54 protein-coding genes and 2 pseudogenes (2 of these 56 cut by a window edge) are annotated in these 57671 nt (G+C 49.8%); 7 read left to right on the forward strand and 49 right to left on the reverse strand.

Translation table 11 applies throughout. The annotated features are described in order from the left end of the window. Positions 1-377, reverse strand: partial view of a DNA topoisomerase III gene (locus AB432_RS25570; RefSeq protein WP_048034684.1) — the start only. It extends 1822 nt beyond the left edge of the window; the window shows 377 of its 2199 coding nt (coding positions 1-377); the start codon lies at positions 375-377; its stop codon lies off the left edge, out of view. A gap of 242 nt (positions 378-619) precedes the next feature. Between AB432_RS25570 and AB432_RS25575 the strand changes: the two genes are divergently transcribed. The 3 genes from AB432_RS25575 to AB432_RS25585 are packed head-to-tail and all read left to right on the forward strand — an operon-like array spanning position 620 to position 3106. Further along, positions 620-1129: a MerR family transcriptional regulator gene (locus tag AB432_RS25575; protein WP_048034685.1), complete on the forward strand. Its 510-nt coding sequence runs from the start codon at positions 620-622 to the stop codon at positions 1127-1129. After that, entirely contained in the window at positions 1122-1562 is a 441-nt protein-coding gene (locus AB432_RS25580) for an SRPBCC family protein (RefSeq protein ID WP_048034686.1), read from the forward strand. Before AB432_RS25575 ends, AB432_RS25580 begins: the two co-directional genes overlap by 8 nt. After that, a complete protein-coding gene (locus AB432_RS25585; RefSeq protein ID WP_048034687.1) occupies positions 1559-3106 on the forward strand; it encodes an MFS transporter in 1548 nt (515 codons plus the stop codon). The genes AB432_RS25580 and AB432_RS25585 overlap by 4 nt, the downstream gene beginning before the upstream one ends. 64 nt (positions 3107-3170) lie before the next feature. Here the strand turns inward: AB432_RS25585 and pyrH are convergent. From pyrH to AB432_RS25630, 10 genes and pseudogenes are all read right to left on the reverse strand, one after another. After that, positions 3171-3411 (reverse strand): annotated as a pseudogene (pyrH, locus tag AB432_RS25590) (UMP kinase); the annotation flags it as partial. Then, positions 3410-3569 (reverse strand): annotated as a pseudogene (locus AB432_RS30600) (hypothetical protein); the annotation flags it as partial. The pseudogenes AB432_RS30600 and pyrH, both read right to left, overlap by 2 nt. Positions 3570-3673: 104 nt before the next feature. Then, positions 3674-4600, reverse strand: coding sequence for an Ig-like domain-containing domain (locus AB432_RS25595; RefSeq protein WP_048034689.1), 927 nt, complete (start codon positions 4598-4600; stop codon positions 3674-3676). Between the two features lie 246 nt (positions 4601-4846). Further along, positions 4847-5365: a ribonuclease FAU-1 family protein gene (locus AB432_RS25600; RefSeq protein WP_048034690.1), complete on the reverse strand. Its 519-nt coding sequence runs from the start codon at positions 5363-5365 to the stop codon at positions 4847-4849. Positions 5366-5483: 118 nt separating this feature from the next. Next, positions 5484-6914 (reverse strand): branched-chain amino acid transporter BcaP, encoded by a 1431-nt coding sequence (locus AB432_RS25605; protein ID WP_048034691.1) that lies wholly within the window; start codon positions 6912-6914, stop codon positions 5484-5486. 117 nt (positions 6915-7031) lie between these two features. Beyond that, complete coding sequence (locus tag AB432_RS25610; RefSeq protein ID WP_048034692.1) at positions 7032-7499, reverse strand: DinB family protein; 468 nt, start codon at positions 7497-7499, stop codon at positions 7032-7034. Between the two features lie 556 nt (positions 7500-8055). After that, the gene (addA, locus tag AB432_RS25615) at positions 8056-11883 is read right to left on the reverse strand and encodes a helicase-exonuclease AddAB subunit AddA (protein WP_048034693.1); all 3828 of its coding nucleotides are present in this window, start codon (positions 11881-11883) and stop codon (positions 8056-8058) included. Continuing rightward, a complete protein-coding gene (addB, locus tag AB432_RS25620; protein ID WP_048034694.1) occupies positions 11852-15349 on the reverse strand; it encodes a helicase-exonuclease AddAB subunit AddB in 3498 nt (1165 codons plus the stop codon). Before addB ends, addA begins: the two co-directional genes overlap by 32 nt. A 15-nt stretch (positions 15350-15364) precedes the next feature. Then, positions 15365-19015 (reverse strand): AAA family ATPase, encoded by a 3651-nt coding sequence (locus AB432_RS25625; protein WP_048034695.1) that lies wholly within the window; start codon positions 19013-19015, stop codon positions 15365-15367. Continuing rightward, entirely contained in the window at positions 19012-20253 is a 1242-nt protein-coding gene (locus AB432_RS25630; protein WP_048034696.1) for an exonuclease SbcCD subunit D, read from the reverse strand. Before AB432_RS25630 ends, AB432_RS25625 begins: the two co-directional genes overlap by 4 nt. A gap of 173 nt (positions 20254-20426) precedes the next feature. Here AB432_RS25630 and AB432_RS25635 point away from each other — a divergent pair, with 173 nt between their 5' ends. Further along, positions 20427-21176, forward strand: a complete 750-nt coding sequence (locus tag AB432_RS25635) for a hypothetical protein (protein ID WP_048034697.1) — start codon at positions 20427-20429, stop codon at positions 21174-21176. Positions 21177-21618: 442 nt separating this feature from the next. Here AB432_RS25635 and AB432_RS25645 read toward each other — a convergent pair whose 3' ends face one another. The 32 genes from AB432_RS25645 to coxB all read right to left on the reverse strand — a co-directional run bounded on the left by AB432_RS25645 (position 21619) and on the right by coxB (position 50714). Further along, on the reverse strand, positions 21619-22533 hold the full coding sequence (locus AB432_RS25645; protein WP_048034698.1) for a COX15/CtaA family protein: 915 nt from the start codon (positions 22531-22533) through the stop codon (positions 21619-21621). 122 nt (positions 22534-22655) lie between these two features. Beyond that, on the reverse strand, positions 22656-23591 hold the full coding sequence (gene cyoE, locus AB432_RS25650; RefSeq protein WP_048034699.1) for a heme o synthase: 936 nt from the start codon (positions 23589-23591) through the stop codon (positions 22656-22658). Positions 23592-23687: 96 nt separating this feature from the next. After that, positions 23688-24146 (reverse strand): DUF420 domain-containing protein, encoded by a 459-nt coding sequence (locus AB432_RS25655; protein ID WP_048034700.1) that lies wholly within the window; start codon positions 24144-24146, stop codon positions 23688-23690. A gap of 43 nt (positions 24147-24189) precedes the next feature. After that, positions 24190-25062 (reverse strand): cytochrome c oxidase assembly protein, encoded by an 873-nt coding sequence (locus tag AB432_RS25660; protein ID WP_048034701.1) that lies wholly within the window; start codon positions 25060-25062, stop codon positions 24190-24192. Between the two features lie 558 nt (positions 25063-25620). Continuing rightward, positions 25621-27063, reverse strand: a complete 1443-nt coding sequence (locus AB432_RS25670) for an NAD-dependent succinate-semialdehyde dehydrogenase (RefSeq protein WP_048034702.1) — start codon at positions 27061-27063, stop codon at positions 25621-25623. Positions 27064-27087: 24 nt separating this feature from the next. After that, positions 27088-27591, reverse strand: coding sequence for a 1,2-phenylacetyl-CoA epoxidase subunit PaaD (gene paaD / locus AB432_RS25675; protein WP_048034703.1), 504 nt, complete (start codon positions 27589-27591; stop codon positions 27088-27090). A gap of 17 nt (positions 27592-27608) precedes the next feature. Continuing rightward, on the reverse strand, positions 27609-28442 hold the full coding sequence (gene paaC / locus AB432_RS25680) for a 1,2-phenylacetyl-CoA epoxidase subunit PaaC (protein WP_048034704.1): 834 nt from the start codon (positions 28440-28442) through the stop codon (positions 27609-27611). A 17-nt stretch (positions 28443-28459) separates the two neighbouring features. Further along, on the reverse strand, positions 28460-28792 hold the full coding sequence (paaB, locus tag AB432_RS25685; RefSeq protein WP_015893218.1) for a 1,2-phenylacetyl-CoA epoxidase subunit PaaB: 333 nt from the start codon (positions 28790-28792) through the stop codon (positions 28460-28462). A 10-nt stretch (positions 28793-28802) separates the two neighbouring features. Beyond that, entirely contained in the window at positions 28803-29771 is a 969-nt protein-coding gene (gene paaA, locus AB432_RS25690; RefSeq protein ID WP_048034705.1) for a 1,2-phenylacetyl-CoA epoxidase subunit PaaA, read from the reverse strand. Between the two features lie 115 nt (positions 29772-29886). Next, the gene (locus AB432_RS25695; RefSeq protein ID WP_048034706.1) at positions 29887-30714 is read right to left on the reverse strand and encodes a methyl-accepting chemotaxis protein; all 828 of its coding nucleotides are present in this window, start codon (positions 30712-30714) and stop codon (positions 29887-29889) included. Between the two features lie 84 nt (positions 30715-30798). Continuing rightward, on the reverse strand, positions 30799-31986 hold the full coding sequence (locus AB432_RS25700) for an ABC transporter substrate-binding protein (RefSeq protein WP_048034707.1): 1188 nt from the start codon (positions 31984-31986) through the stop codon (positions 30799-30801). Positions 31987-32037: 51 nt separating this feature from the next. Beyond that, entirely contained in the window at positions 32038-32781 is a 744-nt protein-coding gene (locus AB432_RS25705) for an ABC transporter ATP-binding protein (RefSeq protein WP_048034708.1), read from the reverse strand. A 22-nt stretch (positions 32782-32803) separates the two neighbouring features. Further along, positions 32804-33565 (reverse strand): ABC transporter ATP-binding protein, encoded by a 762-nt coding sequence (locus AB432_RS25710; RefSeq protein ID WP_048034709.1) that lies wholly within the window; start codon positions 33563-33565, stop codon positions 32804-32806. Beyond that, a complete protein-coding gene (locus tag AB432_RS25715) occupies positions 33562-34593 on the reverse strand; it encodes a branched-chain amino acid ABC transporter permease (RefSeq protein ID WP_235617551.1) in 1032 nt (343 codons plus the stop codon). Before AB432_RS25715 ends, AB432_RS25710 begins: the two co-directional genes overlap by 4 nt. After that, positions 34590-35468 (reverse strand): branched-chain amino acid ABC transporter permease, encoded by an 879-nt coding sequence (locus AB432_RS25720; protein WP_048034711.1) that lies wholly within the window; start codon positions 35466-35468, stop codon positions 34590-34592. The genes AB432_RS25715 and AB432_RS25720 overlap by 4 nt, the downstream gene beginning before the upstream one ends. Positions 35469-35602: 134 nt before the next feature. After that, positions 35603-36430: a phenylacetic acid degradation operon negative regulatory protein PaaX gene (gene paaX / locus AB432_RS25725; RefSeq protein WP_048034712.1), complete on the reverse strand. Its 828-nt coding sequence runs from the start codon at positions 36428-36430 to the stop codon at positions 35603-35605. Between the two features lie 169 nt (positions 36431-36599). Continuing rightward, positions 36600-37025: a thioesterase family protein gene (locus AB432_RS25730; RefSeq protein WP_048034713.1), complete on the reverse strand. Its 426-nt coding sequence runs from the start codon at positions 37023-37025 to the stop codon at positions 36600-36602. A 27-nt stretch (positions 37026-37052) separates the two neighbouring features. Beyond that, positions 37053-38252 carry a thiolase family protein gene (locus AB432_RS25735; RefSeq protein WP_048034714.1) on the reverse strand — a complete coding sequence of 400 codons (1200 nt, stop codon included), beginning with the start codon at positions 38250-38252 and terminating at the stop codon, positions 37053-37055. 34 nt (positions 38253-38286) lie between these two features. Continuing rightward, positions 38287-39486: a thiolase family protein gene (locus AB432_RS25740; RefSeq protein WP_048034715.1), complete on the reverse strand. Its 1200-nt coding sequence runs from the start codon at positions 39484-39486 to the stop codon at positions 38287-38289. Beyond that, positions 39483-40238 (reverse strand): 3-hydroxyacyl-CoA dehydrogenase family protein, encoded by a 756-nt coding sequence (locus tag AB432_RS25745; protein ID WP_048034716.1) that lies wholly within the window; start codon positions 40236-40238, stop codon positions 39483-39485. The genes AB432_RS25740 and AB432_RS25745 overlap by 4 nt, the downstream gene beginning before the upstream one ends. Next, the gene (locus tag AB432_RS25750) at positions 40222-41079 is read right to left on the reverse strand and encodes a 3-hydroxyacyl-CoA dehydrogenase family protein (RefSeq protein WP_048034717.1); all 858 of its coding nucleotides are present in this window, start codon (positions 41077-41079) and stop codon (positions 40222-40224) included. Before AB432_RS25750 ends, AB432_RS25745 begins: the two co-directional genes overlap by 17 nt. 22 nt (positions 41080-41101) lie before the next feature. Further along, entirely contained in the window at positions 41102-41881 is a 780-nt protein-coding gene (locus AB432_RS25755; protein ID WP_048034718.1) for an enoyl-CoA hydratase-related protein, read from the reverse strand. Between the two features lie 9 nt (positions 41882-41890). Next, positions 41891-42664: an enoyl-CoA hydratase-related protein gene (locus tag AB432_RS25760; RefSeq protein ID WP_048034719.1), complete on the reverse strand. Its 774-nt coding sequence runs from the start codon at positions 42662-42664 to the stop codon at positions 41891-41893. Positions 42665-42698: 34 nt separating this feature from the next. Continuing rightward, entirely contained in the window at positions 42699-44027 is a 1329-nt protein-coding gene (paaK, locus tag AB432_RS25765; protein ID WP_048034720.1) for a phenylacetate--CoA ligase PaaK, read from the reverse strand. Between the two features lie 56 nt (positions 44028-44083). Next, positions 44084-44869, reverse strand: coding sequence for an enoyl-CoA hydratase-related protein (locus AB432_RS25770; RefSeq protein ID WP_173629206.1), 786 nt, complete (start codon positions 44867-44869; stop codon positions 44084-44086). Further along, on the reverse strand, positions 44869-45270 hold the full coding sequence (locus AB432_RS25775; protein ID WP_048034721.1) for a PaaI family thioesterase: 402 nt from the start codon (positions 45268-45270) through the stop codon (positions 44869-44871). The genes AB432_RS25770 and AB432_RS25775 overlap by 1 nt, the downstream gene beginning before the upstream one ends. A gap of 93 nt (positions 45271-45363) precedes the next feature. Beyond that, positions 45364-45825: a PaaI family thioesterase gene (locus AB432_RS25780; RefSeq protein ID WP_048034722.1), complete on the reverse strand. Its 462-nt coding sequence runs from the start codon at positions 45823-45825 to the stop codon at positions 45364-45366. A 2-nt stretch (positions 45826-45827) separates the two neighbouring features. Continuing rightward, on the reverse strand, positions 45828-46127 hold the full coding sequence (locus AB432_RS25785) for an EthD family reductase (protein ID WP_007723387.1): 300 nt from the start codon (positions 46125-46127) through the stop codon (positions 45828-45830). Between the two features lie 695 nt (positions 46128-46822). Beyond that, positions 46823-47140: a cytochrome C oxidase subunit IV family protein gene (locus AB432_RS25795; RefSeq protein WP_007723383.1), complete on the reverse strand. Its 318-nt coding sequence runs from the start codon at positions 47138-47140 to the stop codon at positions 46823-46825. A gap of 3 nt (positions 47141-47143) precedes the next feature. Then, positions 47144-47770, reverse strand: a complete 627-nt coding sequence (locus AB432_RS25800; RefSeq protein ID WP_048034724.1) for a cytochrome c oxidase subunit 3 — start codon at positions 47768-47770, stop codon at positions 47144-47146. Beyond that, entirely contained in the window at positions 47770-49614 is a 1845-nt protein-coding gene (ctaD, locus tag AB432_RS25805) for a cytochrome c oxidase subunit I (protein ID WP_048034725.1), read from the reverse strand. Before ctaD ends, AB432_RS25800 begins: the two co-directional genes overlap by 1 nt. A 71-nt stretch (positions 49615-49685) precedes the next feature. After that, positions 49686-50714 (reverse strand): cytochrome c oxidase subunit II, encoded by a 1029-nt coding sequence (gene coxB / locus AB432_RS25810; protein ID WP_048034726.1) that lies wholly within the window; start codon positions 50712-50714, stop codon positions 49686-49688. Positions 50715-51050: 336 nt separating this feature from the next. On the opposite strand from coxB, the gene AB432_RS25815 reads away from it, so the two are divergent. Continuing rightward, positions 51051-51887, forward strand: coding sequence for an oxidoreductase (locus AB432_RS25815; protein ID WP_048034727.1), 837 nt, complete (start codon positions 51051-51053; stop codon positions 51885-51887). A gap of 55 nt (positions 51888-51942) precedes the next feature. Here the strand turns inward: AB432_RS25815 and AB432_RS25820 are convergent, their stop codons facing one another. The 6 genes from AB432_RS25820 to AB432_RS25845 all read right to left on the reverse strand — a co-directional run bounded on the left by AB432_RS25820 (position 51943) and on the right by AB432_RS25845 (position 56638). Beyond that, positions 51943-52293: a DUF2512 family protein gene (locus tag AB432_RS25820; protein ID WP_048034728.1), complete on the reverse strand. Its 351-nt coding sequence runs from the start codon at positions 52291-52293 to the stop codon at positions 51943-51945. Positions 52294-52340: 47 nt separating this feature from the next. Continuing rightward, complete coding sequence (locus AB432_RS25825; protein WP_048034729.1) at positions 52341-52568, reverse strand: hypothetical protein; 228 nt, start codon at positions 52566-52568, stop codon at positions 52341-52343. Between the two features lie 28 nt (positions 52569-52596). Then, positions 52597-53778 (reverse strand): Ger(x)C family spore germination protein, encoded by a 1182-nt coding sequence (locus AB432_RS25830; protein WP_048034730.1) that lies wholly within the window; start codon positions 53776-53778, stop codon positions 52597-52599. Positions 53779-53813: 35 nt separating this feature from the next. After that, positions 53814-55322, reverse strand: coding sequence for a spore germination protein (locus tag AB432_RS25835; protein ID WP_048034731.1), 1509 nt, complete (start codon positions 55320-55322; stop codon positions 53814-53816). A gap of 142 nt (positions 55323-55464) precedes the next feature. Continuing rightward, positions 55465-56109, reverse strand: a complete 645-nt coding sequence (locus AB432_RS25840; RefSeq protein WP_048034732.1) for a SurA N-terminal domain-containing protein — start codon at positions 56107-56109, stop codon at positions 55465-55467. A 109-nt stretch (positions 56110-56218) separates the two neighbouring features. After that, entirely contained in the window at positions 56219-56638 is a 420-nt protein-coding gene (locus AB432_RS25845) for a hypothetical protein (RefSeq protein ID WP_048034733.1), read from the reverse strand. Positions 56639-56855: 217 nt separating this feature from the next. Here AB432_RS25845 and AB432_RS25850 point away from each other — a divergent pair, with 217 nt between their 5' ends. Both AB432_RS25850 and AB432_RS25855 read left to right on the forward strand, forming a co-directional pair. Next, on the forward strand, positions 56856-57599 hold the full coding sequence (locus tag AB432_RS25850) for an ABC transporter ATP-binding protein (RefSeq protein WP_048034734.1): 744 nt from the start codon (positions 56856-56858) through the stop codon (positions 57597-57599). Beyond that, positions 57596-57671, forward strand: the 5' end (the start) of a protein-coding gene (locus AB432_RS25855) for an ABC transporter permease (RefSeq protein ID WP_048034735.1). 1067 nt of this gene lie beyond the right edge of the window; only the first 76 of its 1143 coding nucleotides appear in the window; its start codon is at positions 57596-57598; its stop codon lies off the right edge, out of view. Before AB432_RS25850 ends, AB432_RS25855 begins: the two co-directional genes overlap by 4 nt.

The following is a 57671-nucleotide window of genomic DNA, read 5'->3' on the forward strand; positions in this document are numbered from 1 at the left end:
GGTTTATTCACGTGAACCAGCTCGAGAATCCATCGGGCGACGAGTTCTCCTTCACGCCCTGCATCCGTCGCAATGACGATCTGCCCGACATCGTTGCGTCTCATTTGTTGTTTGACGACCTGGAATTGCCTGTTGCTTTCCCTGATCACGACCAAGCGCAATGGGGACGGCATAATCGGCAAATCCTCAATTCGCCACGAGCTGAATTGCTGCCCGTACGCTTCTGGATCAGCGAGGGTGACCAAATGCCCGAGCGCCCATGTCACAATATATTTATCTCCTTCAAAAAAGCCGTTTCCTTTTTTGTGACACTGCAATACTTTGGCAATGTCGCGTCCAACCGAAGGCTTTTCTGCCAGTACAACTGTTTTACTCATGTACGACATCCTTTCAAACCAATTCAACAATCTGTATCCATTGTAAACAAAAAAGCAGGAAGAAGGGGCTTAGAAATGTTTCGAGAAAATAAAGTTTTAAATTCTTAGGGTTATGAAACGCTAACGGGCAAGCTCACTTTCGCATTGGAAAAAACTTCAAAAGGCTCCTTGACCATTACGTAACGTAACGGTTTATAGTGAAGTTACCGGTGAAACGCTAGCGATCAAGAAAGGGGCTGATCATGAAACAACATTGGAAAGTCGGAGAACTTGCGAAAATGGCGGGAATTACGATACGAACTTTACGTTTTTACGATCAGATAGGCTTGTTTTCTCCATCCGGCTATTCGCCATCCGGATACAGACTCTACACCGAAAAGGACATTTCACGCCTACAGCAAATTTTGTCCTTAAAGGAGTTGGGGCTATCGCTCGAGCAGATTAAAGCCGTTATGACCGGAGACCAACTCAGCCTGTCAGACATCGTTAGCATTCAAATAGACAGCCTGAAAGAAAGTATCCGCATGCAGCAGAAACTCTTGCATGAGCTGGAGAATGTATCGAGTCGGATGCAAAGGAACGAACCGTTTACCGTTGAGCATTTCATGAACATCATACGAACGATGAGAATGAACCATGAGAAATTTTTCGCCGAGAGAAAATCGAGTATGGATCGCCACCTCGACCGACTTGGTGAATATTTAGATGAGCATCCGGAAGAACCCGGACAAGGAGGTTTCGACTGTGAGTGAAAGATTTGCCAAACATTCCACATTTGTCATCGAACGAAACTATAAGCATTCCCCTGCCCGTGTATTTGCTGCATGGGCGGGTCAAGCAGCCAAAGCCGGTTGGTTTCCTAAAGCTGAAGAGTTCGACTTCCGCGTCGGCGGCCGCGAATTCAATCGCGGTGGTCCTCCTGAGGGACCCGTTTACACATTTGATGCCTGCTATCAGGAAATCGTTCAGAATAGGCGAATTGTATACTCATACACGCTGGACATGGAAGACAAGCGGATGTCTGTCTCCGTGACGACAGTGGAATTCGAGTCCGTGGACGGCGGCACGCGCTTGATCTATACCGAGCAGGGCGTTTTTCTGGACGGTCTCGATACGCCTGAACAGCGTGAGCACGGAACAAAGGTGATGTTGGATAAGCTCGGAAAGGTTCTGGACGGCCAATGAAAGATGCTGCGCTTGAATCGAGTAACCGGGCCGGTTTGAACGAATGGATTGGACTTGCCGTGCTTTCATTGCCTGCACTGCTCGTTTCGATAGACTTGTCCGTCATGATTCTCGCACTTCCTCACATAAGCGTCTCTATCGGCGCTGACAGTACAGAACAGCTCTGGATCATGGACATATACGGCTTCATGCTCTCGGGATTTCTGATCACGATGGGCTCGCTCGGGGATCGGCTCGGCCGCCGTAAACTGCTGATGATCGGCGCAGCGGCATTCGGTTCGGCTTCGGTGTTGGCCGCTTATTCCAGCACCTCTGGAATGCTGATTGCAGCACGGGCGCTGCTCGGCATAGCCGGGGCGACGGTATCGCCTTCGTCCCTGGCTTTAATCAGCAATATGTTCCGTGATCATAAGCAGCGTGCCCTCGCCATAGGCATATGGTTCATGTGCTCCATGGGAGGCATGGCGCTTGGCCCAGTAGTCGGCGGAATGATGCTGGAGCAGTTTTCATGGGGTTCGATTTTTCTACTCGGTGTTCCAGTCATGGCGCTGCTATTGTTGACTGCGCCCCATCTTCTGCCCGAATATCGGGATCCCGCACCTGGTCATTTGGATATGACTAGCGTCATGCTGTCGATGTGTACCATTCTACCAGCAATATACGGGCTAAAGGAAATCGCTAAGCAAGGTCTACAGACTTTGCCGCTCATTGCCATCGCGGCTGGAGTTGTTTTCGGGATGTTATTTGTAAGACGGCAGCAACGTTTGGACAGTCCGCTAATGGACTTGCGCCTATTTGCAAACCCCGCCTTCAGCACGGCACTGAGCGGCTTGTTCGGCATCACTTTGACAGGCGCTTCCATGCTCTTCATCGCACAGCATCTTCAATTCGTGGAAGGACTATCTCCGCTTGCAGCAGCGATGTGCATGCTTCCGGGAGTGGTTGCGTCGATGGCGGGTATGTTGTTGTCGCCGATCATCGCTCGGCGAGTTCGACCGTCGCACCTTATCGGGGCAGGCCTTGCCGTCTCGGCGACTGGTTGTATTTTACTGTCCCAGGTAGAGATGGGATCCGGGCTCTCTACCCTGATCGTCGGTTATATCTTTTTTAATGTGGGAGTAGCCCCGTTTGCGAGCTTGTCCAGCGATCTAATTATCGGCTCGGCCCCGCCAGCGAAAGCGGGTTCGGCAGCGTCCTTGCTACAAACGAGCGGTGAATTCGCATTCGCACTTGGTATCGCTGTATTAGGCAGTATCGGAACATACGTGTACCGCACTCAAATTGCTGGCTTCATACCAAAAGGGGTTACGCCGTTAACATCCGGAGCTTCCCACGAAAGTCTGGCTGGGGCAGTCTCAGCGGCTAAAGCTTTACCCGAACCTATTGGTTCAACACTTCTTCATGGCGCCCAGATAGCATTTACCGACGGCATGCATGCTGTTGTGGCCGTTAGCGGCGGGCTCATGATCGCTATCGCCATACTCACCGTGATCAAGCTTCGGCATATCCCCCCCATTGGGCAGAAAACGCCAGGTGAGATGTAATAATCCGTGGCAGTCTAGGACTGTATTTTCTCGTCCCAGACTGCCGCTGTCTCTTCTATCAGGATTTGTCGACTAAAAGGGCGTCTGTGCTTACCTCGAGCACCCGCTGGACAGCCGGATAGTCAGTGGTCACATACGGTTGACCATTTCCCCCAGCGAAGATAACCACATGTTCCTTTTCCAAATGATGAACGGCCAGCAGGCGAATGTACGGTTCGGCGACTGCATTGATCGGCCATGTTTCCACGAAAAATATTGCCTCCTCCGATCATGATGGCTACTTCTACTCCCATATCCAGCAAAGATCACGACCAAGCGTAATGGGGACGGCATAATCGGCAAATCCTCGATTCGCCACGAGCTGAATTGCTGATCGACGCTTCAGATCAACGAGAGTGACCAAATGTCCGAGTGCCCACGTTATCATATATTTATCTCCTTCAAAAAAGGAAAAAAGGGCCATCTCTTGAATAGAGACACCCCTTCTATCTTTACATTTCACCCTATACACTTGTCGCCCTTTAATGTAGCAGTCGCAAATTTCAATCCAATCTTCACTGATTTTTTCTACTCAAACTCTACTGAAATGTCATCTAATTCTAGATCAATTGGTTCTGGATTCTTAGGAATGGCCCCTGCATCAGATGGGGTGCCTGTTGAAAACAAGGAAAAATATTTATAGCTTTCATTCCCTGATGTATCCTTTACTGCTCCTTGGGCTACCGCTAAGAGGTACTCTGCATTATTTTTTAAAGGTGCATTCGGTTGGATCGTTACAGTGTCATTTTTGACGATAAAAGTTGCAGGAACCTCCGCAGCATTGTCATCCATTAATAGGAATTCGTTTGTGCCACTTTTCACTTTGCGATCATACTTAATTGTAATCACCGCATTTACATCCACTTTTGTTTCCTCTTCATACGGCTTTACATCGATTACTATAGGCGCTTGGTTGTTGCTGGTCACAAACTGAGTTGAATACTTATCGATCAATTTAGTAGAACCAGTGGTGCTTACAATTGCTCCTTTGTCGATCTCGATCGCATATTTCGTATTTGATTCCAAAGTCTTGTCAGGACGAATATAGAGGGTGTTATTTTTAATCTCCAATTTTCCGCTGACTGGTGATTTTCCTTTAACCTTATAGAGAGATACTACTGTTGACGGATCATTGTCAAAAGCAATTGGCACCGAGAATGTTAGCGCAGGTTGAATGTTTGTAGGAACATCTGTCTGCGCAATAATAGGATTAGAAACTGATACGAACACATCCCCAGGCTTTGGATAACTGATTAGGTTGTCGGAAATATACGTGCTATCGAGTTGGTATTCACTTTTGAATTTCGCGTCAATTTCCTCTAGCTGCTCATCATCAAGGAACTGATTCGGTACACCAAGCTCTTCTTGCTCCGATTTTGCTGATACGTTGTTGCTGTTTAGGGTTAGACTGAACATGAGTGTTACTGCGAGTAAGGCTTGAAATAAATTCTTCATACTTCTCCTCCAAAATAGTTTGTGTGTACATAAAAATCGTATTTCATTTTTAAGGCGTAACATACAGTTTTTTACACGAAATAAAAATACGGTTATTTTGGACTAGGAACTCTTTCATCCATCGTGACCTTCCTAAATTAGAAAACTGGGAGCAAACTCTGGGCCTCCTCCGTCTCCACTCCAAAAAGCCGTACGTCTACCAAAAAAAAAAACGAAAGCAACAACCGCCTTCGTTCTTTCATACGTTTATACAAAAAAATTTGGAAAATCAAAGTCATCCCGTTTGCCCGACAAAATATTTCGTAATAAAAGATCAGCGGTCTCAGAGGCAAACTGGTGATACTCGCTCGTGATAACGCCTTTTTTCAATGCCTCATCGAGCTCATCCTGATCAAGCAGGTATACTTCTCCTGTCGGCAGTACCACGATGTCGAGGTACAAATCGTCATACCAGATATGCCCGTTCTCATCCTTGCCATGTCCCCGGCAAATATCGATATACCATTGCACGGTATTCCCTAACTCATCCATCATTTTCGTAACGGCATAAGCTTGACCATGGGGAAAATACTGCAAGTACACATATCCTCTATCGCCCACACACAGAGTTTTGTCCCCGACAGGCATGTAGGCAGGCTCACTTACTTCATCCAGAGTCAGGCGGACAGCGTACCCTGAGAAAGATAAAGATTCTACCCGTTTTTGCTGGTAGCCCAATCGCTTGACACGTCTCCAACCAGGTCGATCTGCTCTTTTTCGCTTCATAGCCTGCCCTCCCTCGTCATTTTGGTTGCTATTACTCTACCATGAATGGGATCGCTTTGTCAGATAGCAAACAAAGACATGCTCACGTAGAACATGCCTAAACAAATGAACCTGCCATTTATGTTTGGGAGGAGTCGTCTTTTGTTGCCAATCGACTGTGTTTGCGGCCATAAAGAAAATAGACGATCGCTCCTACCGACAGCCAACCGAGAAAACCGAACTTGGTAAGCGGCGGCAGGTTAAAAACGAGATATCCGCAAAAGAGAACCGAGAGAAAGGGAACAAACGGAACAAATGGGACAAATGGGACGCGAAAAGCCCGCGGTAATTGCGGATGAGTGCGGCGTAATACAACTAGCCCAATCGAGACCAAAATAAAAGCAAACAGCGTTCCAATATTGGTGAGCTGGGCCAAGCTGGAGAGGGGCAATAATCCACCGAAGGTTGCTACTAATGCTGCCACGACGAGCGTGCTCTTTTGTGGTACCTGTGTGCGGGGATGTAGGTGCGAGAAGAGCTCAGGGAGCAAGCCATCTCGGCTCATCGCAAAAAACATCCGGGCTTGTCCATACATCATGACTAACAAAACGGTCGTGATCCCGACAATGGCTCCCAACGAAATGAAGCCTGCTACCCAGTCCTGATTGACATAACTGAGCGCAAACGCGACTGGATTTTTGACATTCAACAATTTGTACGGAACAATCCCTGTCAATGTCAGCGAGACAGCAATGTACAAAATCGTGCACACGAGTAAGGACGAGATGATCCCGATTGGCATGTCACGCTGGGGATTGCGCACTTCTTCGGCCGCAGAAGACACCGCATCAAACCCGATAAAAGCAAAAAACACCGTTGCGGCACCAGTCGCTACTCCCGCAAAACCAAACGGCATGAATGGACTCCAGTTTTCCGGCTTGACATACATGACCCCAACGACGAGGAACAGGACAACTACCGCCACTTTTATTAACACCATGATGGTATTCAAGCTCGCTGACTCTCTCGTTCCCTTCATCAACAAAGCTGTAATGATGACAATGATGAGGACCGCAGGTAGATCCATGATCGTTCCTTTTGATGCATCAAACGCACTCGTGAGCGCATGCGGCAGATGGATATTAAACCCGGCTAACAATCCCTGGGCATATCCCGACCATCCGCTTGCCACCGCAGCACAAGCCACTCCGTATTCGAGAATCAAGTCCCACCCGATCATCCAGGCGACAAATTCGCCAAATGCCGCATAGCTGTATGTATAAGCGCTTCCCGACACTGGAACAGTCGAAGCAAATTCTGCATAGCAGAGTGCGGCAAACACACAGGCAAGTGCCGCAATAACAAATGACAAAACAAGTGCTGGTCCAGCGTGCAAGGCTGCTGCAACTCCCGTTAACACAAAAATCCCTGTTCCCATGATCGCGCCGATCCCCAGCATTGTCAGGTCAAAAGCACCTAATGACTTTTTGAGAGAGCTTTCGTTTTTATCCACATGCTCCAGCATTTGCGCTACCGACTTTTTCCTCAGCAACTGATTTTTCCATGACATCATGTGCGACCTCCCAAGCGGGTCATTCACTTCCAATCGTGATTGAAAACAGTTGGAGTATGATCCGTTAAGAGGAAAATTATGCACTGGCGCAGCTCAGATCGAGGTTTGTCAGGGCTACCTGCGTGCTAATCCGCGCCCAATGACATTGGCAGAAACAGGTGGAATCCCAAGCTCTCTCGCCCAAATGGACAATTGCCCCATGTGATGAATCTCGTGGGCGATGACATGACGAAGCAACTCGCCCTTTGTGTACACTTCATCATCCCAGGCGACCTTTACTGATTCGTTCTCCATCTCTTCTGACCAATTCTCGATGAAATCAATCAATTCTACGCGCCAGGCATTTGATAGCTCTTTTATTTTTTCCAGCGTCTTGTATGTTTCGAATGCCACCTGAATATCCGGCTTCCCCTGTACACCCCGAAGCCAGCTATACTCGACGTCAGCAATGTGAAACAAGGTGTACAAAATCGTGCCAGCCCCACCTGTTTGCTCGCGCAGCAATTCTTCTGGTGGAAGCTGCTTACACCATACCATCCACTCGTCCCGTACCTGCCAGTTATACTGGAAAAACATCTTCATTGGATTCACTCCTTGTTTGATCATTATGTAAATTAGGAAAATTTTAACCGATTATAGCACGTACGTTCCCATTCCGTAAAACCAATAGTGGTTGTCTTCTAACCATAGTGGTCGGGAGAAGCCCTGCCACATGTTTTCCAGTCGCCTATATCCTCTCTTCGTTCGGGCGGTCTCCTTCCAAACATGTGACAGTGCTTTCGTATGGCTTTGATCCTTTTCCGGCTCTTAAAACATAATGAGGGACAGTTCAAAGCGGCTTCCTTGAATTCTTTTAACCAAAAGCCGCGTGGGAAGAAGCGTATTTCCAGTCCAAGCGCCTCTGGAGCCCACCTCAGCGCAGGAAAAAATGGCGGGGAATTTCAGCTTCACTTATGAACTACCTCCTCGAAACTTCTACGTTTGAAGCGCTCCCGTCATTTATTCCGGAGCGGACAGTCAATTCCCCCTTGCGGGGCGTAGGCCGAAGCGTAGACTGGAAATGCGCTTCTTCCCCCACCACAACAGCTCTAATAAACAAAAAGACCGCCAGAGCCATTGACTCTGACGGTCTAACATACTAATCCATGCTTTCATCCGAAATCGAAAGTGAGAATCCACCTGAGAGTAAATAAAGATAACTAGACACGTTCCCTTTTGGCTTGATGATCTGCTTGATCGCCCGGACGTATAGCCTGATCTGGCCTTCGTATCTTCTTTTCATCTCTTCGATGGCTGCGGCAGTCGCCTCGTTTGCCATCCAATCTGTCTTGAAATCGATCAGGACGAGGCTGCCATCCTGCTCCTCCAACAGGCAATCAATGACTCCTTGTACGACAACCTGCTCGTCGCTTTCTTCACCTAACTCAGCTTCTACTTCATAAGCAGGAATCACGAGGGTAAACGGCAGTTCACGATGCACGACCGCCGCCGCCTTCATTCGCTGCCCCAAAGGATCGGCGAAGAATCGGGCGATCTGGGGAACATCTACTGCTCGTACCTGCTCGTCAGTCAAAAAGCGGCGTGCCGCGAGTGCCGTCACCTGCTCCTGAATATCTGCTTCATCCAGCGGACGCTTCAAATCGAGATGCTGGAACACTAAGTGTGTGATTGTCCCTTTTTCTGCTGCTGTCAGTCGAGTGGATTTTTGCTCAGACAAAAACTTTGGCTTTTCCGTAATGGACGGAAGTATGAGGGACTGACCGCCTTTGCTGACTTTGGCATGTCGCTTGAGTTCGCTGACACTCCATTTTGCAGCTACGCGTGGCGCAATTGGATGTGGGTCCTGCCATCCTAATCTCTTGTCGACAATCTCTCGCAAAGTATCATTAGACGGTCGTTCCGGGATCGCCTCTCGTCTGGTCATGCGTTCCCACAGAGACACCTCGTCGTTGGTTGACTCTCCTTGGGCACGGAGCTCATCTGCCTGATAGAAGTGAAACGACCAAACCGAATCATCCGACACACTTCTGACTCTCACGACTTCTCCTGAGCCTTGTTGCTCTGGATATGCCCGCAGCACTCCCGCACCAGGATGTCGCAGCATCGCACGCCCCACCCAGTCCAGATATCCCTTTGCCTGAATCAAGTCTTCGTCACTGAGCCGCTCGCTGTCATCCTGTCTGCCCCAATCTGTCACACTTTTTGCGAGATCCTTGGATGAACCGACAAGAATGAGCTTCTCGCGTGCACGCGTCAAAGCCACATAAAGCACACGCATTTCCTCTGCCAGCATATCCCGGCGCAGCTTTTGCCGGATGCCCAGCGCAGCCAGACTCGGATAGCGTAGCTGCATGGAGGGCTCAATAGCCATCGGTCCAAAGCCCAGATCTTTATGCAGCAAAAACTGGCTTTTCAAATCCATCGTATTAAACTGCTTGCCCATGCCCGCCACAAAAACAACAGGGAACTCCAGCCCCTTACTTTTGTGGATCGTCATGATGCGTACAACGTCCTCGTTTTCCCCGATGGTTCTTGCTTCGCCCATATCATTGCCGGCTTCTTGCAAACGGTCGACAAAGCGCAAAAAGCGGAACAAGCCACGATAGGAGCCAGCTTCGTATTGTCTCGCACGATCATAGAGCGCACGCAAGTTGGCCTGTCGCTGCTGACCGTTTTCTAGAGCCGCCACATAATCGAGATAGCCTGTCTCCCGGTACAGCATCGTCAGCAGTTCTGATAAAGCACCTCTGCGAGCCTCTGTCCGCCATAGATCCAATCGGACAAAAAACTGTCGCAGCCTTTTCTCCCAAGGCTCTTGGGCCGGACGTTCCTCTGCATATTGGAGTACCGCTTGGTGAAACGGCCCTGTCGCGTAGTGAATGCGGATTTGAGCAAGTTGCTCCTCTCGCAAGCCGACGATAGGAGACCGCAATACAGCTGCTAATGGAATGTCTTGGAGCGGGTTGTCAATGACACGCAGCAAGGAGAGCATCGTTTCTACCTCAATCGCCGCGAAATAACCCGCAGTCTGCTCCGCATACACAGGAATTCCTGCTGCGTGCAGCTCCTCTTGCATCGTCTGCCCCCAGCCAGAGGTCGCACGAAGCAAAATAACGATATCGTGATAGGCCAGCGGGCGCATTCCTCCAGCCTTTTTATCGAAAACGAGCAGTGGCTCTTCTCCCTCGCCCGGCTCCATCCAACTACGAATGCGGCTGGCAATTAGTCGTGCTTCCAGCTGTGCAACACTCGCTTCCTCTCCCGACTCTCCCTCGGGAATACCTGCTTCGCTCTCATCTGTCGCCTCTGCAACTACCGCCTGACCTTCTTCTGCTATCGCTGCATTCCGGTCGATCAGATGCATCTCAGCCTGCAAACGGTTCGGCTGTACCTCAGGATAAGACGCACGGTTGATCAGCTCCGCCGAAGGATCATAACCGATCTCACCTACCCCGTGAGACATGATCTGGCGAAACAAAAAGTTAACGGCATCTACGACTTCCCTTCTACTGCGGAAGTTCGCCGCCAGATCGATGCGCCGACCGATGCAAGCTTCGTCAGCATCACCATCTTTTTGATAGGTCACATATTTTTCGAGAAACAGCTTCGGCTCTGCCAAGCGGAACCGATAAATACTCTGCTTCACATCCCCCACCATGAAACGATTCGCTGGCTGACCATTCGCTCCGTCTCGGGAAACCATTTGCAAGATGGTTTCCTGCACGAGGTTGATATCCTGATATTCGTCTACCAGCACTTCAGCGAACTGTTCACGCAATTGAGTGGATATAGACGAAGGAACAGTCTCCCCCGACTCATTCGTTTCGGTTAAAACGCGCAGAGCCAGATGCTCCAAGTCGCCAAAGTCGACCAAGCCACGCGAACGCTTCTCCAATTGAAAAGCATCCGAAAATGCTGTAACCAGCCTAGCTAATGTCTGCATGTGAGGAGCAAGCCGCTGCAAATCGGCGACGTACTGCTCGGCTGTCGTAGAAAAGTATTGCTCGATTTGCTCTGCCAGTTCCTTTTTCACACTGTTTCGCAGGTCCTGCACCTGCTCCTTCACGAGCGGATCTGTGCCTTTCACCGGAGGCAGCTTGGCAAATACAACTCCTCGAACAGCTTCGACAGTCGCTTCCCAGCCATCTTTGCAAGCCGCTGCTGCACGATGCAGGGCAGCCGCTTCCGCCTCAAGCAAAGGCAAATAGCCAGCAGGCCCTTCCGGTGAGCCTGCCAACTGAACTGCCCTGCGCATCTTAGCCGTCATTCCACCGAGTGCCAGCTCCACAGAACGCAGCACGCTCCTGGTCCACACGAGCCCGTCCAGACCGTTTTTATCGTGAACCGCAAACATTCCTGCCGCTTCCCCGAGCCATTGTTCTGGTGCTGGATGACTGCGTGAAAACTCATACAGCCTAAGCAGCAATAGGGTGAGGGCATGATCGTCCTGACCGTCCAGCATCACATCAGCTAATGCATGAAAATCCGCGTCATTCTCATACCAGCTCTCGAGCTGTTCCTCCAAGACATCCTGCCGCAAAAGCTCCCCTTCCATCTGATCGGCTATGCGAAAATCAGGATCGAGTTCAATCAGATAGTAATACTGGCGCAAAATCCCCAAGCAAAACGAGTGAAGTGTCGTAATCGTCGCCCGCTGGAGCAACGCCAGTTGTCGACGCAGGTGTGAAGAGTGCGGGGCATCTTTCAATGCTTTTCGCAAGGCATCGCCAATCCGGTGACGCATCTCTGCCGCAGCCGCATTCGTAAAGGTCACCACCAATAGCTGATCGACTCCAACCGGGTCCTTCTCGTCCATGATGCGTCGGATAATCCGCTCAACCAGGACTGAGGTTTTCCCAGAGCCTGCAGCCGCTGCCACCAGGAGATTATTCCCGCGCTGGATAATCGCTTGCCATTGCTCGTCCGTCCATTGTTCAGGCTTGGCCTGCAATTGTTGATCCACCATCGGTCATTCCTCCTTCTCCCGCCATCTGCTGCTCTGCCAGCATGCTCCATATTTGCTTGTTGTTCCACTTGGCAAGCTGTCGGTGCTCATTCCCGCCCGCATCTCCGTCAAATTTGCATACTGGCTTGTACGAACAGAAATCACAAGCGGTCATTGTTCCGTTTGTGTACGGTTCGATCTGGATTTCCCCGTTGGTCATGCGCGTACTGATTTGCTTCACGGTATCGCGAACATAGGAGGTCAAGGCTTGGAACTGCTCGGCTGTTGCCACGGATGATCGCGACGAAAGCGTTCCGTCCTTTTTGATTTCAAATGGCACCAGCTCTGACGCCCCTTGCTCTACATAGCCATCCATCATTCGTGCCAGCTCTGGGTCTGCGAGCATCAAGCCTTTCATGCGCAATCGCTTTGCCCGCTCCTTTGCCGCCTCGTCAGCCGTCAGCAACCGTTTTGCCGTCACAAAAGGATCGGCTACCTGATAGTAGAAAACGCCTCCCATTTCGGCTTTTTTCCCTAACCATTCCTCGGCATTAGCCACGACGACATCGAGATAGACGAGAAGTTGCAAGTTCAGGCCATTCCAAACGTCGGAGAGAGACAGCTGCTTGGGACTGGACTTGTAGTCAATCACGCGCAAATACGGGACCTCACTATCCAGTGATTGGTCAACGCGGTCAATTCGTCCGATTAACTGAAGCTCCACGCCATTTTCAAGGGTTAAAGCCAATCCCGGCAAATCTGAATTCGGCCCAAACGAAACCTCTAGTCCTACTGGGGCAAAACGGCTGCGCTTCGCATGCTCCCCGAGTACGTAAATCGCCCGGCCAACTGCTCGCTTCAGCTTGCCAGACAAATAACGATACCGGGCTGTCCGCGTCAAAATGCTGCTGCGAGTCGCTGGAACCAGTTCTTCTACCACTACGTTTGCAAGCTGCATGCTATTGTCTTCCGTCAGCTTGCTCCACTCCAGATTGTCTTCGTTCATTTTTTCAACGGCTCGCTTGAGTGAAGCATGGAACAGCTCTCCCACATCGAAACGCTCCAGCTTGTACATCGTTCTCTCCGACAATCTGAGACCATGAGAAGAGAAATGCGAGAACGGACATGACTGGAACCGCTCCAGACGGGACACGCTCATTTTTAGTTGTTTTCCGTACAGGGTCGTACTCGTTTCCAAGTCCAGCTCCTGCGGTCGATTGAAGTAGCGCAAGCCGGACAACAGCCACTGCTCCCGTTTGACCTCGGAAGAAGCACGAATATACCAGTCGTATACCTCCCACCAGAAGTCTGGCAGCTCTCCTGTTTTCTTCATCGATCGCAATAGCGTCAATAGATGGCGGAACACACGTCTCGGATGTCCGAGCAGGAATGCATCTGTCTCGTGCTGCCCCGTCGGTTCGTTGTAAAACACCTGATGCGGGATATCCGGAAGCACTTCACGGATGCGGGTAAACACAGAGGAAGGCAACAAGGCCTTGCCCTCTTCATCTGCCAGCGCACAGCTCAGGATCAGTCTCTCCGATGGTCTCGTCATCGCTTGGTACAACAGGTAAGGCTCTGCCATCAGTCGTTGCTTCGCACTGGGTGCCAGAGACATACCCATTTCAGCCAGTCGCTCACGTTCCGCCTCATCCAGAATCCCTTCTTCTTTTGGACGCAACGGAATAATGCCCTCGTTTACGCCAAGCAAAAACAGAGCTTTGACATCGGGTTGACGGGAGCGCTCCATAGCCCCGATCAGCACCTGATCTAGTGCCGGGGGAACGAGTCCCAATTCAATCGTCTCCAGACCACTGTCGAGCACCCGGGCAAATGTCGCCAGGTCCATGCTCTCGTCGCCCATGACCTCCACGACCTGATCCATCAGCTCGATCAATCCTGTCCATACTTGTCCATGCACCTGTGCTGCATCGAGATCGCCGTCATTTTCCGCCTTTCGCTGCCAATGCTCCAGCTTGTTAGGCACGTCCAGCGCGATCAGAAGGTTGTACAGGGCAAGAGTCATTTCCTGTACGTTTATGCCCGTTGCTTGCTTCATCTCTTTTTCAAAGGACAGGAGCGGTGCTGCGTATTTGCGTCTCAACTCATCGATTCTCGCATCTTCCTCAACGCCAGCCTGCCCGCGGAAATGCCAAGCAGATTCTTCTGCCCATTGATAGCCAAAGACACCATGAGCCAACACGTAGTTTTCCAGTCGGTCGATTTCCTTCCGAGCTGTATGCTCATCAGTGATATCCAGCAGGAGCAGGTCTGTTTTCAAGCAGCGGAAAACAGCGTCGTAGCGCCACCTCGTAACAATGACCTCCAATGCCGAGCGCACCAGCTCCACCAAGGGATGGTGCATGACAGAGCGCTTCTGGTCCAAGAAGTGCGGGATGCCGTATTCGGTAAACACAGCGGAAATCTCATCCGCGTACGTCCCAATTTCCCGAAGCAAAATCGCCATGTCCTTCCAGCGATACCCCTCTTCTCTCGACAGAGTCAGGAGCTTCAGCGCCACGGCCTCTACCTCTGCCCGCCTGTTCACTGCTGAAAGCATCGTCACTTCGTCCGCTCGTCCGGGCTGATCTGGGATCGGCGGGTCCCCCCATTGGAAATACACTTGTTCGACCTGACGTAGCCATGGACTGCTCTTGAATCGCTGTGCCTCGGTCAATAAAAGCGGCTTGGCGATTGATACACCCGATTCACGCGCCATCAGTGTCAAGGCTTGGTATGTTCGCAGTGTAGGATGGAACAGCCCCAGTTCATCCACAGAGGCGTCACGTTCATTCGGGTCAAGCGTCAGCGCAATCGTCACCTGCTTGGCGTGCTGCATCAACTGCTCGATCAAGCGAAGCTCTTGATTCGTAAACCCGGTAAAGCCATCGATAAATATTTCAGCCTGCTTGATGTACGTGGAATCACGCACCATCGTTGCCACTCGGTTCAGGATGTCGTCTGCATCACAATACCCCTCTGACAAGTAAGCCTCGTACGCATTCATAATCAAGCGAAGGTCATGTATTTTTTGATTGAGATTAGCTCCTCCCCACTCCAGATTCTCGGAATGAGTAAAGGATACCCCATACGATTTGCACTCGCTAATCAAGCGACCGAGCTGAGAAGCAAACCCAGGCTGTGTCGCCGAGCGCCCGAATAGGTTCAGCTCTTCCTTGTGCCGCTCCAAAAGCATGCGCAAAACCATATGCTTACCCAGATCGTCAACAGGCACGGTAGTCAGATCGCCCAGCTCCTGCATGAGCCTGTGAGCCAATCGACCGAAGCTGAGCACCTGTGTCCCCATTACACCGCCTAGCTCTGGGAGTGTGGCGAGCGCATACTCTTCCTGAAAGCTGGCCTGTTCCGGCACGAGCAGAATCATAGGCGAACCCAACGGCTTTTCCCGCAGCCGGGCTTGCATCTGCCGATGAATTGATTCTGTCTTCCCCGTTCCTGCCCGTCCCAGTATAAATTGGACTGCCATGATTTTTCCCCTTCCCTACTCCATTTCCAGATGCAGCATGCTGCCTTTTCCCATCGGTTCTGCAGGTGTCACGACCAGACGACGCGGCATGCGCACACGTATTTCCGGGACGTGGCTAATGACTCCGATAGTGAAATCGTCCATGCGCAGTCGCTCAAGCGCATCCATAACGACTTCCAAAAGCTCCGGATCGAGTGTCCCAAAGCCTTCGTCCAGGAAGAAAAACTCCAGGCGCCCGCCACGCATTTGAATCTCCATCGACAGGGCAAGAGCCAGCGACAAGGAGGTCAGGAATGTTTCCCCGCCAGACAATGTGCTTACTGGACGGCGCATTCCTCCAGCTCCCTCATCCCGCAAAACAAATTCGCCCTCGTCGCCGATTTCCAGCCCGTAACGATTGGCGGTCATCCGCTTCAGGTGATAGGAAGCGTCTCTGGCGATTGATACCAGTTTTTCCTCCGCAATGAATTGGACAAACGCCTTGGCTTCGAATAATTTTTTCAACTCTTCCAAGCGGCTCTGCTCATCCTGCTGCTGGACCATCTCTTTATGAAGCTCTTGCCATTTGTCATGGTTTTTTTCCATGCGATCCACGTGCTCTTTGGCGACAGCGACTTGCTTTTGCGCTTCCTGGAAGGCTTGCTCCCATTGATCCCACGCCTCTTTAGCGGTGGTGAGCTCTTCCTGCGTAAACGAACGGCCTGCTACTGCTTGCTGCAACCTTTCTTCCTCATAACGAAGCTGCCCTGCGATTCGCGTGTAAGCCTCGACTTGTTCCCGTGCCTGCGGCAATTGCTCACGCTCTGCGTACCTTTCCCGAACATACTCGACAGTACCGAGACCTGTTTCCTGCAAGCCCTGGTACAATGTCTCGTGAGCTTCCGTGCGTTGCCGTGTAAGGATGGCCAGCGTCTCTGAATACTTGACCAGATTGTTTTGCACCGTTTCTCGCGCCTCGGCGGTCTCTTTGCGCTTTGTCTCTGCCAGCGTGACTGCTTGACGCAAACCGAGGAGAGAATCCTCGACCCGCATCAAACACTCCTGCGCAGTAAGTCCTCCCGTGCGCTCCAACCATTGGGCATGCTTTTGTTCCCACATGCGCTTTCTATCTTCCAGCTTTTCCTTCAGCGCCGCTTCCCGTGATTTGCCCTCTACCTTGCGCGACTTGGCAGCTTCTACTTGCATCGTCAGCTTTCCGCGTAGCGTTTCTTTCTCTGATCGTACCTGCTGAAGTTCTGCCAAACGGCGATCTGATTTTCCGATTTCTTCGTACCGCTGTTCGATTTCCTCAATGGGAAGCTCATTGCGCTTCGCGTCCAGCTCTTCTCTTGATTGCTTTTCTTGCGTGGAAGCAGCGTCCATGCGTGCTTTATTCTCATCGATTGCCTTCTGTGCCTGCTCGAGCAACAGCGTGCTCCGCTCCATCAATCGTTTCTTTTCCGCTTCTTCCTCACGCAAGACCTCCAACTGCTGCTGCAATTGCTCACGCTCTGCTTTTAGTCGCTCTCTTTCCGCTTGCTTGGCGATCAGTTCTTTTTCCTCGCGTTGATAGACGGCGAGTAGCTCTTCAAAAGAATCTACGACCCAAGGCTGTCCGTACCCGCGGCACTCTTCCTTGATCGCTTCCAAGCGCGCTTCCAACTGTTCCTGTTCAGCCTTTACACTCGCTAGGCGCTCATCAAAAGCAGCAAGCGCTCCCTTTGCTGCCAACCAAGCTTCCTTGTTCTTGCCTGCTTCTTGTTCAGCCGTACGCAAAGCCTCTTCTGACGCTTTGATCCGGGCACGAAGCGCGTCACCCTCCGTCCCTGCTTCAGACGCTTTTGTATGGTTCTGGTGGCCATGCGGGTGGTGTTCGGAACCACATACCGGACACTCCTTGCCTTCCTCTAAACGTTCGCGCAAAAATCGCGCCATATTCTCCTGCTGCCAGCGTTCCCATTCCTGGCGCAGCTCATCTCGTTGGGCCAGTTGACTCTTCACAAGTGCTTCGCTTGCCTCTACTGCCCGAGTCAGCTCTTGATTGCGCTCATCCAACTGCTTACGCTCCTGGACGATGTGCTGCGACTTCTCCTGCCATGATGAGAAAGCCTGTAATACTTCCCGCCACTGCCGACCTACCTGCTTCATATCTGCCAGTACATTCCTTGCTTTCTCCCATTCTGCTTCGCTCATCAATGCCGAGTCGGCTGGTGCTGCCAGTGCTTCTCTTTTTTGTGCCAAGCGATTCGCGCACGCTTCCCAGTTGCGCTTGTGCTCATCGGCAGTATGGGTTGCCGCCTGAATGTGCTCCTGTGCTGCGAGTTGTTCTTTTTCCAGCTCACGTACCTTGGCATGGTCCCGCTCCCACTGCTGCTTCGCTTCTCTGGCTGTCGCTATTTGTGCTCGCCATTCGGGAGAGATCGTGACTTGCTTCATCTGTTCTTGCAGATCCGCCCACGCAAGCTCCCAGTTTTTTAAGTCGGCCTCATCCTTTTCCAGCTGTTGTTCTATGTTAGTCAAGGCGACTGACACTTCATTCCACTCTCGCTCCAGACCTGTCCACTCTTCCCGGATCGCCTTTAGCTCCTCTTCCCACTCCTGCGCCTGTACCAGTCTGCCCTTTTGCTGAATCAGCAAGGGCTCCTGTACAGCCAACTCGGCATGGACCTTCTGATACGCTTGCTCTGCCTCATCTACGGCCAAACGAGCACTCTCCTGTTGTTCGCGGCTACGTTCCAATGCCGTACCGGTCGCATGCCATTCCTGATCCAAACGCTCATATTGCTGGAGTAATGGCCACAGTCGAATACTCGACTCCCATTCGCGAATCTTCTCCGTTAGGGCTGTCATTTCCGCTTCATTTGCTTCCTGCTGCTGTAGTTGCGCCTGAACTTGCACTAGCTCCTGATGCCACTGGTTAAGCTGCTCCAGCTCCTTGAGCTTCCCTGCCAGCTCCTGTTTTTGCTGGGTGAATTCCTGCTCTTTTTGCGCAGCTTCCTCCCACGTTTGTCTCGCCAGCTCCAAGGCTTCCGGACCTGCTTCACCCAGAGCTGCGCTCGCCAGTTGCAAGCGATGCATCTGTTCCTTAACCTGCTCCAAAGCGTGCCGTACGCGCTCACTCAGCTTTTCCCCATAAATATGTAGGCGGAACATCCGTTGCAGCATTTCATTGCGCTCACTGCCCTTCAGCGTCAAGAAGCGGGAAAATTGACCCTGTGGCAAAACGACCGCCCGGGTAAAGTCCTGCAAAGTGAGACCAATCAGTGCCTCAATCGCGGCTGTCGCGGACGTGGCTTTGGACTCCAATACGACATCCGGCTCTCCGGTCAAGGCTCCCGACTGAATCAGCCTTACTTCCGGCTGTCGCTTGTTCCCCTTTTTATCTAAGCCAAATTCCCGTTCCACTGTATATTGCTTACGCTCATCGCCAGTTCCCAGCTCAAAGGTAAAGGAAACGAAAACGCGCTGCTCCAGCTGGTTCAGCACTTCTTTCGGGTGATTACCTCCACCCAGCCGGACGACCTGCCCGTACAACGCAAGCGTGATCGCGTCCAAGATCGTCGATTTCCCGCTTCCAGTCGGGCCGAATATCCCAAATAGTCCCGCCTGACACAGCATTTCGAAATCGACCTCTTGCATTTCTCGATAGCTGTGCATCCCTGCCAGCTTCAATCGTATCGGTCTCACTCTACTTCCCCCTCTCCCCCGGTTTCTGCCAATAGACGCTGGAACAAGGCCACCAGCTGCTCATCCGGCTCTGCTCCCCGCCTCCGTTCATAGAAGCGTTTGAACAATTGATCGGACGAAAGCTCTGTCAGCTCGACCCGCTGTTCCTCTTCCTCCTCACGCTCTTCCCTCACGACAACACGCTGTATTTTCAAGAAATCATCCGAAAGCTTGCGGACACGCTGAAATTCTGCCGGGTCGATCACGCCAGACACATGCAGCTCCAAGTCAATCCACGCCCCTGCATCGCGTCCCTCTTCCAACCAGCGCTCGACTTGCTCGATTCCCTCCGTCGCCCTCCAACGTGCCAAAGGCCGTGCGCTCGTCAAATAAATGATCTCCTCACGTACTTCTTGCCCTGGCTCCACCTCAACCAGTACGACTGCCTTGCTCTGTCCTGCTTCGGAAAAGCTGTACGAAATCGGTGAGCCGCTGTAACGTACCAACGGCTTGTCACTGAGCTTTTGCAGTCGATGGAGATGACCGAGCGCCACATAATCAGCGTTCTTCGGAAAAGCCTGTGGCGATACAGTCAGTGCTCCCCCAATTTGAATCGGACGCTCAGAATCTGTTTCCTTACCGCCCATGACAAACAAATGACTCGTGACCAGGTTGACTGTATCCTCGCGAAAATGAACAGACAGATCAGCAAGCAATTGCGCAATGCGCTCGGAAAAGGCAAGCTGCATCTGCTCTTGGGTAAAGCTTTCGCTCAACAGCTCCTTTAATCGCGATTCAGAAGGATAAGGCAAGGCCAAAATTACCGCATTCGCAGCGCAGCCGGGAATCTTCATCTCCAGCCAAGATGGGCCTCCCTGCACAATTTGCACGCGATCAGACGATACTTCTTGTGTCAGCAATGGTGCTTCCTTTGGCAAGCCCAACAAAACGATCCCATGCTTTGTAGCAAGCGGCGCTGCTGCTCGCACCCGCTCAGGCTGATCATGGTTCCCCGCGATCACGACAACTCCTCGCCTGCCTTCCGAAGACAAGCGCTCCAATGCATCATAAAAAAGCTCTTCCGCCCAAGCAGGCGGATTGACCGAATCGTACACATCCCCGGCAATGAGCACCAAATCCACTTCCCGCTCATCAGCTATGTGACAGAGCTCGTCCACAAACGCCGCTTGTTCAATCCGGCGGTCCCGCCCTTCCAGTTGCCGCCCGAAATGCCAGTCGGCTGTATGTAATATCCGCATGATTACTATCACTCTCCACGATCATGTGTTTGCTTTTCATTGTAACAAAAGACAGCGCTGTTCGCGGTTGAAATTTACTCCACTTTTCTCGTAACTTTTGCTCCTGGCTGCTCGTCTTCCAACTGAACAGATCGCGATTGATCGATCTCAACCCGGAAAGGAGCTTGTTACCGTTGCGTAATTCCCGCCTGTTGCTCACCCTGACAGTAGGACTTGCCGTCTCCAGTCTCGTCCTCACTGCCCCCTCTTCCCTTGCCTCCAGAGAGCCTACCAAGACCCAAGTAATGGATTGGATTAACAAGCAAGCCAAAGATCCAGTTGTTTCCGACTACTTTGATTTTCAACTCGTCAATCTGGATGATGATCCGGAACTAGAAATTGTCGCCAAGCATAACGGCAGCGTACATATCGGGAATTTTTACGTTTTGGATCAAAAGCCTGATCGTACGTATGCCCTCATCGCGGAAGAGAAATGGAATCCACCACGCCTGCAATTGGATCGTTGGGACTTTACGCGTGAAGTGAATCACTCCGAGATCGACAAATACGACGACGCTGAACTGCGTTTGCTTGCAGAAAAACGAGTCTTTGAAACCGTCCATCATACTGGCGGATCAGGCATATGTATCTACGAGGCGAATCTATGGTATCTGGACAAAGGGCGTCTGGTCAAAGCATGGGAAGGGCTGCTGCGGGAAACGGTTTCCATACCAGGTGGTCAACTTTTCCGGACTGTCGGCAGTTATCAAATCCTTCACGACGACACTGAAAAACCTTTGCTCTACCACTGGCAAACACAACAGGAGCTAAACCCGGATACAGGTGAACCACTTCCGGGCAAACCTGATACTTCTTTGCAAATTTATCGTTGGGAAAATGGTGTTTTTGTACCTTTGAATGTTGAAAAACCGTCTGGGCAATAGCCTGACGGTCTGTAAATTCGCTGTCTTCTATCGTTACGGTTGTGGTGGGGTCGAAGCCCTGTGACAGGACTTCCCAACAGATGTGTATCTGATCCGATGCTTTTACACCATGTATGAAAGTGGGACATGAAGCATCTTTGAATCCACCCGCAGATTGTTTTATCAAAAGCTCGTGGGAAGAAGTGCATTTCCAGTCCAAGCGCCTCTGGAGCCCTACCCAGCTATGAAATAAATGGCGGGGAATTTCAGCTTCACCTATGAGATCCTTCCTCGAAACTTCAACATTTGAAGCGCTCCCGCCATTTATTTCATAGCGGCCAGTGAATCACCCCTTGCGGGGCGTAGGCCGAAGCGTAGACTGGAAATGCGCTTCTTCCCTTACTACGGCCACCTTATATAAACAAAGCTGCCCTCCCACGAATCAGGAGCGCAGCTTTTCCTCTTATCTTCTCAGCTTTTCATTTGTCGGTGACTTCAACGTCTGCAAGCACATGTAGCAGATGATCCCGAACAAAATCGTGATAATCATCGAGTGAGTCAGCGTAGCGTACAGGTGAAGCTTGTAGATAATCACGAAGCCGCCGCTGAACACCTGCGCGATGCAAAGAATAAAGCTCAGGATACTTGCACCGTACAAATCACGCCGTTTTTCCTTGAAATGACGTATGCAGTAAATCATTGTCCCCAGCAACAAGAATCCCAACACCAACGCAGCGATTCTGTGGGCAAAATGAATACCGGTCTGTCCGTACAAATCTGGGATGACCTGTCCCTGACACAGTGGCCAGTCACTGCATGCCATACTTGAACCCGTATGTCTGACATACGCTCCGAGATAAACAACAGCGTACGTATAAGTAGCGACGAACCACATCCAGTTGCGGAAGCCTTTTGAGACGGTCGTTTTCACCAAGCTTTGCGTTTTTTCCCGCTGATAAACGAATACACTCAACAAGAATACGCCCGAATAAGCAAGCAAGGAGAATCCGAAGTGCAGAGCCAAAACAGATGAGGACTGTGGCCAAATAACGGCAGAAGCACCGAGAATGGATTCCACTACGATGAAAAACAAACCAAAAATAGCGAGATTGCGAACTTCTTGGTTGCCTTTGTAATAGCGCCAGCAAAGTACAGAGAAAATCACGACAACAATACCGGCAACACCTGTAATCAGGCGATGAGAATATTCAATAATGGATGCCAATGTGTATTCTGGAACCCATTTACCGTTGCACAGCGGCCAGTCATTTCCACAGCCGAGTGCTGAATCTGTCTTGGTAACAAGCGAACCGGCTACCATTACGATAAACATGATCAAGGTAGCAAGAAAAGCTAACGGCTTCAGCCATTTTTCCATAGTAATTCACCCTGTTTCTTGTGAGGATCAAACAACACCTCGTTCTATGTCCTCTTTTACGATAATGAAACATCCCCTGCTAAGCAAGGGATGTTCCGTGAACATTTAGTGAGTGTTTCGTGTCAATAATAGTTGACCATGGTACTAATGACGATCGCTGCACAAAACACGGTTAAATAAAGGATGGAAAAACCGAACAGTTTGCGTGCCCACGTGAGATCATCCTTGGTTTTGAACCCTTGGAAAAGCAGAACCATGTACACAATCCCCATCACGCCCATGATGAGCAAATACACATAGCCTAGGCTAGCATGGACAAACAGCAGCAAAGAAGCCGGGAACAACACCGAACCCCACAGCATCATTTGTCGCTTGGTCTCGGCAAAGCCTTTTACTACCGGTAGCATCGGCAGATTTCCTGCACGGTATTCTTCTGTTTTCAGCATGGCCAACGCCAAAAAATGGGGAGGCTGCCACAAGAACAAAACCAGGAACAACAGCCAAGCAGTCATGTCCATGGTGCCTGTTACCGCTACCCACCCAATTACCGGAGGAGCTGCACCTGAAATACCGCCTATCACCGTATTGAGAGTGGTCACTCGTTTCAGCGGCGTGTAAATCAGCACATAAAAAATGTGACCGATCAATCCCCAAACCGCCGCCAAGGGATTCGCATAGACAGCCAACACAGTAACTCCTGCCAACAGCAGGCCAATCCCTAAGAGGATCGCGTTACGTGCAGAAATTCTTCCGGTCGCTACCGCACGATTTTGCGTCCGCTTCATTTTTTTGTCCAGATCACGGTCGTAGAAATTGTTTAAAGCCGCACCCGACATAATGACCAAAGCGGTTCCTAGCATGGTGAATAGAGCCAGTTTCCAGTTCGGATAACCGTAGGACGCTAACCATAAAGCAGCAAAAGTGGTCATCAAGTTTGACAGGGTAATGCCAGGCTTCGTCAGTTGTACGTAATCCCGAAAGGTAGCTGGCCCTACCGGCTGTGTCTGCAAAGAAGCATCGGCATCAAGCGATTCCTGCACGGTCATTTGCTGGTCCACGTTTTGTACCTCCTGTTTCCTTCTATCTGAACATCCGAATCATGACTGGATAAACTAACTACATTGTATCCAATGCCCCAAAAACTACGAAAACGATTACTTACCAAAAATTACATCCAGCACGCCAGATGTTTCGCCACCTGGATAAATCCAGTACAGCAGCAGATAAACCGCAGCTCCCGTAATCGAGGTGACAAACCACACAATGGAAGTCCAAGGACCGATCTTACGATGAGAAGCATAGTTTTTCGTGTAAGCGTATCTGAGTGTAATCAGCCCCATCACACCACCGACTGTTGCCAGGATGATGTGGAAGAACAAGAATGTCTGATAGATTGGTTTGATGCTGTCTGGCCCGCCAAAATGCGTGTTTCCGATAAACGCCGTTCTGGAAACATACGTGATAAAGAAGATCGTGGCACAGATCGCAGCCCACTTCATAATCTTCATATGCTTTTCTACTTGCTTTTTCGCAATGGCGTACCAGCCAATCGCAACGAGAATTCCGCTAATGACAATAAAAGCCGTACTTACCGTAGGCAATATGAGCCCCATTTTTCCACCTCATTCAACAAGCGTTTCTGCTGTTCGCGCGTATTTAAAAAGTCGGCTTTTCAGCACCGAAAGATTGATCCATCGGCATGTCGTCCTGCTTCTCTGCCTTGTACCAATGGTAGAAGACATAGGCCAGTACGCAGCCGTAAACAAGCTCCTGAACCAGCTTCATAATGATTCCGCCAAGACGCTGATCGTTAAAAGCGTCGAGGCTCTGGAATAGCTGTGGAGCAGCTATATACGTAGCGTACAGCGGTTCCGAGGCAAAAATAATCAGCGCACAGGCTGGTGTAATCAAGACACCGTTTGCAAAAACGTACGATAGTTTTTTCAATCCGGCCAGTTGTCGCTTGTTATCAGACAACGGACTCACAATTGGCCACCACATCGCAAATGCAGCAATCACGAGAATGACATGATAAAACGTCATCCACTCATGGTTGATCGCGACGGCATCAAAGATAAACGGAACATGGTAAAACGAAAACAGTGAGTTGAACAACAGCGCTGCCACTAACGGATGTGTCAAAGAGTTCAGGATGAACTTTAGCGCTTTCGGACGGAAAATCTTGGCCAAAAGCCATTCAGGCATTGCCAGAAGCATAAGCGGCGGCAGGGCAAAGTACAAGATCGATTGTTGGAGCATGTGCAAACTAAACATGTAATGATGGCCGTAATAACTGATAGGGCTTCCTTGTGCGGCGTAAAACAACACGATTGCCAACACAAAAAGCAATCTTTGCTTGCCAGTCGCCGGTGTAGCGTTTTCAAAACGTTTATGCATAGGACCTGTTACGAGAAAGTAGACAGTCGTCACGAGCAACGACAAAAGCATCACATCCGGACTCCATAAATCCGAGAAGGTTGCTGATCCGGCAGCCGGTGACATCTCGTGCATTTGATGTTCATTCCCCATGTTTATATCCTCCCTTCCAAATGTAAAATCTTGGACGATACCTCACTCGCTGGGCGTCGTCATATGTACGTTTTGTGTCAATATGAAATACCAATTTTTATCTATTAAATGTTGCCCTTGATCCAATCTCCATTATACCGTTGATTCCCTTTTTCTTTGTAGACAAAAATGAACAAAGTGTTGAACAATACCATTCACAAAATAGACATATAAAAAGAAAAGACCCTTTTTGTTTGAGTCAACATAGTGGAGGAGAAGAAAAAGCATAGTTCTCTTCGACTCTGACACGCCCGCACGGGGGATTCACTGTCCGTCTCCACTTCCAAAAGGGGACCGTCGAGCCAAAGCCACCCTACGGGCGGAAGTTTCTCAAGGAAGAAGTGTTCGACAAGCGTGATCCCCTTTTGGAAGTTCCGACTGGGTAGGCGTTGTCAAGGTCTACGAGCCCTGTGCTTTTTCTTCTCACCAGCTTTATTGGTTCATCGCTACCTTTTAAAACCTTTCCTATATGAAAAAAAAGAGTCCAGATCTTGTCTGAACTCTTTTTCCTTTCTAATATTAAAGTCCAAAGGAAACGAACTTCGTCTCCAAATACTCATCCATTCCGTAGCGGCCACCCTCACGGCCGATTCCGCTTTCCTTGAAACCGCCAAACGGCGCTTGTGTCTGGGTAGGCGATCCGTCATTGATCCCAACGATTCCGTATTCGAGGAGCTCAGCCATGCGGAAGCAACGCTGATTATCTCGAGTGTACACATAAGCAGCCAAGCCATACCGCGTGTCGTTTGCCATCTGTACGACATCCGCTTCCTCTGTAAAACGCACGAGTGGAACGACAGGACCGAACGTTTCCTCAAAAGAGATTTTCATATCCGATGTAACACCAGCGAGCAAGGTCGGTTCGCAATAGAAGCCCTTCGCATAATCACCTTCAACCAGACGATTTCCGCCGTATACTACTTGCCCGCCTTTATCCTTGGCGTCCTCGATATGCTCGAGCACCTTGTTCAGGGCACGCTCGTTCACCAGTGGACCGATCTCTGTCTCTTTCTGGCGACCATCCCCTACCTTCGCACGCTTCAGACGCTCTACCAGCTTTTCTGTGAAAGCGTCTGCGACATCCTCGTGGACGTACAGACGGTTCGTGCAAATGCACATTTGACCGGAGTTACGGAACTTGCTCTCAAACAGACCTTTTACGGCTGCATCCAGATCAGCATCCGGGAATACGATGAACGGCGCGTGACCACCAAGCTCCATGCTGACGCGCTTCACTTGCTTTGCCGCGCCCTCCATCAGCAGCTTGCCGACACGAGTGGAGCCTGTAAATCCAATTTTGGAGAGCTTCGGATTGTCGATGAACTCCTTCCCAATCGATTCAGGATTTCCAATGACGAGGTTTACGACGCCTTTTGGAAAGCCAGCCTGCTCAATCAGCTCAAACATGCGAATTGCAGACAGCGGCGTGCTTTCTGCTGGCTTTAAAACCACCGTGCAACCGGCAGCCAACGCCGGAGCGATCTTACGTGCAACCATGTTCACCGGGAAGTTCCACGGGGTAATCGCCCCTACCACCCCTACAGGCTGACGCAGCACCATGATGCGCTTGTTCGCAACCGAGGATGGGATCGTTTCTCCGTTGACTCTCTTGGCTTCTTCTGCGTACCAGACAAAGTTATCAGCGGCACCCAGCACTTCGCCTTTTGCCTCGCCCAAAGGCTTACCCATCTCAGCAGAAATGATGCCCGCCAGTTCGTCCCGATTGTTTTTCACCAGCTCAGACAAGTTGTACAAATATTTGGCGCGCTCGCGAGCGGTCAATCGAGACCAGCTTGCGAATGCCTGATGAGCAGCGTCGATGGCCTTGTTGGCATCGCGACCATCGCCGAAGGTTACTGTTCCAACTGTTTCCCCTGTAGCAGGATTCGTAATCTGAATGGACTCACCGCTCTCGGCAGTTACCCATTCTCCATTAATAAACATTTGCTTGTACTCTCCCATGACATTCGCTCCTCTCAATCTCTCTCAATAGATTGGTTTTAGGGCCTCAAACGGATTCTTGCAATGCCGGCAATACAAGATACTTCGACAAGCAGCAGGGCCAAACAGATTCTCAATTTGTGTATACGGAGAATCACAATAGGGACAGGCTACCTCCCATGTATCCCCCGGTTTGAAGTCAAGCGGTGGCGGCGCGATGCCAAAGCTTTTCAGCTTATCGCGAGCATCCAAGGCGATACGATCAGATGTCCAGGCTGGATCATAGACGAACGCTACCTGGACCTGATTAATTCCTTCTGCCTCCACCAGCTTTTCTGTGATGTTCTTCTTCATGATCTCGAGTGCCGGACAGCCGACAAAGGTAGGGAGCACCTCGACGTGTACGATGTCTGCCTCGATGCGCACTTTGTGAATCATCCCCATCTCCACCATGCTGATCACCGGAATTTCGGGATCCGTTACTTGCTGCAGCAGTTCCCAGCATGTCGCTTCAAGCCCTTCATGCAGTTGCAGTTCTTCTTGCGCCATGAGAGAATCACTCCTTTTTACCAGCCTGCAGCCGGATCAATACGATACACTTCAGACAAGGTAGCCAAAGCTTGCACCAGATCAGCAGTATGTTCACCGTGACGGCCGCGCTCTTGTGGCACTCCTGGCTCACCCGGCCAGTCGAGTCCTGCTTCTTCGAAAATGTCTTTGGTCAAAGTCAGCCATTTTTGTTTCAGTTGCTCTTCTTCTGCAATCAAGCCAAATTGAACGATATCGCTCTGGTTTGGTCCAAGATGAGGCAGCTCCCCGGCATCCTTCCAAACTTCTGCAATGGCTGCCTCCAGTCTCTGACGCGCATCAGCCGTACTGTTCGCCAATTGCTTCAACCAAACTTGCCAGTGCATCAGATGATAGCGATGCTCTGTCATCATTTTGCGGCTGACCAGCGCAAGTGGTGCGTATGACGACTGCGTAAGAGCCTCCAAGCGAACCTGCTTGTATAAGCCGTACACATAGCTGCGAACAATCGCATAAGCCCAATCGTAATGAGGATGATCGTTGTAATCGCCGTCGCCGTTTTTACGCTCTACCAAGATCGCATTGGAAAACACCTTCGCCTCGCGGAGCTGTGCGAGATCGTCTGCTTTGCCTACTCCTAGTTGCTCAAGCATTTCATAGAACATCACGGCATGGCCCATCATGTCCTGAGACATCGATGAAAACGCCACATCTTCTTCAATATGCGGAGCAAGCCCCAGCCATTCCGATCCACGATAAGCCAATATAAAATCGTCATCAGCAAGCTGGAACAACAGGTCGGTCAAGGCTTTTGCAAATGACGGGTTTTGGTTTGCTGCTTCTACTGTTTCTACATGTAAACGGTCGCCCATGATTGTATCCCTCCTGCTTAACTGCCGTTGCCTGCATGCTTCTGTTTTTCTTCGTACTGCTCGCGATGGTGGCGCCATCTTGACTGCAAGTCGCCGTATCCTTTGGTCTCCCGATAGCTCTTGTTGTCGAGTCTTTCCAGGAAAGGACGCTCCTCTGGCGGAAGTCCAAAAATATCGTCGCGCTTGACTACCCACAAATTAAAACAAGGCTCACGGCGCAAGAAATTCTCCCTCGCCATGCTCAATGCGACTTCTTTATTGGGTGCCAACAAACTGAACTGTTGGACGAACGGAGCATTTACGCTTTTTTGGCTGAATACTTCGTATATGAAAAAGTTTTCGTTGCTCATCCACATTCACCTACCCTACTTGTCGGCCGTACGACATAATCGCATCGCGCACCCATTTGGTTTCCTCATAAGACATTACCCGAAGATTCAGACGGTGAGCGGAGCGTGGTCCGTTCCCCTTGACGATTTGCTTGAACTCTTCCCAATCAGGCTGTTGGTAGACCCATTTGTCTTCTGCCTCGTCGAAGTAAATCGTATCGTCTGGAACTGTGCAGCCGAGGTGGAAAATACGCGGCAAGTACTTTTTCAGGAATACTTGGCGCAATTCTTCATTGGTCTGTGTACGAATCTTGTAGCGCATGTTGGCTTCCTGATTGCTCGTAATGTTGCCGTTTTCCGGCGGTCCGAAAAACATCAAGAGGGCAGGCCACCAACGATGGATGGCATCTTGCAGCATTTGGCGCTGTTCATCGGTGCCTTCTGCCAACTCTAAGACGATACTCTCCCCGTGCTGGGCGTGGAACTTTTCTTCCGCACAGATCCGATGCAGAGCGCGGGCATAAGGTGCATACGATGTATCAAGCGACATCGATTGCGTAATAATAGCCGCTCCGTCAACCAGCCAGCCGATCACACCAGCATCAGCCCAGGTAGGTGCTTCCATGTGGAATACATTGTGAAATTTCAGTCTCTTTGAAAACAAATCATTCATGATATCCTCGCGCGTCTTGCCTAATGGCTCAAGCAAATCTTCTGCGACGCGAAGCAGCAATTGACCATGCCCCATCTCGTCCTGGACCTTGGCCATAATCGCCAGCTTTCTGCGTAGTGTCGGCGCCTTTGGTACCCATTCTTTTTCCGGCAGTGCACCCATGATCTCACTGATGCCATGCATCGAAATCAGCTTGATCAACTGGTTGCGATAGTCGTCTGGCATCCAATCGTCTGCCTCTATTTTTTCCCCGCGATCGATTCTCGCTAAAAACGCTTCCAACTTTTCGTTTTCAGTCAAATCAGCATGTTCGAGCCTCATTTGCATGGAGAACGCCCTCCTTTTATCAGATATGCATTATGATAAAATTATAATACGTTTTTATAACGCAATAATAACATATCGTCATACGTTTTTGCAATACGCTTACATGGAGACTCTCCTATTCTCCGTGCCCAGTTATATCTGCTGCCTTTTTCAATTCCTCAGCCATATGCCGCAGCTCTTGCATGACTGCATCCAGCTCCTGTATTCGCGTCGACTGCTGTACGCTGTGATTCATCGTCTTCTCCATTTCACCAGTAACCGTTCCGACGAGTGCATTCATTTCATCCAACAGTTGGAAAATGCCCTTCGCTGAAGTAGCCGTCGTCTGGGAAAGCTGACGGATTTCCTCTGCGACCACGGAAAAGCCGCGACCAGCAGCACCTGCACGTGCCGCTTCAAGGACGGCATTCAATCCTAGGACATTCGAGCGTGTTGAGATATTGCGAATCAATTCGTTGATCTGGGTCGTCTCTGTAATTTTCAGCTCTAATTGACCGGCTGCATCACTCAGCGTGTGGCTAGCCTGTGCCAAATGGTCCGCGTCCTTTGCCAGACTTTCTGTGTGCTGTGCGATATTTTCCAGCGCGTCCGTCAAATTTTGAGCCAAGCCGTGCAAGCGATCCTCTTGATCGGTCGTCACGCCTGTCGCCAAGCAACCGACTACTTGTCCGTTTTCGACAAGCGGATAACCGACTGCGATATAAGGAATGCCGTAGAGCTCTTTGGAAATCTTCTTCACTACCCGCTTGCCCTCTTTTACCGCCGTCGCATTAATACTCCCCGGGCGCAATTCGTCTCCTACTCGAATCCCCAGGTTCAAACCTTGTGCCGGATAGTAGGCGAGAAACTTCTCTTTATCGGTGACTCCTACCATACATTCAGACAAAAATGCCTTTTGTAAAATCGGTGCGACCATTAAGACGCTATTCAGCAATTGAGACATGCATGATCCTCCTACCCTTGTGATGAAAACAACGATTCCCCCCGCATTCTTCTTCAGTACGCGGAGGGAACTCACTTCTTTTACTTATTTAACGAGCTGGAACTTTCCATCCTTCACTTCAACCATGATCATACTGTCTTCTGTCAGACCGTTATGATCATCAGCCGTGAACTTGAATTCTCCGGTTACCCCTACGTATTTCACCTTTTCCAATACTTCGCCCAACTTGGATGTGTCGCCGCCTGCTTGCTTCAAGCCTTCCACGAGCAAATTCAAACCGTCGTACCCGTATCCCGCGAAGCCGTCTGGCTGTGCATTGTAGGCAGCTTGATAGCCATCCACGAATTTTTTGATGATGGCAGATTGCGGATCATCCGCCGCTACTTGTTCAGGGATGAGCAGTTTTCCAGCTACCATCAAGACACCCTCGCCAGCGTCTCCAATCAGTTCGAGGAATTTGCTGTTCGCAGAGCCATGGCTGCTAATGATCGGAATAGTGAGGTTCAATTGCTTGGCTTCCTTCACAATCGTAGCGGGTCCTGGGTTCGTACCTGCCACAATCAACGCCTGCGCATCAGTCCCTTTGATCTTGGTCAATTGGGAGCTCATGGACGGATCTTTTGTGCCGTATTTTTCTTCCGCTACAATCGTGATGCCGTATTCAGGCGCATATTTTTGCAATTGCGTCGTCCAGCCACTTCCGTATGGATTGCTGTCATTGAGCGTAGCAATTTTTGTAATGCCTTTTTCCTTCAAATATTTGAAGATGCGCTTCGTTCCGTGTACATCCGTGTGCGGTGTTTTGTAGATGCCTGCACGAACTGGATTGGTGATTTGGTCTGCCGCTGCCATCGAGATCAGCGGGAGCTTTTCTGCTGCGGCATATTCAGCCATCCCGAGAGACGGACCACTGCCTGAGGAGCCGAGTACAGCTACGACCTTTTCTTTCGAAGCGAGCTTTTTGATTGCTTTTACCGCTTCTGTATTGTCAGACTTGTCGTCTTCAAAAATGACTTCCAACGGTCGGCCATCCACTCCACCTGCTCCGTTTATTTCTTTTACCAACAGCTCTACCGCTTGCTTCTCCGGTACGCCGAGCGGACTGTTCGGACCAGTCAGTGAGAAAATAGCGCCGACCTTGATCGGGTCCTTGCTGGCGCCACCAGTGCCTGACTCTGCTGCTGGTGTAGTGCCGCCTCCACAGGCGCTCAAGAATACGAGCGAAGCGACTGCTGCTGGAAATAGCCAATTTTTGAATGTTCGTTTTTTCATGGGTGTACCCCCTCATGTATGTGGTTGATCTTGATCAAACTGCTATGTTGGCTACACTGCTTCGTGGGAGCTTCCCAAATAAGCAGATTGTACTCGTGGGTCATTCCTAATCTCGTCTGCCTTCCCTTCCAGCATGACAGCTCCCGTACTGAGTACGTAAGCCCGGTCGGAAATAGCGAGCGCTGCGCGAGCATTTTGCTCGACCAACAGCACCGTGGTCCCCCACTCCGAGCGAATCTCCTGCACAATCGTCAGGATTTCTTTGGCAATCAGTGGAGCCAATCCTAGCGAAGGCTCGTCCAACAAGAGAAGCTGCGGTCGAGACAAGAGCGCTCTGCCAATAGCGAGCATTTGCTGTTGCCCCCCGGAAAGCGTTCCCCCGAGCTGCCATTTCCGCTCTGCCAAAATCGGAAAACGTTCATACACCGTCTCCATTTCTTTGGCAATTTCCTTTTTGCTCGTCTTGGGTATCCGATGCGAAGCACCCAGCCACAAATTGTCCTCCACGGTCAGCGTCGAAAAAATTTGTCTGCGCTCCGGCACATGCGCCATCCCCCGGGGTACCACCAACTCAGCAGGGACACGCGTAATGTCCGCGTCACGAAACCAAATCTTCCCATCCTTTTCGCCGTGCAGACCGCAGATACAGTTCAAAAGCGTCGTTTTGCCTGCCCCATTTGCGCCTAACAGGGAGACGATCTCGCCTTCGTTCACTTGCAGAGTAATGCCGTGCAGCACTTCTACCGGACCGTAGCGAGCCGTGATGTTGTCTACTGTAAGGACTGCCTTCCCCATCATGTTCCACCTCTTTCGCGCTTCATTCTGCACCCAGATACGCCGCAATCACTCGCGGGTTCTCCTGAATCTCACGCGGGGTTCCTTCTGCGATTTTTGATCCTTGATCCAATACTACGATGCGGTCCGCAATCGTCATGATCATGTCCATGTCATGCTCCACTAGCAAAATAGCCGTTCCATTGTCGCGAATCTCGCAAAACATGCGGCTCATCTCCGCCGTCTCGGTATGATTCAGACCCGCAGCAGGCTCATCCAACAAGAGCAGCCGCGGCTTGGCTACTATTGCGCGGGCAATCTCCATCAGCCGCAGCTTCCCGTACGGCAAGCTCCCAGCCAGCGAGGACACTTCCTTTGCCAGTCCTACATTCTCTATCCACGTCTGTGCCTGCTCCTGCATCAACTTCTCTTCCTTACGGGACTTTGCCAGATTCATGCCACAGGAAAAGATACTCGCGCTTGTCTTGGTATGCATGCCAACCATGACGTTTTCCAAAACGGTCATATCGTCAAAGGTCTGGAGGTTTTGAAAGGTTCGCGTGATGCCCAATCCGGCATATTCATAGCCTTGCACACGTGTCAATGGCTGGCTGCTGAAGCGAATCTCTCCTTCCGAAGGCGGGATCACACCCGACACCATGTTGAGTACGGTGCTTTTCCCAGCGCCATTCGGGCCGATCAGCGCGAGAATCTCTCCTTCCCGCACCTGAAAATCTACTTGATTCACTGCCCGTACGCCGCCAAAATCACGAGAGAGCTTTTGCACATCCAAAAGTGTTGTCATGTTGCAGCCTTCCTTTCCACCTGCTGCTTTCGCTGTGCTTCTTCAGCCATGGCCTTCGCCTTTTTCGCCTGCCCTTTTTCGAAAGCAGCCCGGATGCGCGGAACCAATCCTTCTGGCATGAACATAACGATCAGCACGAGAATCGCACCGAATACAATCGTGTCCACATCCCCCTGCAAGCCCGGCACCACTTCACTCAAGAGGACCAGCGCTTCACTAATAAAGCCAATCAGGATCGTCCCGATCAAAGCGCCCCAGATGCTTGTCATCCCGCCGATGACGACCATCGTGAGAAACTTGATCGATTCGTGCAGTCCGAACGGCTGCGGATCGAGAATTCCCATGTAGTGGGCGTACAAGCCGCCGGAAATACCAGCGAACATGCCACTTACCACAAAGGCATTCAGCTTGAACTTGCGGACATCAATTCCCATCGAGGTCGCGGCAATCTCACTTTTGTGAATCGCCCGAAACGCTCTGCCGACGCGTGAGTTCAAGAGATTAAGAGAGAAGAGCAGCACACAGGTGACGACTCCCCAAATCAGAAAGTACATAGATAGCTCGCTTCCACCGAAGAAGGTCATTTGTGGAATGCTGATCATCCCGTTTGCTCCCCCGGTGACCGACTCCCATTCCGTAATCCCGATCTGCACGATATAGCCAAATGCGAGTGTCGCCATCGCAAGGTAATAGCCTTGCAGCCCCGCTATCGCCCGCCCGAGGATAAAGGCGAATAACCCTGGAACAATCGCAGCAGCTATGAGGCCGATAAATGGCGGCAGACCGTACTTCGTCGTCAATACTGCCGACGTATAGGCACCTATCCCCCAAAACGCTGCTTGTCCCAGCGAAATTTGTCCCGCCAGCCCCATTACGAGACATAGCCCGATGGTTACGATTGCTTGAAGACCGATAATAATTCCGACAGAACGATAGTATTCATCTGGCATCACGAATGGGAAAAGAATCATCAAAAACAGGTAGATTCCTATACTTTTGCCCCACTTATCGATGATCTGCTTCATCATAGCCCTCCTTTTCCAACGCTGCGTTCTCCAAAGATGCCGGATGGCTTAATCAACAGCATGCCGATCAACACCAGAAAGGCGATCGCGTCCTTCATACCGGAGCTGATGTAGCCAGCTCCCAGCGACTCGACGATCCCGAGTAAAAAGGCGGCTACGGCTGCACCCAATGGATTTCCGAGTCCGCCAAGAATGGCTGCGGAAAAGCCTTTAATTCCGAGCAGCACGCCAACATCGTAGGACGTTACGGAAAGCGGCGCGATCACGATTCCTGCAATCGCTCCTGTCGCTCCACTGATCGCGAAGGCCAGCATACTCATCTTTGTCGGGCTAATCCCCATCAGGCGAGCTGCCATCGGGTTGACCGAACAGGCGTTAATTTTTTTGCCGAGAATCGTCTTGTCCATCAAGTACCAAAGTAAAAAAAGAATGATAAGAACAGCAGCCAAAATCCAGATACTTTGTTGGGCGATCATCACGCCGCCGATCGAGATCGGCTCATTGCTCGTAATCGGTTCGAGTGCAAACGCATCTTTTCCCCAAATAAAGCTGGCAATGCCACGAATGAGTGTGGAAATCCCTATCGTCAAAATAATCAAACTAATTGGATTAGCCTTTTTGACGTAAGCGATTACATATTTCTGCATCAAAACACCGATCAAGGTGACCATGAGGATCGCGAGCAATGCCGCCAAACCATATGGAAGATTCATGCCAATCAAAGCAACTGTGACCATTCCGCCCAGCATCAAAAATTCACCCTGCGCCAGATTAATCACCTTGCTTACGTTGTAAATCGTGATGAAACCAACCGCTACGATCGCGTAAATCCCGCCACTGACGAGGCCGTTTGCAACGTACTGCAGCAATTCCGTCATATTCGTGCTGTACCCCCTTTGTTTCGCGTCCACCAAACTACACCCAAGTAAAACGCTTACATTTTAAATAATGGAAAACCAATTGATTGAAAAAGACCCTAGACGTGCTAGGGCCTTTCCTTCGCAGCTTTCGCCTATGCAGATGGCGCAGCTTCATACACGGTCTCGAAGAATCGTACTGCCCCTGGATTCAATAACTGGTAGTAATTTTGGAACAACTGATCCGCCTCTTTGCCCAACCACAGCTCTGGCAACAATTCCTGCGGCAAATCAGGATCGATGAACAAGAACTTGCGGTATTGGTGGACGAGCTTTGTCTTTTCCACGAAGCAATGGCTGTCTGGAACCTCTTCCCCATTGCTAAGTTTGGCAGCAAGCTGCTCGTATTCCTCTCGGTAGGCATCGATGAAGGCCTTGTATTTTTCATTGATTTCATCGATATCCCAGCACTTCTGTACGAGCTGCTTCGGATTGCTCCAGCCCATATGCTCTGATGTAAAAATCTCCACATACTCTGTAATCTCGTGCGCTTCCGTCAGGTCCTTCACGCGATCACTGAGGTTATTCGGGCTGATCCATGTGCTGGTCGTCAGCATCCCGAAGCCCATCCAGCCCAGTTCCTTCCGCAGTTGATCACGCAGCGCACGACGCTCCTCTGGGATGTTGTAGCTGGCAATGCACCACTTGCCGTCCCACACATCTGTCTCGACCTTATAAATACGTGCCGCTGCCTCTTCCAGCCGCTTTTTGCCGCGCTCGGATACCGAGTAGAAGCTGCGGTTCCCTACTTTTCGCGATTCCAGCCAGCCTTGGCGAAGCATCCGGGAGATGGCTGCACGAACAGCCGGCTCCGACAGTCCGAATTCCCCCATCAGCTTGGTCAGACTACCAATCCAGATTTCGCTTCCATAATGGCGGACGTATTCACCGTAAATTGTAAAAAGCATGGATTGTGGCTTCACGTTTCTTCTACCCCCAAATCGATTCATACCTATTAGCTGTGTGAAATTGTACCATATTCTGTAGGAAGTGCGTGAATCGACCGAGAGTATATGACGATAAAATCGTATAACGTAATTTAAACGTAATTATAGTAAAACATTTTAAAAGAGTCAATTTATTCTGTCATATTTATTTATTCCCATTTACTTCCTGCTCGATCTCCGCTTGCAAGACCTCAAAACGCCGCTTGATCTCGTCCTTTTTGAAGATAGCCTGGACGAACGTCCCGAGTCCTACACGATTACGCGTAGTGTCCGCCGTAACCTCGCACACTACGCGTTTTTCGGTAACCTGCACACAGGTAGCCCGGAACGTAACCTCCTGACCAATCACGGCTGGGCCGACATGCTTGATGTCTACAGCAAATCCCGAGCCCTCCTCATCGGCTTCCAGGAATGGTAAAATGACGCGTCTTCCTGCCCATTCCATGTAATAAATCATACTGACGGTCGACATCACGGGATGCACGACTTGGCCCTCAAAAACAGGCAGCATGTCCTTTGTCACCGTCACAGTAAGTTCTTCTGTCGTACCCGGCTGGAGTCTATCTATCAAGAGTACCTGCCTCCCTATATGCCCAAGCTACACACGCTCGATAATCGTCGCAATCCCCTGTCCAACTCCAATGCACATCGCTGCCAACCCGTATCGGGCATCACGACGCTCCATTTCATACAACAGAGTAGTCAGGATACGCGCACCGCTACATCCGAGCGGATGGCCCAAAGCAATCGCTCCGCCATTTACGTTGACCAGATCAGGGTTGATCCCTAGCTCACGTACACTCGCTACTGCCTGTGCCGCAAAAGCCTCGTTGAATTCGAACAGATCAATTTGCTCCAATGACAAGCCTGCCTGCTTCAGCACTTTGCGTGTAGCAGGTACAGGTCCAATTCCCATCACGGAAGGATCGACACCGGCCACTGAGGATGCAACGATTCTTGCACGAGGCTTCAAGCCGGCTGCAAGAGCCGCTTCCTGTTCCATGATAAGCAGAGCGCATGCTCCATCGTTTAGACCGCTGGAGTTGCCTGCTGTGACGCTGCCATCTGCCTGGAATGCTGGTTTCAGCTTTTGAAGCTGTTCGATGGTCGTCTCCGGACGTGCATGCTCATCGTGTTCAAACAGCGTAACCTCACCTTTTCGCCCTTTCAGCTCTACGGGAACGATCTCTGCCTCCCACTTTCCTTCTGCCAAGGCACATGCATAATTATGCTGACTGCGCAAAGCAAACTCATCTTGCGCTTCACGGCTAATGCCGTATTGCTCCGCTACCTTCTCCGCTGTCTCCCCCAAACTGATCGGCGGATACATCTCTTTCATTTTTTCGTTAACCAAGCGCCAGCCCAACGTCGTATCGACCAACTGCTGATTGCCGCGCTGAAAAGCCGTACCAGGCTTCATCATCACCAGCGGAGAGCGTGTCATACTCTCTGTCCCGCCCGCAATATAGACGTGACCTGCTCCAGCTTTGATTGCATTCGCGCTTTGGTTCACAGCCTCCAGACCTGAGCCGCACAGGCGGTTCACTGTCACTCCCGGCACCTCGACAGGCAATCCCGCCAACAGAAGTGACATACGCGCGACATTGCGGTTGTCCTCCCCAGCCTGATTGGCACAGCCCATAATGACATCATCAATCGTTTTCGGATCGATGGAGTTGCGTTCCAGCAATTTTTGAATCACCAATGCACCCAGGTCGTCCGGGCGCACATCCTTCAACGCACCACCAATACGACCGATTGGCGTGCGTACAGCATCTATGATGACAGGTGTACTCATTCTTCCACTCCTCCCATGCACGAGGGCTTTTTTTCTATAGCGCTTCTACCAACGTGGCCAATCCTTGACCGCCGCCTATACACAACGAAACGATTCCGTATTTCTTTTGGCGACGTCTCAGCTCGAAAAGAATCGTACCTGCCAGTCGGGCACCGCTCATGCCGAGTGGATGACCCAACGCGATTGCGCCACCGTTTACATTGGTTTTCAAAGGGTCCAGTCCCAGCTCGCGCATGCAGGCGAGTGACTGGGAAGCAAAAGCTTCATTTAACTCAAACAAGTCGATTTGCTCTACGGTCATGTTCGTCTCTGCGAGCAGCTTGCGGATCGCAGAGACCGGACCAATGCCCATAATGCGTGGATCAACACCAGCACTGACGAAATGAACAATGCGCCCCAGAGGAGCGACGCCTGTTTTTTGCAGCATTTCTTCATTCATCAAGAGCAAGGCTGCTGCGCCATCATTGATACCGGAGGAGTTGCCTGCTGTGACGCTCCCCTCTTTTCGGAAGGCAGGTCGCAACTTGGACAATGACTCCACACTGGAATCTCTTCTTGGGAATTCATCCGTATCAAACAGCGTTTCTTCCCCTTTTTTCCCTTTTAACGTGACTGGAATAATCTCATCGCGGAACAGACCTGCATCTATCGCGTTGATAGCCCGAGACTGACTCTCTGCCGCAAAACGATCCTGATCTTCACGACTGATGCCGAATTGCTCCGCCACGTTTTCCGCTGTATCTCCCATGGTCAGTTCACCATACAGCGAGACAGGAGCAGAACGAGGTCCGCCAAAAGACTCGACCAGCGTCTGTCCGCCGCGTTGATACGGCTGCTCGAATTTTTCCATGATGTACGGTGAACGAGTCAAATTCTCTACACCGCCCGCCAGCATAACCTGACTATGTCCTGCCTGGATGGACTGCGCAGCCAAATTGACTGCCTCTAGCCCGGATGCACACACCCGATTCACAGTCAGACCAGGTATGGTGTTAGGAAGCCCTGCTTTTAACAAACCAACGCGTGCAATGTTAATAAACGGTCCTGCCGATATGACGTTACCCATGATGACCCCATCAACAATCTCACCGGATTGTCCTGCCTTCGCAAGTGCTCCATTCAAGACAATGGCTGTCAGGTCGTCGATGGGGGTGTTCTTCAGACTTCCGCCCAGCTTGCCGATTGGTGTACGTACTGCTGCTGCTACGTACACCTCCTTGTTAGTCAAGCTCATGCCTCTACACCCACTTTGTCCTCGTACGTGTAAAAGCCTTGCCCACTGCGTACGCCGACACGCCCTGCCAGCACCAGCTTGCGTAATAGCGGCGCAGTGCGATAACGCTCCTCGGCCAGATCGCGCTGCAAGCCTCTCGATATCGCAAAAATCTCATCCAAACCGATGCGGTCTGCCCATTCGAGAGGGCCGTATGGGTAGTTGGTGCCTTTTTTCATTGCAATATCGATATCGGTAGCGGTTGCTGCTTTTTCCATCAGGGTAAAGGCAGCCTCGTTGATAATGAGCGTTAAAATGCGCGGGAATACGAGACCTACCTCGTCGTTTACGATTTCCGTCTCTTTCCCGAGCGACTGAAAGAAGTCTTGCGTTACTTGAATCGTATCCAGCTCCGTTTGCAGGGCGGGGGCAATCTCGATCAGCTCCCGTTCAATCAAGGGCACGAGCGTTCCAAACCCGCAAACGCGTTCAGGATGCTGTGTCCATGACGCTACCTCTGTCGCTGTAATCGCGAGCGAAGTCGTGATGATCGGTACGTTTGGTGGCAATAGATCATCCAACTCGCGCATCTGCCTCTTTTTCGCCTGCAAATCAACGCTATTTACTTCCACAGCCAATTCAACCAACTCAGGTTCCGCCATCGCTTCTGCAAGCGTAAGCACCTGGTAGCCTCTTTCCATCATCAAATGATTCAACTCTGCGTACAGCGGGCTTGTGCCCACGAGCAATACAGCCTTATTTGTTGTAGTCATAGAAGCCTTCCCCCGTCTTTCTGCCCAAGCTACCGGATTGAACCATTTGTTGCTGAATCCGGCTAGGCTTAAATCGTCCTTCATGGAAGAAGTCAGTATAGACCGATTTGGTGGTGGCAAAATTGATGTCGATGCCAATCATGTCTTGAAGCTCAAACGGTCCCATTTTGAATCCACCCGCCAGCTTCATAATGCGGTCAATCTGCTCCACACCTGCCACATGATCGCCAAGTATACGCAATGCTTCATTATAGTAAGGCCGCGCGATTCGATTGACGATAAAGCCAGGGGTGTCCGTCACCAGAACAGGCACCTTGCCCAACTCTTGCGCAAATCGATACGCCACCTCCACATTTTCCTCGCTCGATTTTTTCCCGCGAATAACCTCAACCAACGGCATGACGGGTGCCGGATTGAAAAAATGAAATCCGAGAATGCGCTCGGGATGCGAAAGCCCCCCTGCAATCTCCGTAATCGAGATAGAGGAAGTATTCGTTAATAAGAGGGCATCCTCTCTGCAAATCCCAGAAAGCTGGCTGAAAATGCTTTTTTTCAAATCAAGACGCTCTGGCACCGCTTCGATGACGATATCGCAGTCTGCCAACTGCTCTATTTCCGATACGAGATGGACCAGCTCTAGCGTCTCTGTCATTTCTTGTTCACTGATTTTGTTTTTCTCCACATCTTTTGTCAGGATCGATTCCAAATAGACAAGCGCTTTGTCCAGCACCGCCTTATTTGCATCCAGCAGCATGACCTGATGTCCTTTGCGAGCACAGACGAGAGCGATCCCCGCTCCCATTGTTCCCGCCCCAATGACGCCTACTGTTTTTATACTCACTTGGGCTTGCCTCCCTTCGCCTCTAACGGCCTGTAAAACGAGGCGCACGTTTTTCCATGAAAGCGGTGACCCCTTCCTTATGATCCGCTGTGCTGCCAGCCGCTTCTTGTGCAAAAGCTTCATATGCCAAGGTCTCTTCCAACCCCATCTCAAGCCCCTTGTACATCGTGCGCTTGATCAAACCAATCCCCTTCGTCGGCAGTAACGCCAGCTTGCGCGCATACGCCAACGCATCCTCCATGAAGCTTTCCGCAGGGTACACCTGATTGACCAATCCAATTCGCAGTGCTTCCTCAGCGGATACCTTTTCCCCCGTCATCGCCAGCTCCAACGCCTTGCCGATCCCGACGATGCGCGGCAAGAAATAGCAGCCTCCTGAATCAGGAACGAGCCCGATGTTGACAAAAGCATTGACGAAGGATGCCTTTTCCGAAGCCAGGCGAATATCGCACGCCAGCGCAACACTCATGCCTGCACCTGCTGCAACACCGTTAACCGCTGCGATGATTGGTTTCTCGGTTTTTTGAAACTGGAGGATCATTGGATTGTAGCGATCCCGTAAGAAACCACCGTAATCCACATCTCCTCCATCAGAAACGTCACTGAGATCCTGACCCGCATTGAACGCCCGCCCTGCTCCGGTAAGAACGACGCAACGCACATCCGCATCCTTCTGCGCCTGCTTCAACGCATCGGTGATTTCCATATTCATGACGGCTGTAAACGCATTGAATTTGTCTGGACGATTCAAAGTCACCACTGCTACGCCTTCTGACACTTCATAAAGAATCGTTTCGTACATGGCCGCCTCCTAATTTCCCGTAAAACGGGGTTTGCGCTTCTCCAGAAAAGCTTGCATGCCTTCTTTTCGATCTTCACTTGCCAAAAGAAGATAAAAGCCGTTTCGCTCGTAATCCATTCCCTCTTGAAGGGGAAGATCCCCAGCTTTGTACACGGCTTTTTTGATGACCTGTACCGCGAGTGGCGGCTGCTGGGCGATTTGCTTCGCCAGCTTGAGCGCTTCCTGATAGTACGCCTCCACTGGCACTACCCGATTGACCAGTCCGTATTTCAACGCTTCTTTGGCCGAAATCGGTTCACCTGTGAGCAGCATCTCCAGTGCTTTTCGCTCACCTACTACACGCGTCAGACGCTGTGTACCACCAGCCCCAGGCATGACACCAAGCTTGATTTCCGGTTGACCAATGACGGCTGTCTCCGAAGCGATCACCATATCGCAGTTCATCATTAATTCACAGCCACCACCGAGCACAAAACCGCTGACGGCACCAATAATCGGCTTGGATATGAGTGAGATGCGATCCCAAACCGCGAACTGATTGCGCTTCATGATATCGATGGCTGATGCTTCCGCCATTTCATTAATGTCAGCACCCGCTGCGAACGCCCTCGCGTTGCCAGTCAGGATGATCACCCGAATATCCGGGTCGCGGTCCATTTGCTCCAGCTGGTCAACCAATTCGTCGACGAGCTGCAAATTCAGTGCGTTTAGAATCTTCGGTCGATTCAACGTAATGATACCGACACCATCTTCACTGGCTACGCTAATATATTCATAGGCCATGAACTGTCACACCCTTTTTTTTACAGGAGCTGGTTTAAATAGCTGCCTGTGATTTGTTCCGGTTATCCACGACACGAATCGCTTTTCCTTCGCTGCGCGTCAAGGAATTCGGCGGTTGCACCCGCAGTACCACAGACACGCCCAACGTATTTTTGATGTCATGACAGATTTCTTTCACCAATGGCGAGAGTGCAGAGCTGTCATTCCCACTGATCTCATTTGCATATGCTGGTGTCAACTCGCAGTGCACCTCAAAACGGTCGAGGGCACCGTCGCGTTCAATGACGACTTGATAGTGTGGAGCCAATTGGTTGAAGGTAAGCAGAACGGATTCGATCTCTGTCGGGAACACATTGACCCCGCGAATAATGAGCATGTCATCTACACGCCCTTTGATGCGAGACATCCGCATGGTTGTCCGTCCGCACTTACAGGGCTCAGGATTGAGGGAAGCGATATCACCCGTACGGTAGCGCACAACCGGGAATGCTTCTTTCGTCAGCGACGTGAATACCAGCTCACCTTCTTGTCCGTATGGGAGCACTTCTCCAGTATTCGGATCGATAATTTCTGCGTAGAAATGGTCTTCTGCGATATGCAGACCATTCTGCACTTCATGACATTCAATGGAAACACCTGGCCCCATCACTTCGCTCAGCCCGTAAATGTCCACGGCTTTAATGTCGAGCTCATGCTCCAACTGTACGCGCATTTCTTCTGACCACGGTTCTGCACCAAAAATCCCGTACTTAACACTCGTCCCACGTGGATCGATTCCTTGCTTCTTCATCTCTTCCACGATATTGAGGACATAGGATGGCGTTGCTGCAATGCCACGTGGTTTGAAGTCCTCGATCAACGTAATTTGACGGGAGGTATTGCCACCGGATACTGGCACTGCGACTGCGCCCATGTGCTCGATGCCGTTGTGCAGACCCAAACCTCCTGTAAAAAGGCCGTAGCCATACGCGTTATGGAAAATGTCTCCCGGCTCTCCGCCTGCACAGCAAATGGCGCGCGCCACGATTTCTGCCCAATTCTCCAGATCTTTTTTGGTGTAACCGACAACAGTCGGTTTTCCTTTTGTCCCGGATGAACCGTGAATGCGTGCTACTTCCTTCATTTCGACTGCAAACAGATTGAACGGGTAATTTTCTCGCAAATCTGTCTTTTTCATAAATGGAAGCTTCTGTATGTCTTCGATTGATTGGATATCTTCTGGTTTCACACCAGCCTCATTGAATGCTTTTGTGTGGAAAGGAACGCGCTCATATACGCGTTTGACCGTTTCTTTCAAGCGTGCCAGTTGCAGTTCCGTCATTTTCTCTCTTGGTAGCGTTTCCATTTCTGTATTAAAGATCATGTCGCTTCCCTCATTCCCTTGCGTTATGACTCAGTAGGAGTACGTATTTGAAAATGTTACTCGCCCTTAAAAACTGGTTTTCGCTTTTCGCGAAAGGCTTCCAATGCTTCCAAACGATCTGTCGTGGGAATAATCACTTCATAGCACATGGTTTCGATATCCAGACCTGTCTGCAAATCGACACTGCTTCCGCGATCAATAGCTGATTTTGCCTGATAAACCGCCAGCGGAGCATTTGCCAAAATCTCGTTTGCCAGCCCCATTGCCAGTTCACGAAGCTCCTCTGTATCTTTTGCAATCGCATTGACAAAACCGATTTGATACGCTTCCTCCGCTTGGATGCGCCTGGCAGTCAGGATCAGCTCCTTTGCCTTCGAAGGTCCGATCAAGCGAGAAAGCCGCTGCGTACCACCCGCCCCAGGAATGATGCCCAAGCTCACCTCTGTCAGACCCATTTTGGCATCTGCGACGGCATAGCGGAAATCACAGGCCAGTGCTAACTCAAAACCCCCGCCAAAAGCAAATCCGTTGATCATGGCAATCGTCGGCTGCGGAAGCCTCTCCAACGCAGTAAATACATCGCGGATTTTGCGGACATTGCGGCGTACCTGCTGTTCCGTCAGTGTACGGCGCTCCTTTAAATCTGCCCCTGCACTAAATGCTCGCCCTTCTGCCTTCACGATGACCACGCGAATCTCTTTTGCATCCAGGCGCACCTGCTCAATCAAGTTTCCCAGGCGCTCCAATGTATTGTAGTTCAGCGCATTCAGCTCGTCTGGGCGATTTAGTGTAATCAGTCCTATATGTCCTTCACGTTCAAAACGAACGCTCTCTTCCATCATCAACGTCCTCCTTGTGCAGGCGGGTTAACCCGCGCATACGTGCCGGTAGCAAAAGCCACAAGCTTGCCATCACAAGTCACGCGTGCTTCCATCACGATCAAGCTTTTTCCTTGTTTCAATACATGGGATTGTGCCTCAAGTATCTCACCGCGAGCGGGGTGCAGGTATTGAATCTTGCTCTCCACCGTCACACATTGCTGTACGCCATCCACATGAGGTGCTGCCCCATGCCCCATTGCCACATCGGCTAATGTCGCCGTAACGCCTCCGTGTACGACACCTTCGATGCTATTGAACAGCTCGGGGCGAATTTTCAGTGCTACCTTACAGCCCTGTTCATCTCGGTGCACAACTTCTATGCCCAGGTAGTGGTTGAATCGATTACGGATCTCCACTGACATCTTTGCCCCCTTTCTCGTATCGTCTTGAAACAGTGAAAGGAGCCTAAGCACATGGCTTTTGGCATCCTTTCTCCGTTTTATTTTCGCTGTCAGTTATTCGTTTTCGTCGATCTCGACGAAGTAATCACTTTTCCGGTATGCCAGTGCATCCAATGTCGCTACCAGGCCATGCTCCGTTTCTACACGGATACGATACCAGGCTGTGCGATTGTTTTTCTTCTCTTCTGTCGCTGTTGCCACTAAGCGATTCCCTTTCATGGCAGCAGCCAAAAATCCGATGTTCATCGACAGTGCCACAGACGTTTTCCCATAGGAATTACAGGCTGCTGCAAAAACAAAGTCTGCTAGGGAGAAGATGATCGCGCCATGAGCGGTGCCGTGCGCATTTAGCATATGCTCGGCAACTGTGACTTCCGCTGTCGCCGTTCCTTCTCCCAGCTCAATCAGCTTGATACCTAAAAATTGTGCAAATGGATCTTGCTTTAGCTTTTCACAAATCTCTGCGTAATGCTTCTGATGGAGCGCTTGTTCGTCTATCAATCTTTTCGTGGTCATGATTAAACTACTTCTGCAAAATGCATGGACACAATTGGTCCAGCGAAGCCACGGAGGTCTTTTCCTGCTGCGCGACCTTCTGGAGATGATAACGCTTCCATCAAAGCTTCTTTTGATTCAAAATACATTTCTGCCATCAGATGCAGGTCGGATTCTCCCATTGGTGTTCCGTAGATTTTGCTCACTTCCATTTTGATTAAGCCAGGCATTTTTTCTGCCAATGGGCCATGTACCTCGAAATAATGCTTGTCAAAAGCATCGATATCTTCGGGCTTGCGATAAATTGCTACCAATTTCACCATCATGATCCCTGCTTTCCTCAGATTATAGTCACAATGTGTGACGACTAATTCATATAACGTTATTTTAACGCATGTTAATATTTTTATTATATAAAGCCTTCGTGACAGGTGCAAGTATTTTTCAAAAAGCAAGAAAACTCTGTCGGATTGTATCCCCCCTTTTCTTCATGTTTATGACTGGAAAAAGGCTGACAGAATATGCTTCGATGGGGAGTCTTCCAGCTTTTGTGGTCGGGGGAGCCCTCCCACCTGTTTTCCAGTCGCCTGTATCCTCTCTTCGTTCGGAGGATCTCCTTCCAAGCATGTGACAGGACTTTCGAACAGATGTGGCTGTCTTCGGTTTTTCAAACATTTGTTGGGGAATTTCAAGGAATCCCCGTTGAAATAGCTTTCTCGGAATTTAATAAAAGCCTCGTGGGAAGAAGCGAATTTCCAGTCCAAGCGCCTCTGGAGCCCGACCCAGCGTAGGGATGAATGGCGGGAATGGTTTTAGCTTCAACCTCTGCTACCCCTTCTTCGAAACTGCTACTTTTGAAGCGTTCCCGCCATTCATTCCGGAGCGGACAGTCGATCTCTCAGCGGGGCGTAGGCCGAAGCGTAGACTGGAAATTCGCTTCTTCCCCTCCACTACAGCTACTTCCAAAACAAAAAAGAGGACAGACCTAATGTCTGTCCTCTTCTATTCGCTCCACTTCCTAGATCCAAACCCAGAAAATAAAGACGAAAATTGCCAACAGGATTACGAATAACCCTGCAAAAATACTGATACGTGCAAACTCATGACCTTTTTGATCCATGTGCATCCAGACATACAACTGGAAGAACGCTTGAACGAAGGCCAAAGCAACGATGAATGGTACGGTAAAACCTGATGGAATTGCTTCATAGGCCACTGCAATGAATGCCAGTGCAGTCAATACGAGAGATCCGATGAAAGCAACTAGGTGTCTTTTCGGACCCTCGTGTTTGACTTTCGGCTTGCGTACCTCTTCATTATGAGCTTGTGCTCCCATAGATTATCCCACCTTTCCACCGATCATACCCATGAGATATACCACGGTAAAGATGAATACCCATACAACGTCGATAAAGTGCCAGTACAGACATGCCAGATAGAACTTCGGTGCAGTTACTACCGTCAGGCCCTTTTTCGTTGCAGATACTTGCAAAAGGATGATCCAGCTAATCCCGAACGCTACGTGAGCTCCGTGGAATCCAACCAATGTGTAGAAGGCAGATGCAAATGCACTTGTAGACATTTTCAGTCCTTCATTCACATAGTGTACGAACTCGTAAATCTCCAAAGCAAGGAAGCCGAGACCGAGTAATACAGTGATGGTCAGCCAAAGCTGAATCTTTTTCAGGTCTTTTTTGTGCAGAGCCAGTGTAGCCATAACACTTGTCATCGAGCTGGTAAGCAAGAGAAGTGTTGCCACGGCAACGAGATTCATGTCAAACAACGCTTGGGACGTTGGTCCACCATTTGCCTGATCACGAAGAGCGATAAATGTTGCAAACAAGGAACCGAAGAGAACTGTCTCCCCACCGAGGAAGAGCCAGAAGCCAAGAACCTTATTCTTGCCTTCAAGGGTGGCTTTTTCCGGTTCGTCAGGCAATACTGCATGTGCGTGATGGTTAGCCATTAAGCCTTAACCCCTTTCTCTTCGAGTTCATCCTCATGAATGTGATAGCCTGGATCGTCTTTCACAGAACGGGTAAACATGCAGCCGAGTGTAAAGAGCAATCCAATGACTACGACCACATAGTTGTGGTAGATAAAGCCGTAGCCTGCTACGAACAATCCGAGAGACATCAGGAATGGCAAGAACGATGGCGATGGCATGTGAATGTCGCCAATAGGCTCCGCAGGCGTCATGCCTTTGTTACCAGCCATTTTCTCCACCCACAACGCATCCAAACCGCGAACGAGAGGCGTTTGAACGAAGTTGTACTCAGGCGGCGGCGAAGGAATCGCCCATTCGAGTGAACGTCCATCCCATGGATCAGCAGGAGCGCGTTTGGAGCTCTTCGCTGCAACGACTACGTTGATCAAGAATAGGATGGTACCGATCGTCATACCAAATGCACCAATCGTACTGATAAAGTTCCCCATATCCAGGTTCTGATCTTTGAGGTATGTAAAGACGCGGCGCGGCATCCCCATCAGACCCAGGAAGTGTTGCGGGAAGAATGTAAGGTGGAAACCAATGAAGAACGTCCAGAAGTTCCATTTACCGATTGTTTCGTTCAGCATTTTACCGAACATTTTCGGCCACCAGTAGTAAAGACCAGCGAAGAGACCGAATACGAGACCCCCTACGATAACGTAGTGGAAGTGAGCAACTACGAAATAACTGTCATGGTATTGGTAGTCAGCCGGCGGAACCGCAAGCATAACCCCTGTCATACCACCGATTGTAAACGTTGGGATAAATCCTACTGCAAACAGGTTTGCGGTAGGGAAGCGGATTTGACCGCCCCACATGGTCAACAGCCAGTTAAAGATTTTGATACCTGTAGGAACAGCAATCAACATGGTTGCAAGTCCAAACAGCGTGTTTGCAATTGCACCCAAACCTGTTGTGAACATGTGGTGAGCCCACACCATGAAGCCCAAGAAACCGATCAGCGCAGTTGCAAATACCATGGAGCTGTAACCAAACAGACGCTTTCTTGAGAATGTAGAAACCACTTCAGAAATGATACCGAATGCCGGGAGAATCAAAATGTATACTTCGGGGTGACCGAAGATCCAGAACAAGTGCTCCCAGATAACAACGTTACCACCTGCGTCAGGGTTGAAAAAGTTTCCGCCGAACAAACGGTCAAACATCAACAGAACCAAACCAACCGTAATCGCAGGGAATGCGAAGAGGATCAAACCGGATGTAATAAAGGACGACCAGGTGAACATTGGCATGCGCATGAATGTCATGCCTGGAGCACGCATGTTGATGATGGTAACCAGGAAGTTAATACCACCAATCAGCGTTCCGAGACCGGCAATTTGCAAACCGAGCACGTAGAAGTCTACGCCGATTCCACTGTATTGATTCAAAGCCAAGGTTGTATACGATGTCCAACCAGCATCAGGTGCGCCACCCAAGAACCAGCTTGTGTTCAGTAGCACTCCCCCGAAGAAGAATAGCCAGAATCCGAGTGCGTTAACAAACGGGAATGCTACGTCGCGAGCACCGATTTGAAGGGGAACGATCGCGTTCATCAAAGCAAAAATGACCGGCATAACCGCCAAGAAAATCATCGTAGTGCCGTGCATCGTAATTAATTCGTTAAAAGTCTTTGCTCCAACTAATTCAATCTCTGGGTACATCAACTGCAAACGAATCAGCAGGGCTTCCAAACCACCGGCCAAGAAGAAAATTCCACCAGCAATCAGGTACAGGATCGCAATCTTCTTATGGTCCACTGTCGTAAGATAATCCCACAGCCCCGAGCGATTTGGTGCATGAGAAGCATGTGCAGACACGGGTTTACCTCCTTTTTAAGCGTCACTGCCTATGACGATTGTCAATGCAATAAGTTTTATGAGGTTTTACTTTACTTTTTCTCGCTTACACTCAATGTCCCCATATACTCTACAAGCGCTTTCACTTGGTTGTCATCGAGGTTGAGGTTAGGCATTTTGTTGCCTGGCTTCATTTTTTGCGGATCTTTCAGCCACTCTGCAATGTTTTGCGGCGTATGTGCTTTGATACCTGCTACACGTTCGCGATCTGCAAAGTTCGTCAGGTTTGGCCCCATCTTACCGCCTTTACCTGCCACAGCGTGACATCCCAAACAGCTCTTATCGAAGATTTGTTGACCTTCTGCAGCCAGTGGAGAAGTTGCCGTTGCAGGTTCTTTTGCCTGAACGCCCTTCATGTTAGCTACCCAAGTGTCAAAATCTGCTTGTTCCATTACTTCTACCTTGAAGTCCATCAAGGCATGGGACGCTCCACAGAGCTCCGCACATTTACCGTAGTAAATGCCTGTTTTGTCTGCTTGCAGCCACATTTTGTTTTCTTGCCCTGGGTTCGTATCGATTTTACCGCCCAATGCAGGAATCCAGAATGCGTGCTTAACATCAGACGCTGATAATACGAATTGAACCTTTTTGCCAACTGGCAATACCAAGTCTTGTGCAGTCGCTACTCCAAGATCAGGATACTCGAATTCCCACCAGAATTGGTGCGCGGTAACCTTTACTTGAACAGCTTCCTCTTTCGGGTACTCCTTGTGCAGTGCGAAACCGGTAGTAACAGTTGGAATCGCCATGATGATGAGGAGCAAGAATGGAATTACCGTCCAAAGAATTTCAAGTGCATGATTTCCTTCGACCTGCTTAGGAATGCCTTGCTGTCCGGGACGCTTACGATAACGGATAAGGACGTACGTAAAGATCGTCATAACGACAATGAAGACGCCGATCATGATAGCGGAGGACAGCTTCATCAGGTCAAACTGCATCGCAGCTACCGGACCAGAGGGCTTGAGCGCTGAGAGCTCATCTTTGCCACACCCGGTTAACACTAGCGCCAGCAGAGCAAACAGGGAAAACTGACGCCAATACTGTTGCCAACCCTTCATACCAATGAACCCCTCTTTCTTCGTGTTGGTAACGTTCTAGCCACGCCTACAACTAGAAGTTTTCGAACTTTTCTATTTGCATTAAGAAATCGCATTCAATACTTTCCACAACTATAATACCCAATCAGGAAAAGTATTAGCAGCTATTCCAAAAACAAACAGCAAAGTAAGGGGCAGTATTGTACACTTCTACCCAAGCGTGGTAACCATTTAAGTATACATAAATTTTCCTTAATACAAAGGCTATTTGTTATGATTTTGTTAACAAATTTATGAACAAATTTGTGAACTTTGCAGTTAAATACTACCATAACATCCAATTAAAAGGAGAAATCCATGCAAAAAAGACCAATTGCACTAGTCACTGGTACCTCAAGTGGCTTTGGCAAGCACGCATCAGTCGCTTTAGTCAAGGCCGGTTTTCAGGTAATTGCTGCTATGCGTGATCTAGCAAAAAGGGACCCTCTTGACAAATTAGCAAGCTTGCACATAGATTCTGAGCATCTGGAAGTCATTTCCCTTGATGTTACGCATCCGGAACAAATTCAGGATGCGATCTCCTCCATCATTGCAAAGCATGGGCGCATCGATCTGTTGGTGAACAATGCCGGTTACGCGTTGGGCGGCTTTGCTGAGGAAGTCACGTCTGAGGAATGGCGCAAGCAGTTCGATGTAAATGTATTCGGACTGATCGACGTTACTCGGGCGGTCTTGCCTTATATGCGGCAACAGCATTCTGGACGAATTATTAACGTCAGCAGCATCAGTGGGCGATTTGGTTTCCCCGGTCTCTCGCCGTATGCCGCATCCAAGCATGCAGTCGAAGGCTTCAGTGAATCGCTTCGCCTTGAAATGCTACCCTTTCAGGTTGAAGTCGTGCTTGTTGAGCCCGGCTCCTTTCGCACAGCAATCTGGGAGAAAGGAATGCAAGACCAACAGCTTGATGAAGCCTCTCCTTACGCCTCCCAAATGAAACAACTGATGCGTCACGTAGAAGCGATCATAGAAAAAGCACCTGCACCCGACGCAGTCATCTCGACGATTGTCCATGCGGCCATCACTCCCAAGCCACGATTCCGCTACCCGGTTGGCCGAGGTGTGGCACTCACGATCACCGCAAAAAATTGGCTTCCGTGGTCATGGATTGAACGGATCGTGACAAAACGATCATAATGATTGATCCATAAAAGAAACACACCCCCTGAAGAGTGTGTTTGCGAGTTGAACACTATGCACTTTCCGTTCGTCCTGTGCGTATCAGCCAAACATGTTGGATATATTCAGCTACGCCAAAAAATATCGCAACAAAACCGGCCCCGATTGCAGCGATTTGAGCCGTCGGCAAAAACACAATGCTTCCATAAACGATCAAAAAGCCGATAATCAAGTCAAACATGGTTGTCAGCCAAAGACTCCCTGATGTAAGAATCGCCCTGTCCAAAAAATATCCGGCGACTGCCAAGACAAATCCGACTCCGATGGACTGATATAGATTTGCGAAATTCACTTCTGGAAAGAGAGCATCTGCCAAAACGACCAACACCGGACTAACGAGCAGCTTCATCAAAAGACCGTCCACGTCTATTTACTCTCCTTTACTGGGGGTGTACTCAGTATGCCCCTCGTTTACTTCAGCCATGTCATAACGCCGTCATATACCGGCTTGTAAACCATTTCCATCCAATAAACAGGATTGGGAACAACCCCTTTTTCGGCTCCTGCGTACAAGCCAACACTAATGACAATCAACCCGAGAAAGACAGCGATCTCTTTGCGCTGCCGCTTCCGAATCAATCGGGGCAGCTCGTATGCACAAACGATGATGGATATAACGATGACAGCAAATGTCGACATACAAACTCCCCCTGACCCTGTTACACAATCACTTTTCTTCAAAGGCATTATTGATGGTTCCTAAACGTCTGATTTTCACATCAGCTATGACATGTACAGGCAGCTTGGAAAATTCCTTATCCCAATTGCTCCCTATCTTCTTCCATACTTTCGGATATTTTCGATGGATCGCTTCTCCGAATCCATATATGTCTACTCCATTTTTCTTGGCATTGGCAATTGCTTTTGTCGCCAATGCTACCATTGATTTTTTCGACTCTTTTTCCAGCTCCTTGATCGTATCCTCCTCTGTCAGATCTAGCTTGCATTGCACTTCTCCAATATCATTTTCCAAACCGATGTGAACGATGACTTCAGGTGCGCCATTTTTCATGGTTGCCTCGATTTTGGCGTCGGCGTGCATGACTTCCATCGTCAAGAGTCCTCCCCCCTTGCAAGGCAAGCTTCCGACCGTGCTTTTTACTTTGCCTGTAATGTAACTATACGCTTTGCTGTCCGCTTCACTCAGCCAGTTGAACATCTTGTCTCCCCGAAAAGTAGCCAATGTCGTATATTGAAGAAGCACGGGCGTATCTATTTGCTCGACATTTTTCCGTTGATCCCCCTCCCTTGCAGGTCCGGTTAGTCGCACGCCTGTCAATACAGCTTGCTTCCCTTTGCTGGTAAAGTCGGTAATCAATTGATCCATCGTAACCGCTGCGGTAGGCGCCCATACTTTTGAGGATGTCTCCAAAGAAGCAAACATTTCTGTCGAAGGAATTTGCTCAAGCGGTGTGATCACTCTCAGAATATTGCGTGCCGTCGTTCCTCTTGCGATAGCGACATAAAAGTCAGTTCGAAACTCGTGGTCACGCGAGACAAAATCGACGACAGGAGCGATCCCTTCTCTCGCAACCTCCTCGCCAAATATGAGCATCCGCGTGTGCGCCATATAAATTTTCCGGGGAGAGATCGTGGTCATTTTCCTCACAGCCTCAAAAATCGTCGGAGCGTTCATGGTAAAGAGAGTAACAGGCGAACGTCCTGGCTTCCCCTTGTTGGCCGCTACCTCCGCAGGGTCTACTACTTGAACCGAAACTTGATAGCCTCCCTGCACTTTATCAATGCCGATCCCGACAGCAATCGCCAAATCGTTCAGTTCTTTTCGATCCCAACAACCAGGCAGGATAATCACGAGCGCGATGCAGAGAAGAACTTTTATCCCTTTCACTGGTGCCCACTCCTTTACATGCTGTGAAAAGCCGCTTACTTCTGGGGCGGTAATGGCTTTATCCCTTTAGATTGGCGGCGCAAATTGTTTTTGGTAATCGATTCAGGACGTTTGTCCAAGGCCCAGCGAGGCAAGCGAAAGATCGTGTCTCTTTGCTCTTTCAAGGAAAACGGAGCAAACGATTCCATATACGGTACGCCAAACGAGCGTAAACTGCATAAGTGCAGCACTAAGCCAAGCATCCCTACAATGATTCCGTATATGCCAAAAGAAGCAGCCAGAACCATCAGAGGAAAACGAAGAATCCTTACGGTAATCGACATGTTGCTCGCTGGGAAAATAAAGCTGGATATGGCAGTGATCGAGACCACAATGACCATTGCGGCAGAAACAATCCCCGCTTCCACCGCTGCTTGTCCGATGACCAGTGTTCCCACGATGGAAATGGCTTGACCTACTGCACGCGGCATGCGGATTCCAGCCTCTCGTAATATCTCAAAAGCCACTTCCATCATGATCGCCTCAATAAAGGCTGGAAAGGGCACTCCTTCTCGCTGTGCCGCCAAGCTGATCAGCAGCTGTGTCGGGAGCATCTCTTGGTGAAAGGTCGTAATGGCGATATAGAGGGATGGAGCAAGCAATGCTATTAAAAAACAGGCGAATCGCAGCATGCGAATCAACGTACTAAAATCAAAACGCTGATAGTAGTCTTCCGCAGAATGGAAAAACTCCACAAAGAGAGAGGGCACGGTTAAAACAAAGGGAGTCCCATCTACAAGAATTGCTACGCGTCCCTCCAATAGATTCGCGGCCACGACATCCGGGCGCTCCGAGTTAGAGATGGTGGGGAAAGGTGTGTAGGCTTCGTCCTGGATCAGCTCCTCAATCATTCCGCTTTCCATGATGCCATCGATGCTGATTCGATCCAGTCTATTGCGTACTTCTTCTACAACACCCTCTTCTACAATCCCTTTCATATACACAATTGCGACTTCTGTCTTGGTTTCCTCGCCGATTCTGTTGATTTCAATCCATAGCTTTTCACTGGTAATCCGTCTCCGCAGCAACGTAATATTCGTGCGAAGTGTCTCCGTAAAGCTCTCCCGCGGACCGCGAATGACTGTTTGCGATGACGGTTCGGTGACTCCTCTATCCCTCCACTCCTGCAAACCTATATGAATTCCTTCTGAGCTGCCATCCACGAGAATGATGACACAGCCAGACAGCAAGGCTGTAAACAATGTGGGAAAATCGAATAAATCTCCCATATCTCCTACGGTCAGGATGGATTCTTTTAAAAAGGGAACGAACTCGTCCTTGCGTATCCCTTCCCATTCCTTCAAGCGCATTTTGTATAAAAGGCTATCGATTAATACGGCTTGTACCAGGTACGAATCGACCATGCCATCCGCATACAAGACAGCTGCCCGGACGGGTTCTAGGCTATTTAGGACTACCTCTCGAATCACAATGTCATTGCTGTATCCGAGCGATTCTTTTATATAGTGAACGTTTTCGTCTAAGCTGCAACCAATCTGAGCCATTCGGATTGCTCCTCACATCGGCAATTATGAACACAGTTTCTCCGATTGCTCCCATTACTAAACAAAACGTTCATGTCCCTTTCCACAGAAAAAGACCTCGCACTCGTTGAAGAGGACAAGGTCTTTTCGTATATGTTCCACACTATGGTGCAGGTGTTTGTGCATCACCTGGCACTGGTGCATCGTCGAAGGAAGGGTCGTGCCATTCCACTTTATGTTTTTGCTGAAGCGTATTTAACCAGGTACCGTAGTTCTGACTGCGATTTTGGTCAGTCAGCATCATCTTGATCTGATCTTTCACTTTATCAAACTCAGGTGCCGGTGACCCCAGCTGTTCTTTATTTGTATCGTAGTAGGTTTTGATTTGCTCATCGGTAACCGGGAATGCTTTATCCAACAACTTATCCCGTGTCATGAGCACGCTCAACTTATCCCGCAGTTGGGCCTCGGTCATTCCCATACTCTTCAAGTAGTTTTGGAATGCCTCAGGTGAACCTACCTGTTGTTTCATCGAATCAATCTCTTTATCCATATCTTCTTGCGTCACCGCGACGTTTTGCGCCTTGGCTTCCTGCTTGATTAACGCTTCCGCAACAAGTTCATGTATCATTGGTTTTCCGTACATTTTCTTCATTTCACCGTAAAGCTGATTTTGTGTAATGGAGGTATCGCCGGCCGTTACCAATACAGGGTCATTGCCTTTTGCCCATGATTGATAAAACCCTAATACAGCTAACCCCGTTAATAATATGGCAACCGAAAGCATGGAAATATCAAACTTCTTCACTTGGATATCCTCTCTTTCTCTAATCTGCCCTCCAAGTATAGAAAGAAGTTATGGTAGAAAAATGGAAAGCGTATTACACAACTTTTCCACATTCTAAACATATTATGCGCTACATAAAAAATCGGGTAAAAAAAGAGGAGAGAACGGAGGCGATGACAGGACCTAAAACTGCCCAAACCTGTAAAAAGCGTTCTTGTTTCCTGTCTTTTTCTACTTCCATAAACTGAGCGAGTGCTTCCTTGTCCCGATTTTCGTTAGCCAGTAATTGCAGGATTATATCTTTGTCTTTTTCCGTCTTCTCTGCTTTCGTTTCTAATTCAGTCTGCAGCTTGTTCAAAACTTGCAGTACATCATAACGCACATCCTCCATGCGTCCCAATTGATGTTCAATTCGTTCCAACCACTTCGTAACTACTATCATTTGTCCCTCAAGCTGATCGATTCGTTCTTCGAATTTGTCTAATTTCAAATAGATACGTTGTATATGCTGATCTATATTTTTCTGATTTTCATATGGTCCTGCTGTCATAGGTTCCACCTCCCCCGTCCGTCCTTTATACTACTGTTTATGTAGCGGAAAGGAGCATTGCTTGTACGGTTATCCCTCTTTGTTCAGTCTCGTGTAAAAAAAGGCGGCAAACAAATGTATTTCCAAATCCTGAATTCAGCTAAAATAGATGGAAGACTATCTAGCATTTCTCTCAAATAAACGGGGACACGACCGTTTCTTCATAAAGGAGGATACCATGACAACCTTGTTGGAGGTAAAAGGAGTAACGGGTGGGTACTCTTTCAACCACGCTGTAATCAAAGACGTCTCCTTTCACATACGCGAAAAAGAAATTGTGGCGCTAATCGGGCTGAATGGCGCAGGTAAAAGTACGACAATCAAGCATATTTTAGGACTCCTGGAACCAATCGCAGGTGAAATCAGCATTGCAGGGAAGACCTTTCAATCAGACCCCGAAAACTATCGTTTGTCTTATGGGTATATCCCTGAGTCTCCCATTTATTACGAAGAGCTTACGCTTTGGGAGCATATCGAGTTAATGGCGATGAGCCATGGGCTAGACCAGGAAGTTTTTTATGAACGAGCACGTCCTCTCTTAAAAGAATTCCGCATGGAAGAAATGAAAGACCGATTTCCGCAGCAGTTTTCCAAAGGCATGAGACAAAAGCTCATGATCATGATGGCTTTGCTCGTACAACCGCCTCTGTACATCGTGGATGAACCGATCCTGGGTCTGGACCCTCTGGGGATTCGTTCTCTGCTTACGTGGTTGAACCGTTGCAAGGAGCAAGGGGCAGGCATTCTGATGTCCACACATATTTTGGCCACCGCCGAGAAGCATTGTGACCGATTCATCATTTTGCACAAAGGCGAGATTAGAGCCCAAGGAACGCTAGAGGAGCTTCGGCGTTTGACAGGGCTCCCAGATCGCTCCTTGGACGACATATACTTGCATATCGTAGAGGATGACGGCCAGTGAAAATAGACGTAGATCAATTATTTCGCAAACGGTTCCATGCCTTTTCAGTAGAATTCATTCGCTATGCCCAGT

Origin of the sequence: Brevibacillus brevis, assembly GCF_001039275.2 — a bacterium.
Classification (GTDB): domain Bacteria; phylum Bacillota; class Bacilli; order Brevibacillales; family Brevibacillaceae; genus Brevibacillus; species Brevibacillus brevis_C.

What these genes read in the sequence shown, in the direction of transcription:
- AB432_RS25575 (WP_048034685.1), top strand. Translation starts at nt 620, where the DNA reads ATGAAACAACATTGGAAAGTCGGAGAACTTGCGAAAATGGCGGGAATT.
- AB432_RS25585 (WP_048034687.1), top strand. Translation starts at nt 1,559, where the DNA reads ATGAAAGATGCTGCGCTTGAATCGAGTAACCGGGCCGGTTTGAACGAA.
- AB432_RS25595 (WP_048034689.1), bottom strand. Translation starts at nt 4,600, where the DNA reads ATGAAGAATTTATTTCAAGCCTTACTCGCAGTAACACTCATGTTCAGT.
- AB432_RS25600 (WP_048034690.1), bottom strand. Translation starts at nt 5,365, where the DNA reads ATGAAGCGAAAAAGAGCAGATCGACCTGGTTGGAGACGTGTCAAGCGA.
- AB432_RS25605 (WP_048034691.1), bottom strand. Translation starts at nt 6,914, where the DNA reads ATGTCATGGAAAAATCAGTTGCTGAGGAAAAAGTCGGTAGCGCAAATG.
- AB432_RS25610 (WP_048034692.1), bottom strand. Translation starts at nt 7,499, where the DNA reads ATGAAGATGTTTTTCCAGTATAACTGGCAGGTACGGGACGAGTGGATG.
- addA (WP_048034693.1), bottom strand. Translation starts at nt 11,883, where the DNA reads ATGGTGGATCAACAATTGCAGGCCAAGCCTGAACAATGGACGGACGAG.
- addB (WP_048034694.1), bottom strand. Translation starts at nt 15,349, where the DNA reads ATGGCAGTCCAATTTATACTGGGACGGGCAGGAACGGGGAAGACAGAA.
- AB432_RS25630 (WP_048034696.1), bottom strand. Translation starts at nt 20,253, where the DNA reads ATGCGGATATTACATACAGCCGACTGGCATTTCGGGCGGCAACTGGAA.
- AB432_RS25645 (WP_048034698.1), bottom strand. Translation starts at nt 22,533, where the DNA reads ATGGAAAAATGGCTGAAGCCGTTAGCTTTTCTTGCTACCTTGATCATG.
- AB432_RS25655 (WP_048034700.1), bottom strand. Translation starts at nt 24,146, where the DNA reads ATGGGGCTCATATTGCCTACGGTAAGTACGGCTTTTATTGTCATTAGC.
- AB432_RS25660 (WP_048034701.1), bottom strand. Translation starts at nt 25,062, where the DNA reads ATGGGGAATGAACATCAAATGCACGAGATGTCACCGGCTGCCGGATCA.
- AB432_RS25670 (WP_048034702.1), bottom strand. Translation starts at nt 27,063, where the DNA reads ATGGGAGAGTACAAGCAAATGTTTATTAATGGAGAATGGGTAACTGCC.
- paaD (WP_048034703.1), bottom strand. Translation starts at nt 27,591, where the DNA reads ATGGCGCAAGAAGAACTGCAACTGCATGAAGGGCTTGAAGCGACATGC.
- paaC (WP_048034704.1), bottom strand. Translation starts at nt 28,442, where the DNA reads ATGGGCGACCGTTTACATGTAGAAACAGTAGAAGCAGCAAACCAAAAC.
- paaB (WP_015893218.1), bottom strand. Translation starts at nt 28,792, where the DNA reads ATGAGCAACGAAAACTTTTTCATATACGAAGTATTCAGCCAAAAAAGC.
- paaA (WP_048034705.1), bottom strand. Translation starts at nt 29,771, where the DNA reads ATGCAAATGAGGCTCGAACATGCTGATTTGACTGAAAACGAAAAGTTG.
- AB432_RS25695 (WP_048034706.1), bottom strand. Translation starts at nt 30,714, where the DNA reads ATGTCTCAATTGCTGAATAGCGTCTTAATGGTCGCACCGATTTTACAA.
- AB432_RS25700 (WP_048034707.1), bottom strand. Translation starts at nt 31,986, where the DNA reads ATGAAAAAACGAACATTCAAAAATTGGCTATTTCCAGCAGCAGTCGCT.
- AB432_RS25705 (WP_048034708.1), bottom strand. Translation starts at nt 32,781, where the DNA reads ATGGGGAAGGCAGTCCTTACAGTAGACAACATCACGGCTCGCTACGGT.
- AB432_RS25710 (WP_048034709.1), bottom strand. Translation starts at nt 33,565, where the DNA reads ATGACAACACTTTTGGATGTGCAAAAGCTCTCTCGTGATTTTGGCGGC.
- AB432_RS25715 (WP_235617551.1), bottom strand. Translation starts at nt 34,593, where the DNA reads ATGATGAAGCAGATCATCGATAAGTGGGGCAAAAGTATAGGAATCTAC.
- AB432_RS25720 (WP_048034711.1), bottom strand. Translation starts at nt 35,468, where the DNA reads ATGACGGAATTGCTGCAGTACGTTGCAAACGGCCTCGTCAGTGGCGGG.
- AB432_RS25735 (WP_048034714.1), bottom strand. Translation starts at nt 38,252, where the DNA reads ATGAGTACACCTGTCATCATAGATGCTGTACGCACGCCAATCGGTCGT.
- AB432_RS25740 (WP_048034715.1), bottom strand. Translation starts at nt 39,486, where the DNA reads ATGAGCTTGACTAACAAGGAGGTGTACGTAGCAGCAGCAGTACGTACA.
- AB432_RS25745 (WP_048034716.1), bottom strand. Translation starts at nt 40,238, where the DNA reads ATGACTACAACAAATAAGGCTGTATTGCTCGTGGGCACAAGCCCGCTG.
- AB432_RS25755 (WP_048034718.1), bottom strand. Translation starts at nt 41,881, where the DNA reads ATGTACGAAACGATTCTTTATGAAGTGTCAGAAGGCGTAGCAGTGGTG.
- AB432_RS25760 (WP_048034719.1), bottom strand. Translation starts at nt 42,664, where the DNA reads ATGGCCTATGAATATATTAGCGTAGCCAGTGAAGATGGTGTCGGTATC.
- paaK (WP_048034720.1), bottom strand. Translation starts at nt 44,027, where the DNA reads ATGATCTTTAATACAGAAATGGAAACGCTACCAAGAGAGAAAATGACG.
- AB432_RS25770 (WP_173629206.1), bottom strand. Translation starts at nt 44,869, where the DNA reads ATGATGGAAGAGAGCGTTCGTTTTGAACGTGAAGGACATATAGGACTG.
- AB432_RS25775 (WP_048034721.1), bottom strand. Translation starts at nt 45,270, where the DNA reads ATGTCAGTGGAGATCCGTAATCGATTCAACCACTACCTGGGCATAGAA.
- AB432_RS25780 (WP_048034722.1), bottom strand. Translation starts at nt 45,825, where the DNA reads ATGACCACGAAAAGATTGATAGACGAACAAGCGCTCCATCAGAAGCAT.
- AB432_RS25785 (WP_007723387.1), bottom strand. Translation starts at nt 46,127, where the DNA reads ATGGTGAAATTGGTAGCAATTTATCGCAAGCCCGAAGATATCGATGCT.
- AB432_RS25795 (WP_007723383.1), bottom strand. Translation starts at nt 47,140, where the DNA reads ATGGGAGCACAAGCTCATAATGAAGAGGTACGCAAGCCGAAAGTCAAA.
- AB432_RS25800 (WP_048034724.1), bottom strand. Translation starts at nt 47,770, where the DNA reads ATGGCTAACCATCACGCACATGCAGTATTGCCTGACGAACCGGAAAAA.
- coxB (WP_048034726.1), bottom strand. Translation starts at nt 50,714, where the DNA reads ATGAAGGGTTGGCAACAGTATTGGCGTCAGTTTTCCCTGTTTGCTCTG.
- AB432_RS25815 (WP_048034727.1), top strand. Translation starts at nt 51,051, where the DNA reads ATGCAAAAAAGACCAATTGCACTAGTCACTGGTACCTCAAGTGGCTTT.
- AB432_RS25825 (WP_048034729.1), bottom strand. Translation starts at nt 52,568, where the DNA reads ATGTCGACATTTGCTGTCATCGTTATATCCATCATCGTTTGTGCATAC.
- AB432_RS25835 (WP_048034731.1), bottom strand. Translation starts at nt 55,322, where the DNA reads ATGGCTCAGATTGGTTGCAGCTTAGACGAAAACGTTCACTATATAAAA.
- AB432_RS25845 (WP_048034733.1), bottom strand. Translation starts at nt 56,638, where the DNA reads ATGACAGCAGGACCATATGAAAATCAGAAAAATATAGATCAGCATATA.
- AB432_RS25850 (WP_048034734.1), top strand. Translation starts at nt 56,856, where the DNA reads ATGACAACCTTGTTGGAGGTAAAAGGAGTAACGGGTGGGTACTCTTTC.